Origin of the sequence: Cryobacterium sp. W22_MBD10_FK3 (genome assembly GCF_052113745.1) — a bacterium.
GTDB lineage: Bacteria > Actinomycetota > Actinomycetes > Actinomycetales > Microbacteriaceae > Cryobacterium.
In genome coordinates, this window is record NZ_JBGQOH010000001.1 from 568250 (window position 1) to 625920 (window position 57671).

Below are 57671 nucleotides of genomic sequence, written 5' to 3' on the forward strand. Positions count from 1 at the left end.
GCCGTACGTGAGCACGAGCGACACCTCGGCGAGCGGCGGGAAGGAAACAGTTACGAGGAAGTTCGCGATCCACTGGGCCGCTGCGGCAAGCCCGAGTGCGCGCGCGCGGATTCGGTTGGGGAAGATTTCGCCCAGCAGCACCCAAACAACCGGCCCCCACGACGCGCCGAAGCTGACGACGAACACGTTTGCAGCCACCAGCGCGATCGGACCCCAAATTCCGGGCAGGATCGGGGCGCCATCGACCTCGACGGCCTGGCTGAACGTGACCGCCATGATGGCCAGTGACACTGTCATTCCGAGCGAACCGGCAAGCAGGATGGGTCGCCGACCGATCCGGTCGATGAGGGCGATGGCGATGAACGTCACCGCGATGTTGACCAAGGCCGTGAAAACGGAGATGGTGAACGAATCCCGTTCCTCGAACCCGACCGACTTCCACAGCGTGGTCGAGTAATAGAAGATCACATTGATGCCGACGAACTGCTGGAATACCGAGAGGATGATGCCAACCCACACGATGGGCTTGAGTCCGAAACGGTTGCCGCGGAGTGCACCCTTCTGGGAGGCCTGCTGGTCGGTTTCGATCCCGGCCCGCATGTCGCGGATGGCACGTTCGACGTCGTCGTCTGGCCAGAGTCTGGCGAAAATTGTCCGGACCTCATCGTCCCGCCCCTTCATTACCAGGAACCGCGGCGACTCAGGCAGCTTGGCCGCGATCAGCCCGTAGACCAGAGCGGGAACCGCCGCTGCGATGAACATCCAGCGCCAGGCCTCCAGTCCGAACCAGAACTCGGCACCGGCTCCGTCGGCCGCGTTGGCGAACAAGGTGTCGGACAGCAGTGCCGCGAAGATCCCCAGCGTGATAGCCAACTGCTGCAGGGAACCCAGGCGCCCGCGAAGGTGCTTGGGCGAGATCTCCGCGATGTACGCAGGTGCGATGACGGAGGCGATACCGATACCCAGTCCGCCGATCAGGCGCCAGAAAATCAGGTCGACAACTCCCACGACGAGCCCGGACCCGATAGCGCTGACAAAGAACAGGATCGCGCCGACCATCATCGAGGGAATACGTCCCCACCGGTCGGCGAGCCGGCCCGCGAGATACGCGCCAACGGCGCATCCGATCAGGGCGCTTGCGACCGCGAATCCGGTGACCGACCCGGAGAGATTGAACTGGTCCTGAATCGGGTCGACAGCGCCGTTCACGACCGATGAGTCGAACCCGAAGAGAAATCCGCCGACGGCTCCGGACAACGCCAAGCCGATAACTTTGGCGTTTGTGGGAGGTCTTGCGGCAGTTTTTTGTGTTTGTGCTGCGAAAGTCATGGCTCCCTTCTTACACCCTTCCGGGGGGTCGGGAGCTTGCCGGAGAGGCTTCGGATTCGGGACTAAAGTCCCTGATCTCCGCCATTTCGGGTGTACTGTTCACGGAGGTCGATGCGAGGAAACGCCCGGTTTCCAGGAGCCGCCAAACACCCACGGACCCCACAATGGGGGTAAGTATTTCCGAGCTCCTGTCGCCGATCCGGTCAAGGCCACAGACGCGCTGTCCGCCCTACGATTCCGTCAGCCTGCGAGACCTGGTTCTGGCACCACCGTCATCCCTTCGATCGTGTTCGCCGATCGAACCAAGGCCTCAACCCACTTCGGATTGAGCCCTGGCCATCGGCTGTCGACGAAGGTGTAAAAGAGAGGGGCACTGGGAAATATCCACACTGAGCTCCGGCCGCTGTCACCCTCTTTGTCGGTGGCCCACGAGAGATAAAAGCTCTCGCCGTTGTGCAACTTGACGCCTATGGCGGCCTGGAGGTGCGCGAGAGTGCGGTCATCGAGGTGAATGCTCAGGCTTGATCCGTAGCTCAGCTGTCCCACGCGGGCTCCTCTCTCGACGGGGCTCTCGCGACGATAAACCCGAACGCGCAGGGTCAGGGAGGGGCTAGCGCAGTAGGGATACAGTGCTTCTCATACCTGCCCTGCCGACGAAGGGAATCACCGCCGATGAGAGCCAACATCAACCTCTTCTGGATCCTCACCGGGTTCTTCATCCTCGCCGACGTCGTCTACATCGTCTGGAACTTCGTCTTCAATTCTCAGCAGCTCGCAACACAATCGATCTCCGGCGCGGGAACGCCCATCGAGTGGGTAGGCACGATTGCCCTTGGGCTCTGCGCGGTCCTGGCAGCCTTCATCGCCTTCTACCTCAGTCGAGTGCAGAAGGCCCAAGGCGGTCAGCTTCCGGAAGACAGTGCCAACGCCAACATCGACGACGGTGATCCCGAACTGGGTTTCTACAGCCCGCACAGTTGGTGGCCGATCCTCCTGGCCGCTGCCCTCGGCCTCCTCTTTCTCGGGCTCGCGGTGGGTTTCTGGATCTCGTTCATCGGCGTGGGCGTCGGCATCATCGCGCTGGTGGGCTGGGTCTACGAGTACTACCGCGGCTTCTTCGCACGCTGAGGGCTGCCGCTGCAGCTCTCAGCGATGGGCTTGACCGCTACGGGGTTGGGTCGGTGTCTGGCGTCACGATCCTGAAGTTCAACAACTGCGCCTGCGGGGGCGACGCCGTGTACACCTCTACCGCGAGCGAATACTGCCCACGAACGTAATCACGCACGAAGGTCTGCTTCCCCGGCGGGAACTCACTGTCCAGGTTTCGCACCCAGCCCTGTTCCTCCAGCCACGGCTCAAGTCCATCGGCGAACTCGGTCGGGGTCCGAGCGCCGGGATCAAGCTCAACTATCTGGGACCAATAGTAGTATTGCGGCCACTCTTCATAGTTGGCACCTGCCTGGCGACTGCCACCGATGAGACCGGTCACGCTTGCTAATTCGTCCTCGGGCACCTGGGCAATGATGTCCGCCCCCCAAGCGTCTGCCTGATCCACGAATTCCCGCAGCTGAACCTCCTGAGATGCCACCACTTCCGCCTTCCGCGACTCCGACACTGAACACCCCGACAACCCACACAAGACGACCCCGGCCGAGACGACCGCTATGGCGGCGCGAGCAACGAGTGGAGTCCTGGAATGGAGCATCGCAGATCCTCCGGTGTTGCTCACTTCGGGTTCGGATCGGTTTGTGGCGTCACGATTGTGAAGTAAACCACGGCTCCAGGCCATCGGCGAACTCGGTCGGAGTCCGAGGGCCATCGGGATAAAGATCAACGCCTTGAGCCCAGTAGTAGTATTTCGGCCACTCCTCATAGTTAGCGCCTGCCTCCCGGCTGCCCCCGAAATTCTCGTAGATGTCCTCCGCTTCCTCCTCGGGAGCCTGCGCAATAATGTCCGCACCCCAGGCATCCGCCTGATCAATGAACTCCTGAAGTTGAACTTCCTGAGTCGCCACCGCTTCCGCCTTCCGCGGCTCCGACGTTGCACAGCCCGTCGTTAAAACAAGCACGACCCCAGCCGTGACAACCGCCAGGGCGGCCCGAGCCCTGAGTGAATCCTTCAACGCGGGATCGCTCACTGCTCGGTTTGGGGCGACACGATTGTGAAGTTCAGCGACTGAGCCTGTGGAGGCGACACCGTGTACACCTCTACCGCGAGCGAATTCCGCCCACGGGCGTAGTCACGCACAAAGCTGTCCTTGCGCGGTGAGAGCTCCTTGTCCCGGTTGCGCACCCAGCCCTGTTCCTTTAGCCAGGGCTCCAGCTCATCGGCGAACTCGGTGGGCGTGCGCGGGCCGTCGAGATGAAGATCAACGCGTTGGGCCCAGTAGTAATATTTCGGCCACTCCTCGTTGTCGTCCGACGCCTGGCGAGTGCCACCGAGTTGACCTGAAACGCTCTCCGCCTCCTCTGCAGGAATCTGCGCCATGATCTCCGCGCCCCAGCCCGCGGCCTCATCGATGAACTCCTGCAGTTGGACTTCCTGCGATGCCACCACTTCCGCCTTCCGCGACTCCGACACCGCACACCCCGACAGGGCGCACAGCACAGCCCCCGCCGCGACGACCGCCAAGGCGACCCGAGTTTTAAGCCGCTTGCTAAGCATCATCACCGCCGCCCAAGATTGCTCACTATGGATTCGGATCAGTTCGCGGCGACACGATCCTAAAATTCAGTGATTGAGCCTGCGGAGGCGTCACTGTGTACACCTCTACAGCGAGCGAATACCGCCCCCGGACGTAGTCACGCACGAAGCTCTCCTCGTCCGGAGGGAACTCTTTGTCCAGGTTTCGCACCCAGCCCTGTTCCTCCAACCACGGCTCCAGGCCATCGGCGAACTCGGTCGGAGTCCGAGGGCCATCGGGATAAAGATCAACGCCTTGAGCCCAATAGTAGTATTTCGGCCACTCCTCATAGTTAGCGCCAGCCTGGCGACTGCCCCCGAAATTCTCGAAGATGTCCTCCACTTCCTCCTTAGGAGCCTGCGCAATGATGTCCGCACCCCAGGCATCCGCCTGATCGATGAACTCCTGCAGTTGGCTTTCCTGAGACGCCACCACTTCCGCCTTCCGCGACTCCGACATTGCACACCCCGTTAACACACAGAACACGACCCCAGCCGTGATGACCGCCATCGCGGCCCGAGTTTTGAATCGCATCATTTCACCTTCGATAGATCCAGCGAGGAAATACTCTCCTCCGGCTTTGCTGCACCGCTGCCGGGGATGTCGACCGAGACAGCCCAGGACCCACCCTGCACGACCTTGAAATCGTTCGGGTGGTAGAGCGAGACGGGACCCCCCTTTACTGCACCCACGATGTTCCTGAGGGAGGTACTGTTCGGGTCGAACGGTGTGGAGTGGGTTTCCATGCCGCCTTTGCTTTCGATCGTGCCGGAATCAGGGTCACCGGCATCGAGGTACCCCGTTTCGAGACGCGTCACTCCCGGTGTGTCCAGCGGGTTGACCGGTCCGTGACCGAGGCCGCCTCCGGACTTTCCCTGGTTCCAACCCACAACGGAGTCGTTGCGTGCCTGCAGCACGAAATGTGGTTTGTCTTTCGTGTTCGGAAAGTCCGCGATGCCTGTCACATCATGACCGAGGCCGGCCGGCGCAACGTACACAATGCGATCCGCCTTCAGTCCCAACAACTCCGCGGTGCCGAGCACGACGGCGCCATAGCTGTGCGCGATCGGCACCAGGTCTGTGTCTTCCGGAAGCTCGAGGCTATTCACAAAGGAGGCTAAGCGTGGTGCCGCGGTGTCAGCAAAGCCGTGCTCGGCCGCCTCCGCAATATGTTCGGGCAACTCAAATTGCGGCATAGGCGCTCCGTGCCAGGTGAAATAGCCGGACTTCGAGCCCGATAGGGCAAACAGGTCTTTGCCACGGTCGAGGTCGCCGGTGAAGGATGCCAGATTCGAATTGGTGCCGGGCACGACCACGCCCACCTGCTCCATCCAGGAAGGAATATTGCCGGTCACCGGGTCGAGCGCACCCTGGAACGTGACAATGCTGTCTCGAAGAGGGTTGAACCCGACCAGAACAACCCCATCCTGGGACGACTTTTTTCCGGATTCATCGTAAACAGCGAACTTGCCTTCGAGAATCGCGTCCAAGCTCTTGATTTCGCTCCGCAAGTTAGAGATCTTACTGCCGTAAAGCCCGTCACCGTATTGCTTCTCCAGGAGGTCGAACATCTTGATCCGATCGCCCAGCTCGTCGCGGTACTCCGTCGCCGTGATCACGTTCGCGGTGTTGCGGTCACGCAAGGCGATCCCGTCGAGGTTGCCGATGAGCAGCGGAGAATCAACGATGAGCAGCTGGCGGTCTTCCGGAGTCAGCGCCTGCCAGGCTTCTGCGATGAGAACGGGATCCACTAGCTGAGCCAGCCCGACTGCAGAAGTTGTGCCGGTGCCGTCCGGCATCCGTGGTCCAACGCGCACCCCAGCAGAGACGGTCGGTGGGGTCGGCATCGCGGTCCGGGCGGAAACGTACTGCTGCCGTTGCTCCGAGATGGAACTCGCCGCCGAGGAATCGGCACCCAGTCGCTCATCGTCGAGCGCCTGCAAGCGGTGTGTCACGTCAGCGAGGCGCTCATCGGCGTCTCTCGTCGCAAAGACGAGCGCTGGCCTGGTTGGCGCACATTCAATGTCGAGGTTCAATGCATCGAGGTCGTCCAGCTTCATTCTTGCACTGACTGCATCCCGACTTGCCGCGTCGAAATCGCTGCGTGCCGTGTTCGCCCTGCGCTCGATGTCCCACATCTTTCCGCCGAAAGCGGAAAGCTCGGCACCCAGGGTCTGGTCTGCCATCTGGATCAGGTTCGCCGGCGAGGACGACGCCTGGATCATGGTCGTTATCCTCTCGACCGAGAGCGCAGCGCCTGACTGTGCGGTCAAACTCGTCACCGCAGATACAAGGCTGTTGAATGCGTCAGAGCCGACAGTGCGTGCCTTTAGCGTTGACCCTGCCTGCAGCACCGACTCGGGGTCACCCGCGCGCGCCGTGTCGCCTACGGTCATGCTCGCTGCCTCCCGTGCCTCATGGATCCACCTGCGAAGCGATCTGCGCGTCGAGCAGCTTGAAGAGGGTGATCATCTCTGCGCACGATTTGCTTTGCGCAGCGAGGAGTTCGCCAAGCTTCTGCAGTGTGGTTGCACGGTCATCGGCCGCATTCGAATGGGCATCGTCAGGCCCGGCGGCGCCCGCGCCGAGCCCCCCAGAAGCTGCCGGTTCAGCCTTCACCTGCGAGGCAACAGCCGCCAAACCTTTGGCGGCATTGTCCAGAGCGCTGTAGTCAATCTCCATGAGTTATCCGTCGAACCTCACCAAGCAGCGTCCCTGCAACGCAACGAAGGCATGCCTGCGTCGCGGCCACGACCGCTCAACGCCTGGTGACGCTGTGAACGAACGAATCAGTTGATCTTCGAAGCGATCTGGGAATCGAGGTCGCGCATCGCGTTCGCGGTGCCGGCCAGGAACTGCTGGATTTCGTTCAACTGGGCGATCAGCGTATTCGCGCTCGCGGTGTACTTCGTGTACGAGTCGTTGAACTTACCCGACGCCTGGTCGGTGACGAAGCCCGACGAAACGAGTTGACCGATCTGGGTTTGCATGTTCTGCAGCTTGGTCGTGATCTCATCACGACCCGCGCCCAACTGGGATGCGGCGGTTTCGATTTCGGCGTAGCTGACCTTGATATTTGACATAGTGTTGGGCTCTTTCTCTAAGCAGTAACTAGATAGCGGTTAAACATTGCCGGAATCGTAGATCCCCCCGGAACTGCCAATCGAAGCACGCACGTCTCAGGTAGTGCGCATTGACCAATCGGGACTCAACTTACAGTCGTGCCGCTGCTTTGCACAAGTGACCTGGGCAAATGCCCCTCACAAGGGTGCCAGGGGTTCTAGTCCTACCTGCATTTCTCTCTGCCAGTCCTCTCGGAGACTTAGCGGCGTTGTAGTCGGTGCTCCTTCAAAGAGCGGCTCATAGGATTACTCGGCATCAAGCGATCGCGAACTCACGTTGAACCGAAGCTTGAACAGAGTTGGCAACGGTCGTCCAAACGACTTGCTGCCCCCAGCCAGGCGAATGAGTTGCGCATTTCCGTACTTGAGCAAAGCCCTTTGTCGGTCCATTGAAGTGTCCACGCCACTCAACTTGTGCCGCTCAACGACAGACCCATTTACGACAAAGAAGGGATCAAAGGTGGACATGCCCCCGTCTGCTGTCGCGAAGATAAAGATTTTGCTCGCCTTGCGTTTTGAATACTCCAGTGAAACCGCAATCATTTCGGACTGAGCGTCAGCAAGTAAATCCTCAAATGAAGTATTTTCCGTCATCTCGAATCCGTCTAGTAGTTGGTGATCTCGCTCAGATCGAACAGTTGCCAGCGCCTGAAGCGTCGCGGACACCGGAGGAAGGGACGTCATGTCGGAATGCGTTCTGCGGTCGACACGACACGTCGACTGGTCAACTTCTGCCCCGAACGAGGAGGCGGACTTCTTCCATCCATTCCTCGCTCTTGTCATGAACCGAGACATCCGAGGTGTTGGAGTGCTGAGCCTCGTATTGCTGACTCGCGTCAGTCTTACCCGTCGCGACGACGTAGTGAACCTTTATCTCCGTGGGCACCGCGTAGTCGAGCGCGGAACATTCCTTTGCAAACTGTGCGAGTTGTTTGGTTCCGTATGCCAGGAAGGCGTCTTGACGTTCATCGGAGGTGTCCACCCCCGCGAGCTTGTGACGCTCGACGATTTCTCCGTGTCTGGCAAAGAACGGATCGATGAAGAACCAACGTTGTTCGGTTGACGCATAGACGAAGACATCGCTTACCGAGTTGTTCGAATACTCGAGAGAGACCGCGACCAGTTCCGAGAGGAGATCGGCCAGCAGCACTTCATAGGTTTCGCTCATATCTGTCGGGCGCTTTCTCCAAGCAGTAGCTAGATAGCGGTTGAAGGTTGCCAGAATCATAGATCCCCCCGGAACTGCCAATCGAAGCAAGCACGCACGTCTCATTCAGTGCCCATCGACCAATCGGGACTCAACTTACAGTCGCGCCGCTGCATTGCATATGTGACCTGGGCAAATGGTGGACCGGCCATTATTCAGCTTCGGCATCAAGCTCGGTTTGAACTTCTGCCCGCCAAGCTTCCACGAGATCGTTGGGGTGCAGCGATGCATCACCAGAGAGACGCGGTTCGTACTCGAAAACCGAATCCAGGGACTTGTTGGAGCCCGAGTAGTGAAGCTTCAGTTCTGTGGGAACCGGCCGCGAGAACTGTGTGCAAGCCTCGACCAATCGGTCCAGCTGATTCATCCCGTGTCGAAGCAGCGCCAGCTGTCGGATGGCCGACGTGTCCACACCCTGAAGGTCGTTACGGTCGACGACCCTCCGATCCACAATGTAAAACACGTCGAAAACTGTCGAGCCGTCTTCTATCGATCCGTAAACGCAGACATCAGATACACCGCTCCCGGAGTACTCCAGCGATGCCGCGATCTGTTCGGACTGAACGTCCGCAAGGATGGCCTCAAATGCTGTCACGACACATCCCTATTCATTCGAAATTCGCTCCGCGACTGGCTTCTCGTCAAGTGTGTACTCAACGTCGAATTGAACCGGCGCCGGAAGGGCGATGTGCACCCCGGTGAGTTTTCCGCCTTCGATGAGGAAGCCACGGCCTGGTGGGAAGTTCGCCCGACGCGCATGGGTGAATGGGGTGGTGAATACGCTCGGCGCGTCGTTGGCGTCAGGCTGCAGAGCGAGCGCCCAGCGGGCACCGCGCAACGGACTCGCGAGCTCCCACACCGTGCCCAGCGTTGCGTTCTCGCCCTCGACGATGACGGTCAGGTTGCTGCGCCGCAGAAGCTTGAGCAGCTGTGCGAGCGCACGCTCGTTTCCGCTTCCGTCGAAGCCACCGATATCTTCGATGACCACCACCCCACGATGGCCCGATGTGGGGAACTCTGGTGCGGCTGCAGGTTCGGCTGTTGCGGCGAGAGGAAGGCTGGTGCCGATCAGCGGCAGGAGCGTCAACGCGGCCGAAACCGGTGCGCTTCCGCCCAAGGACCGCGTCAGGCTGTCGATGATGACGTCCCGCTGATCTGGCGAATCCGCGATCTCACGCCAGAGCGGCAGGTGGCGCAGTGTCGATCGGCTGGGCGAAATCAGAATGGCATCGAGTGGTTGACCGGCCGAGTGAACCTGCGCCTGGAATGCTTCGAGGAGTGAGGTGATCGCGGTAGTTCGCCCGGAGCCGGCCGGCCCCGTCACCAAGAGGAGTCCGCCACTCGGCGCGACTACGGGCTGGAGGTGCACCGTGTCGATTGCAAAGGGCACACCGGCGTGCGCTGGTGCGGTCAGGTCAGTTCTGTGAATCGACGCCGGAATGCGGGGAACCGGAGCGGGTGCGGGCCCGGAGAATTCCCTCTGGGTCTCGGCCAAGCGCGCAAGCGCCGCATCGGTGTCCGCGGGATCGTTGCTGGCCCCAGGAACCGCGAGTTGGATTTCATCGTCTGCACCGATGCGAACGGCACGGCCCGCCGGGGCGCCCTCGAAGATCGCGGCGGAGACACCGAGCATCTGATAGTCGCTCTCAGTGGCCAGCCTCAGAACCAGACGCTCCGGAATGCTCGACGCCAGTGAGGCCGGGAACCCGCTTGCGCGCTCTGACGTGAAGATCACGTGAACGCCGACATTTCGACCCGACCGAGTAATCTCCACAAGATCAGCGAACGGGTCCGCGCCGCCACCGATGTGTTCATAGGTATCCCGGAATGCAGAGAATCCGTCGAGTAGGAGCAGCACCGGCGGTGCAGCCAGCTGCGCGGCGGCGCGGTCCGCTACCAAGGTTCGCAGCATCCCGAGCAGGCGAACAACGCGATCCCGCTCGTCGCTCAGGAGGATGTCTCCGGTGTTGGGAAGCTGAGCGAGGATATCCAGTCGACCACCGGTCGCGTCAATGCCATAGACGTGGGTGCGGGGGTCGGCAGTGATCGTCGCGACCGCGATGGTCAGGAGTGCGGTCGTTTTTCCGCTTCCGCCGCCACCGTAGATCACGACGTTTCCCGCTTCGCCGAGTCCGCAGACATACGGAGACTGACGTTGCAGATGCGGCTCATCAATCAGCCCGGCAACGATGCTCAACGATCCGACTTGCGACTGTGCTGAGCGGCCTAGGGCAGGCCGACGCACGGAGAGGTCCTCCAGCGTGACGATCTCGGGCAGTTGGTCTACCCAGGGCTTGCGGGGCGACGCCACGGTCGCCACCTTGGCGGCCTCCTGAATGTGCGCCGTGAGCACCTCGATGTCGCGGGGTCCCTTCTTCGCGCTGCGCCGCTGGGTGCGCACCTCCGGCTGCAAGGCCCAGGGCGTGTGCTCGCCGAAGCCCAGCGTGCGCACCTCGACGGGCTCCTGGTGCTGCGCTTCGGAGCGGCCCCCGAGGTACCCGGTCTGGAAGTGGGTGAGTCTGCCGGCACCGATCTTCACCGCAGCCCGACCCGGAGTGTCCGGCGCGAATTCCGCCGCATCCGTCACGCCCAACACATCGGTACTGTCTGCCGGGTCTGCCATGCGCAGCCCGATCCGTAGATTCGTGTTTGCCCGAAGATTGTCCTTGATCACGCCGGCCGGTCGCTGGGTCGCCAGAACGAGGTGCAGGCCGAGCGAGCGACCTCGCTGCGCCACATCGATCACACCGTCCACGAACTCAGGGATCTCGCCCACCAACGCGGCAAACTCGTCGATCACGATCACGAGCGCCGGCGGCGCATCCGGGTCTGACCGGCGTTCCAGGGCGATGAGGTCCTTTGCGCCCTTCTCAGCCAACAGTTCCTCCCGGTACCGCAGCTCCGCCCGGAGCGAGGTGAGTGCCCGGCGCACGAGGTGGGTGTTGAGGTCGGTCACCAGGCCGACCGTGTGCGGAAGGGTCGTGCACTCCGCGAAGGCGGCGCCGCCCTTGTAGTCGACGAGCAGGAACGTGAGCCGGTCCGGTGAATACTGGGCAGCCAGTGACAGAATCCAGGTCTGCAGGAACTCCGACTTGCCAGATCCTGTCGTGCCACCGACCAAAGCGTGTGGGCCATGGACCCGCAGATCGATCGCGACTGTTCCCGCACCACCCTGCCCGACCACCGCGGTGAGCTGACCCGGCTCGCGTTCCCGGCCGGAATCCCAGTGCGACACCAGGCTGTCTGTGGAACGCCAGTTGGCGAGCACTGCCTCGCTGGCGCCCATCACATCGCTCGGCAAGATCTGTCCGAGGGTCACAGAACGCGGGAAGTCGCTCTCATCGAGCACCCGCGCACCGGCATCCACCAGCGGGGCGATCGCCCGCCCAAAAGTTTCGGCGACCGGCGTGTCCACGGCATCGATTTGGCTCAGCGCCACCGTCTCCCCCTGGCGCACAAAGTGCACCCGCCAGGTATCGTGCTCCACCTCAACCGTCGTGCGGCACGCGGCGGGAACCGCGCCCAGATTCTCCGCCACCCAGATGAGGTGCACGCCCACGTCGGCACCGTCTTCCGCCAGCCCCACCAACCGGGCGCGCTCAACGAGGGAGTCTGCGAGCACAAGCACAATGACGGCCGGCGTCGGCGCCGGCGAGGATACCGGCGCGAGCCGTTCGCTCGCATCGGACGCACTGTCATCGACGCGGGACCTGACCGTTCCAGCGCGGGCAGCGTCGCTCCGCGTGCCGATCAAGCCTTCGAGGGCGGTCAGGAGCACCGCTGAACTGCGCTCATCGTCGGCGAGGTGAGGCACCGAAAGCGGGCTGTATGCCGAATCGGCGTGCGGGAGCCATTTGAGCCACGCCCAACTCGACTGCGATTGCCCACGATCGGCGAAGACCGTGAACGTGAGATCCGCTGGGGAGTGCAGGGCAATGAGCTGCACCAGCAGTGATCTCGCCACCGCCTCCGACCAGAGCCGCGGACCCGCGACGCCCATCGACCCGCACCGATCCAACCGTTCCAGAACAGGCACATCCGAGATCGTGGCGAACTGCTCCTGCAAGGTGGTCAACCGCCGCCAGGTCTCCGCAGGGATCTTTCCCCGGCCCGGCATCTCGATCTGCTTGCGGCTGGGCAGCGTCGCCCTTCCGAGTCGCAGTTCGAGAAACGCGCGGTGCTCGGGCCGGCGGGTCCATAGCAACCCGTTCGGTTGGAACGGCAACGCCAGCAACTCGGCGGGCGACACGGATTCACGATCGCGTGCCTGATGCTCCGTGGCTCGAGCCGCGGTGAGCTCTTCCGTCGCAAGTTGCAGGCCCTCCTCGAACTCTCTCTGCTTGTCACGCATGGTGCGCCGGCGCGTGAGTCGGTTGTCGACCCAGGTGCCGAGCATGATGATCGGCGAGAGGGCGATGAAGATCAGGCTGAGAGCAGACTGCGTCACCGCGAAGAGCACGGCACCCATCGCGAGCGGTGCGAGCATGGCGATCAGCGGGAACCGGGCAGGCTCGGGGGGATCGGGCGGCGAAGGAAGAGTGATCGGCTCTGGCATGTGCACCGGATCTACGCGAGGCGACTGCAAGTGCGCCACGAACGCGTCGAGGTCCGGCCCGTTCACGGCCGGCGGTCCCACCTCGATCCGCACCTGCACGTCGCCCAAGACGAAGACGCTGGTGCCGTGAATCAGTTCAGTGGTGACCGGTTTCTGCCCGGCAGTTGTCTGATTCAGCAGGTAGCTGCTGTTTGCGGATCCCAGGTCCTCAAATGTCAGCGCCCCATTGTGCGCGCGAAGCACCGCGTGTCGCCTCGACACGCTTTGGTCGTGAAGCTCAACACGATTGGCCCGGTCCCGACCGATAAAGTTCTCGCCTTGCACGACGATGAAGGCCACTCCCGCCTGTTCCCCCGACAGCACCGTCAGGGTCGCAACCGGCGTCTTCGTCCGCTGCCCGTCGCCGGGGGTTGACTCGAGCACGGGCTCAACCATGCTGCCCGACTGGATACCGGATTTCCCGAGCGGGTCACCCGCATCCAGAATCAATCCTGGCCGATTCGGGAACGCGACCCGGAGCGTCAACGGCGCGTGTCGGTGAATGGCATAGTCCACGAGGCGAGGATCACCCGCCCCGGCGCGAACCAATCCGCGAGCGACCTCCCCCACCGTCGCCGTGACATCTGCGGTCAACGTGACATCTTTGTTCTGCTGCCGTGAACCCGCGGGTCGGTCGGCTAGGGACACTCGAAGTTTCAAACCCACGCTGCTTTCGAAGAAGGTTCTACCTGATCAGGGCTGAGTCTAGCTGCGTGGAAACCTACTGGACCCCTTGGCAGTTCCTTCGGCCCGGCCGTCGCAAAAGCCGCCCATTCCTTGACACCCGAATGGGGGGCCAACTAGGGTCAAATCCAGTTCGTGGCTTTGGCGCAAGACGCCCCCATCCACACACCGATGGACGTCGACAATCCGTACCGCACTCGTTGAGTGGGGGCAGTTCGACCTGCCCTGATTCAGTGACGCGAATACGGGCGTGCAGTCCGCGATTGAGCGCGCGCTCGGGCATACCGTTCACCCCGAGACGCAACAACCTCAGGAAGTTGAGAACTGTAATGCGAAACCATATCGATCAAAGGCGATCGAAAAGCATCATCGCGGCACTCGCCGCCGGCGTGATGGTGACCTCTTGCCTCACCCTCCTCGCCTCCCCCGCTTCGGCGGCCACGGAAGGCTCACCCGAGGAGCGTGCACAAGCGCTCCTGATTCAGATGACCTTGGAAGAGAAGGTCGAGATGCTCGAGGGAGACCTCAACAACTTCTATGGGTTCTACAACGCACCCATCGAGCGTCTGGGGATTCCTGCTCTGACCATGGCGGATGGTCCCGCCGGGGTGCGGATCGCCAATCCCGAGATCAACGAGAAGCGCGCCACGTCGCTCCCCGCCCCGATCGCCCTTGCCGCAACGTTCAATACCGACGCGGCAACACGATTCGGTGATGTGATCGGCGACGAGGCTTTCAAGACCACCCACAACGTCTCGCTCGGCACGGCGGTCGACATTGCCCGTCTGGGACAAGCGGGCCGCACCTTCGAGGGCTATGGCGAAGATCCGCTGCTGTCGGGCGCTCTGGCCGGCGCTCAGATCGACGCCATCCAGCAGCATCCGGTTGTCGCGGACATCAAGCACTACAACGCGTACAACCAGGAGGAAGACCGGCTGATCGGTGGCAACGCCGTCATCGGAGAACGGGCCCTGCAGGAGATCTACACGCGGCCGTTCGCGATCGGAATCCGTGACGGCCAGCCCGGCTCCGCGATGTGCGCCTTCAACAAGGTCAACTACGTCTACGCCTGTGAGAACTCCGAGTTGCTGACCGGAATCCTGCGGGAGCAGCTCGACTTCGCCGGCTGGGTGATGAGCGACTATGGCGCAACGCACAGCACCGTCGAGGCGATGCGAGCGGGCCTGGATCAGGAGCAGCCCAGCTTCGGATTCTTTGACCAATTGGTGGAGGCGGTCAACAGTGGAGAGGTTGCGGAGTCGGAGATCGACGTGCGCGTGCTGCGCGTCCTGACCCCGATGTACCGGCTCGGACTCTTCGACAACCCGGCACTGGAGCAGGAATTCGATGAGGCCGGCCACGCACTCGCGTCGCAGAAGATAGCGGAGGAGTCCATGGTGTTGCTGAAGAACGACGGCCTCCTGCCGTTCGATTCCGCCGCAGTCGACTCGGTTGCAGTCATCGGTGCAGACGCTGACACCGTCACCGCCGGTGGGGGCAGCTCACTCGTGCTTCCCACGTCGACGATCAGCCCGCTTCAGGGCATTCAGGAGCTGCTGCCCGAGGCCACTGTGGAGCATGCCCGAGGAACCGACTTCGTGACGTCGTCGTCCCAGCTCCCCGGCCTCGATGCGATTCCGTCTGACTACCTCACCGCAGCCAGCGGTGATGTGGGGGCCGACGCCCAGTTCTTCGACGCCGCCGGATCGGTGCTCGCCGAGGAAACCCTTCAGGACGTGACGGTCAACGGAGGATTCTTTTACTACGAAGGATTCAACTCCCAGTCGCCGCTTCTTCCGAAGCTCCCCGGCCAGGGCATCGCCAGCGCAACCTACTCGTCGACGCTGACGCCGCCCGTCTCCGGAACCTACGAGCTTGAACTGCTCGCCCTGGGCGCGGCCACAGTGTCTATCGACGGACAGGTGGCGCTCGAAGTGGACTCCCCTGAACAGACGAGCCAGACGGTCTCGCTCCCCCTGGTTGGCGGACAGTCCTATGCCGTCGACGTCGAGTACACGGCAAGCGAGAAGGCCCGCTCCGAACTCGGACCGCAGCTGAAGCTCGGCTGGACGAAGCCCGACGGCGTCGTGGACCCGAAGGCGCAGGAGGCTGCCGAATTGGCCGCACAGTCGGACGTGGCCGTGGTCGTCGTTCGTGACTATGGCTCGGAAGGCGGCGACAAGGCCGATCTCCGGGTGCCAACCGGACAGGAGGCGCTGATCAACGCGGTCAAGGTCGCCAACCCGAACACCGTTGTGGTGTTGATGACCGGCGGACCGATTACGACCCAGGCCTGGGAAGACGGAGTTCCGGCTGTTCTCGAGGCCTGGTACGGAGGCCAGAATCAGGGCGCGGCTCTCGCTAACATCTTGTTCGGAGAGGCCTCCCCCTCCGGCAACCTGCCGGTGACCTTCCCGGTCTCCATGAGCGAGACACCAGTGTCATCCCCGGAGCAGTACCCGGGTATCGGGCTGGACTCCTTCTACACCGAGGGCGTCTTTGTTGGGTACCGCGGTTTCGAGGAATTCGGTCTCACCCCGAAGTACGCGTTCGGTCACGGGCTGTCGTACACGACGTTCGACTATTCGGACTTGTCGGTCAAGTCGACCGGGCAAGCTCGATTGACGGCCACGTTCTCCGTTACCAACACCGGAGACCGAGCAGGCTCGGAAACGCCGCAGGTGTACGTGGGTGAACTTCCCACAGACGTGGTCAACACCGCGCCCAAGCAGTTGGCCGGGTTCACGAACGTGTCACTCGAGCCCGGTGAATCGCAGGAGGTCTCGATCGAACTGTCGCGCGAGTCCTATTCCTACTGGGATTCATACACTGATCGCTGGGTCACGCCCAGAGGTGAGCTCGACGTGCTCGTCGGCGCCTCGTCGCAGGACATCCGCCTGGACGACACCGTCCGCGTGAAGTCGTCGGACAAGGAGAATGCATCCGGAATTTCGAAGAAGGCGGTCTACACCGTCGTCAATGAGAATTCCGGTGCCTGCCTCGACGCCGTTGATCAGGGCACGACAAACGGCACCCCGGTGCAGCAGTGGGCCTGCCCCGCACCGCAGCCGAACGCGCAATGGCAGCTGACTCCCGCGAAAGGCGACAGCTATCAGATCACGAACGTCAATGCCGGACTCGCGCTCCAGGTCGCCGATGCCTCCCCCGCCGAGGGTGCCGCACTTCAGCTGTGGCAGGCGTCGAAGGCAGAGAACCAGCGGTTCGAACTCGTGCGGGTCGGCGATGGCTACTACCAGCTGGTCGCCACGCACAGCGGGCTCTGCGTCGCCGTCGAAGGCGGCGCGAAGGAAAACGGGACTGCAATAGTGCAGCAGGCCTGTGATCCCGAGAACATCGCCCAAGCCTTCGCACTGAAGGTCCAGGCCGGCTGAGTCAGCCCAGACGGCGAAGTCGGTGTCCGGTAGAGACCTGCCGGGCACCGACTCTCGCCCGCACACCAGCGAAAATACGGAGGCACGATGAACGGCCCGCAGTTGCACCTCAGTCGCTGGGAGCGTCAGTGGATCATCCCGGGCATTGCGGCGCTCCTGGTCGGGGTTGTGATCGTGATCATCTCACTCGCGATGGTGCGGGACGCTCCCCGCACTTCATCGTCCCCCGAACCGAGCGCATCGTCACCCGAACCGAGCGCACCCACACTCGACAAAGCGACGGCGTCGACCACGACCGCGGATCGCACCGAGCTGATGCAGGCGCTCCCCGTCGAGGTAGACCCGTCGACGGATGACGACGCCCCCGACGTTGTCATAAACAGGGATATCGAGGCGCAGCGCGTGGAGGGGTTCGGTGCGGCCATGACCCACGCCTCCGCCGAGCTGCTCTCGAGCATGCCCGACGAAGAACGGGCCGCGTTGCTCGACGAGCTGTTCTCAACAGAGGGACCGGTCCGTCTGTCCACCTTGAGAATCCCGATCGGCGCATCCGACTTTGTCTCAACGGATGCGTTCACCTTCGACGATCTCGAGGCCGGCGCAACGGATTGGGAGCTTGAGCGTTTCAGCCTCGACCCCGACCGGAGCGCGATGATTCCCATGCTCCAGGAGGTTGTGGCCATCAACCCTGCGGTGCGTCTGATCGCCTCGCCATGGAGCCCACCGGCCTGGTTGAAGACCAGCGGCAGCCTCGAAGGGGGCCGGCTACTCGACGAGGACCGGGCGTACGACACCTACGCGGCTTACCTCATGCGGTTCATCGAGGGGTACGGCGATGCCGGTATCAACATAGACCTGCTCACCGTGCAGAATGAGCCGCAATTGCGCTACCCGGATGGATACCCGGCCACGGACATGCCCGTCTGGCAGCAGGCGAAGTTCATCGAACGGCTGGGCCCTGAGCTCGACAGCGCGGGGCTCGACACCGGAATCCTTGGTTTCGATCACAATTGGGAGCTGAATCCTGCGGACGCCGCATCCGCTCCGCAGGGCGAAGACCCTGCCTACCAGTACCCGGCCGACCTCTTGCGAACCCCGGCCGCCGCCTGGATCGACGGGATCGCGTTCCACTGTTACTACGGAAACGCGTCGGCGCAGACTCGGCTCTGGGAACAGTTCCCGGACATCGAAATCTGGTTGACGGAGTGTTCGGGATCGAACGCGCCCAACGAATCGGCGGAGAAGGCGTTTGCCGACACGTTCTCCTGGCAGTCGACGAACCTGCTCATCAACTCACTCCGAAACCGTGCCGCGGGAGTCCTGACGTGGAATCTGGCCTTGGACGAGACCGGTGGGCCGCATCGCGGAGGGTGCGAGACCTGCACCGGAGTGGTCACGATCGCCACCGATGGCACCGTGACCCGGAATGCCGAGTATTACGTCCTCGCTCAGGCTGCCCGCTATCTCCCGGCTGGGTCGTTCGGCGTGGAGTCGAGGTCCGACACTCCGGACCTCCAACACGTCGCGTTTGTGACCCCGGAGGGTTCACAGGTGCTCCTGGTGTGGAACGCATCGGGCCAAGCGCGGACGATCAGCGTCGGTGACGAGGACCGCACGATCACCGCTGAGCTTCCGGCGGCGTCGCTGAGCACGATTATGCTGGACGGCACTCACCTGGTCAATTGATGATTTCGCCTCGCTGGTCCGCGCGGAGTGCTGCCAGGCGTTCCTGCCACGCCTGGAGCGCCTCGGGTGTCAGCCGGGTCCAATCGGTGAACTCGCCGACGACCCTGAGCGGGGCACTGCTGCGATAGGACCGGGTGGGATTGCCGGGGAACTTCCTGTCGGTCACATTCGGGTCGTCCTCGAATTCCCCGGTCGGCTCGACGACGTACACCCGTGGAGCGCCGTCACCCGGCGCGAGTTCCGCGGCAAGCCCGGCGCCGTTGGGCAGAGCCGTGAAATAGATGTGGTTCATCACGACTTCGGGCCGATAGTTCGACCTGAAGCCGGCAACGAGGAGATCGCCGTCTCGGAGATCGGCTTTCGTGCCGTGATAAAACGGCCCCTCATCACGCGGTTGGCTCACCTCTACAGCCTAAGCCGACGACGTTCGTGTCACACCAAGGCGCCGCGACCGCAGGGTCTGAAGGCTCCGGTTACTTGCCGGCGTAGTCTTCGTCGGTGATCTGCTCGAGCCAGGTGTTGGTCGTGGTGGGGTCGTCGGCGGCTTCCAGAATGGCGATGTGTTCCATGAAGCTGCCGTGGCTGGCCGCGTGGAAGTGCTCTTCGCCGGGAGCGACGTAGATCGTCTGTCCGGGGTGAACCTCGACGACCTTGCCGTCTCGGGTGCCGAACCGGGCAATTCCCTCGGTGACGTAGAGGAACTGACCGCGGGCGTGGTGGTGCCAGGCGGTGCGGGCGCCGGGCGCGAAGCGGACCTTGGCGACGGTGACACGTTGGTCGTCGGTCTGCGGCGTGGCAATGACGTCGAGCCAGACCTGGCCGGGGAACTGCTCGTCCGGGTTCAGGATGGTGGGCTTCTGGGGCTGGATTTCCATGGCTGTGTTCCTTCTCGTAAGGGGCGCGGGGGTAATGACGTTACGACGATCGACGCCGATGAGGGACTCCCTGCCAGTACGCGCTTCGACAGGGCCTCCCTGATCGCCTGCATGTGCGCTTGTGTAGCAGGAGTCGCCGAAGGCGGCGCCTTCTGGAACCGCCCGGAGCTGTCCCCCCGCGACCGCAGCCTGATCACCGTCGCGGTTCTCGCCGCCGGCGGCGACTACGACCAGCTCGCCTTCCACCTCGGCCACGCCGTCAAGAACGGTGTCACCCAGGATGAGCTCATCGAAGCCCTCACGCACATCACCTTCTACGCAGGCTGGCCCAAGGGCATGGGCTCCATGAACGTTGCCAAGCGCGTCTTTTCCGAGTAACCCGAGAGCGGCCCCGGGGCCGGCCCGGCCAACCACGGCCGGGCACCACAGTGCGCACGACGGGAGGCGACAATCGCTAGCGCATCGCGGCGGTCATCGACAGAGTCGTCGCATTCGACGACCTCGACGCCGCGATGAACGGGATCGCGATCCTCGGGTTCACAACGCGGGTGCCTGCCGAACCAGCCGAGCTCGCCGACACGGACAAGCAGCTCGCCATCTACCTCGGTGCCGGGCCATCATGATGACTGGATGGGGATGATCAGGCCATGTACATTCAATTCACGACGGGAGGATAAGTGACCGCCTCAGAATCACTGCCGCCGGTCTCCGCCCACCCACCAACGTGGAAGTTCGAGTACCCGATCATCCACGCTGAGACCAGGGAACAGTGGCGGGCTTGGCTGGCACACAACCTCGCGTCGGCGCGAGGTGTGTGGTTGTGTTCCTGGCGGAACACCACCGGCCGGCCACGCTGCCCGTACCCCGAGGCCGTTGAGGAAGCCATCTGCTTTGGCTGGATTGACTCCACCAACACCATCCTCGACGAAGAGCGCAGCCTGCAGCTCTTCACGCCGCGCAGACCCAAGAGTTCGTGGACCCGGCTCAACCGTGAACGCGCGGCCGATATGGAGGCACGCGGCCTCATGACCGACGCTGGTCGCCACGCCATTGCAGCCGCGAAAGCCAACGGCTGGTGGACGATTGCCGACCAGGTGGAAGACCTCGAGGAACCGTCTGACCTGAAGGCGGCGCTGGACCGCGACCCGCAAGCTCGAAGCAACTGGGTCGGATTCCCGCCCAGTGCCCGAAAACAGATGTTGTGGTGGATCGTGAGCGCCGCTCGAGAGACAACCCGGGCAGGTCGAATCACCCAGGTTGTCACAGATGCGGCCATCGGACGACGCTCCCAAGGCTGACTGTCAGTCGACGAGCGTCTGACTCCTCGCTACGGGAGGTCGTCTGCCTCGTGTTCGGGTACGGCCCGGAGCCAGACACGAAGGCGTCCGCGGGCGTTCACGTAGGGCGAGGAGGAGTTCAGCGAGATCATGCGACCCATGGTCCACTTGCCGTACCACTGGTTTCCGTAGAGTTCGGCGTCGGTGTGACTCTCGATGAGTGCCAAGAGGCTGTCCTTGGCGCTTTCCAGGTGCGCCCTGAGCTCCTCCCACTGCTCGTCGCGATAGGCGTCGTAGTAGCGCTGCGCAAGCAGGCCGAGCTGGTTCCATTTGATACCAGCGGCAGGTAGTTCATCCGGCAAGCCGGCGGCGCGACGCTCGTGCCAGGTCAGAACCTCCTCGTTCCACCCGATCAGGTAGGAAACCAATTCGGCTGGACTCATCATGGTGTTCTTCACGTGGCCCGGGAGGGTCTGGGCGCGCACGAGTGTCCGCGGGACCCGATCGAGATCAGCCTCCAGCTGGGCAAACGTGGTGCCTATCGCGGCCATAAGCTCTGCCTTCGAGCTAGGAACGGCCATGTCTTTCCCCCTCGCAGATATGCGCGCAGTCAGGCGGTGAAGAGTTGCAGCTGCACTCTTTCACGATATTCAGCCCCGATAAAGCGTTAGCCTGCCATCAGTGAACCTTTCTTTCTCTCTGTGACCCAGAGGCCCTTCAGCAAGACCCGTTCGTTCTTCGAACCACGGGCGGTGATTTCGTGCGCCCGGAAGGGGAGCTCCTATCGGAGTTTCCCCCACACCCCGGCCCACTCTCGAAGCCACCTCAGAAAGACCGCTCACCATGACCGACTCTCCCGACGCGACCGCTGACGACCGCTCAACCCTCCGCGCGAACTGCGCTGATTGCTTCGCACTCTGCTGCACAGCTTTCGGCTTTCAAAGATCCGCCGACTTTCCGATCAACAAGCCAGCGGGCACCCCGTGCCTGAATCTGGCAGACGATTTTTCCTGCTCCATCCACCATTCCTTGCGAGCACGCGGCTTTCGCGGGTGCACCGTATTCGATTGCTTCGGTGCTGGCCAATACGTGTCGCAGAATCTGTTCGGCGGAACAAACTGGAGGGAACGCCCCGACACGAGCGCCGAGATGTTCAGTACATTCGCCGTCGTTCGGCAACTGCACGAGATGCTCTGGTATCTCGTCGAAGCCGCCGAACGAGCCACCACCACGGACCTCTTAAGGCCGGTGGCCCAACTCCAAAGCGAAATCCAACGAGCCCTCGAGCGCGACGCGTCAGAGATACTCGCGACTGACGTCGAGCGGATTCGCTCAGAGGTGCGGCAGACGTTGATCGATGTGAGCGAGGAGGCGCGCGGCGGCTATGCCACCCTTGCCGAGGACAACGTGAGCGACGATCTGCACCCGTCAGCGGACCTGGTCGGTCGTGACCTGCGATCGACTCGTCTGTGCGGAGCGGATCTCCGCGGCGCCTACCTCATCGCCGCGGATCTTCGACGAGGCGACCTGACGGGCGTCGACTTGCTCGGTGCAGACTTGCGCGACGCGCGCCTCGAGGGAGCGAACCTATCGAACGCATTGTTTCTCACACAATTACAAGTCGATGCAGCTCAGGGCGACGGCGCCACCGTCCTGCCGGATGCCCTCAGCCGGCCGCGACACTGGCTCGCATAGGCGCGGGGAGCCCGGCAAACCCTGAGAAGCGCACTCAGTGCACTTGGAGAGCGCGAATGTTGGCTCCGACAGCGCCGGAGGCAAGGAGACCTGGACCGAGAGGGCCGGAGCTCGGCCGCCTTCGCCGCGTAGGCGGCGGCGCCGAGGGCGCATGCTCACAAGCGCGGACACGTCTGGCGGGCTAACTGCCGCGGGCAGAAACTGCCGGCGTCCCCTCGCGCCCCTCGGTAGCATGCGAGGTATGGCAATCAAGTTGGAAAACATTCCAAGATCGCCATTCTCAAGACCCCGGATGGTCACGGTCAGCTCGAGCTCTTCGAGTACATTCACCCCGACGCGATCGAGACGGAGCCCACCCTCCCCAACGAGATCGGTATGCACCGCGTCGCGTTCTCCGTTGACGACATCGACGCGGCGCTCGAGATAGCAGCGCGGCACGACTGCTATCCGCTCCGCGGCGTGGCGACATACCGAGACGTCTACAAACTCACGTACCTCCGCGGTCCGAGCGGCATCCTGGTGATGCTTGCCCAGGACCTGACAAAGGCCTGATGACCCTGCGGCGCGAAGCTAAACAAGAAACCTACAATGATCGGGGGTTTTCTGGTCACGCTACTGCAGTCTTCGTCGCTCCTCCGGGATTTCGCCAGTGGGAAGCGCAACTCCACCACCCGCTGAACCGGCGCCGGCGACCCCGGTTCAGAACAGTCCCGATATCGCGACTGTGGGTCACAGGCCTGTTTGCGCTTCGAGGAAGCCCGGGTAGCGGCCGCCTTCGATCTCGACCTTCGTTGAGAGCGCGGTGAGGGCGTCCACCTCCGCGGGAGTGAGGTCGATGTCGGCCGCGGCGATGTTCTCCTCGACCCGGTGCAGCTTGGTGGTGCCCGGGATCGGAACGATCCAGGGCTTCCGAGCAAGCAGCCAGGCGAGTGCGATCTGGGCAGGGGTGGCGTTCTTCGTGGCCGCAAGTGAGCGGATGTCCTCCAGCAGAGTCACGTTGTGGGCGAGGGCCTCCGGGGTGAAGCGGGGGATCTGCGCGCGCAGGTCGTTGTCCTTCGAGAAGGTCGCGGTGGGATCGATTGTTCCGGTCAGGAAACCCTTACCGAGGGGGCTGAAGGGGACAAAGCCGATGCCGAGTTCTTCACACGCGGCGAGGATCCCGTCGTCGGGCCGGCGCCACCAGAGCGAGTACTCGCTCTGGATCGCAGTCAAGGGTTGCACGGCGTGAGCGCGCCGGATCGTCACGGCGGAGGCTTCCGACAGGCCGAAGTGCTTCACCTTGCCCGCGTCGATCAGTGCCCGAACGGCGCCGGCGTAGTCCTCGATCGGTGCATCCGGGTTCACTCGGTGTTGGTAGTAGAGGTCGATGACATCGGTTCGCAGGCGGGTGAGGGAACCCTCGACAGCGGCCCGGATCTCGTCGGGCAGCAGCATCCGGCCCAGCGCCTGGTGGGTGAGCGGGTCGATGTTCTGGGCGAATTTCGTCGCGATCGCGACGCCGTCGCGGACGCCGGCGAGGGCCTCTCCGACGAGCTCCTCGTTGGCGTGCGGGCCGTAGATCTCCGCGGTGTCGAAGAGGGTGACGCCACGGTCGACAGCGCCGCGGATCACCGCGATCATCTCGGCACGGTCGGGAGCTCCGCCGTAGCCGCCGGACATGGTCATGCAGCCGAGCCCGACCCCGGAGACGCGGAGGCCGCTCGTGCCTAGTTCACGTGTGTGCAACATGTTCTCCGATCACTTCAGGGCTCGGGGATGATGAGGTCCCAGGTGGAGGGGTCGACCTCGTCGGGGTCGGGCCCGCCGCGCACTCCACGATCAAGGGCATCGATGGCGATGAGCTCGTCCGGGCTCAGAACGAAGTCGAAGACATCTATGTTCTGGGCGATACGTTGCGCATTCGTCGACTTGGGGATGACCGACCGGCCCCGCTGGAGGTGCCAGCGGAGCATCACCTGCGCGGGCGATTTGCCGTGTGCCGCCGCGATCCGCCCGACCGTCTCGTCGTCCAGAACGCTCCGCCGATCCTCGCCCCAGCCGGGATAGAAGGTGATGCCGCCGATCGGGGACCATGCCTGGGTGAGGATGCCCAGGTCGGCGTTAGCCCGCTGCACGGCGGGCTGCGTGTAGTACGGGTGCAGTTCCACCTGGTTGATGGCGGGCACGACCTCGGTCTGCTCACGCAGGGCAGCGAGGTGGTGCGGCAGGAAGTTGCTGACCCCGATGGCGCGTACCTGCCCGTCGGCCAGCAACCGCTCCAGGGCGCGGTAGGCCTGGATCGTGCGGTCGAAGTGCTGCGGCATGGGCTGGTGCAGTATCAACAGGTCGATCTGCTCCACCCCCAGCTTGGTCGCGCTCTTGTCGAATGCATGCCGGGTCTCGTCGTAGCCGTAGTCGCTGACCCACACCTTCGTCTCGATGACGATGTCGTTCCGGTCGATGCCTGTGCGGCGGATGCCGTCGCCGACCTCGCGCTCGTTGCCGTAGCCGGCGGCGGTGTCAATGTGGCGGTAGCCCGCGGCGAGGGCGGTTTCGACGGCGGCGGCGGTCTCTTCGGGGGCGCTCTGGAAGACGCCGAAGCCGATCGAGGGGATGTGGAGGCCGTTGTTGAGGGTCAGGTCGTTGGTCATTGTGCTTCCGATCCGTGTGGTGATGAAAGGGTCTGGTCCGTGGAGACGCGGGTGGGCGCGTTGGTCGCCACGCTCCGCTCGGCTCCCTGAGGGGTGGTCCAGGAGCCGAGGAGGGCGACGCGTTCTGCGGTGGGCGAGTGCGGTTCGATCGTGTACACGAGCATCGTCAGCCCGGGCTCGGTTGTGAGGTCGAAGGATTCGTAACCGAAATCGAGTTCGCCGACGTCCGGATGCTGATACCGTTTCGTCCCTCGCTGGTAGCGGATGACGTCGTGCGAAGCCCAGAGCGCTCGGAACTCGGCGCTCTGGGTTGAAAGCTGGCCGATGAGCCGGATGAGCCCCTCGTCGAAAGGGTCACGGCCGGCGGCCTGATGCAGCAATGCGACGACGTTCTTCTTTGCCCGGTTTACGTCGCGGTAGAAACTTTCCGCGCGGGGGTCGAGAAACTGGAAAATTGCGGTGTTGAACGGCTCCGTGCCCGCCAGCGGATAGGGCAGGGAGTACAGCGCGGCCCCGAGCGCGTTGGTGGCCACAATGTCCAGGCGGCCGTTTTGCACCAGGGCCGGAACGGTCATCGCGTCGAGGACGGCTTGGGTTCCGCGTGCCACCGCGACCCGGCTTTTCGGGCGGGGGTTCCGCCGGTGCGGAGCGGCGGTCACCTCGACGAGGTTCATCAGGTGCTCTCGTTCGGTATCGTTCAACCGCAACGCCCTTGCGATCGCGTCGAGCACCTCCCGCGATACTCCCCGGGTGTTCCCGCGTTCCAGCTTCGAGTAGTAGTCAGTGCTGACGCCCGCCAGGTGGGCGACCTCTTCCCGTCGCAGTCCCGGCACCCGTCGGGCTCCTCCGAACACGGGTACGCCCGCCTGTTCCGGGGTTATCCGTGCCCTGCGGGAGCTGAGAAAGCTGCTGATCTCCCCGTTGATCGGCATGTCAGGCCGCCTCGATGGTGAGGTCGATGACCTCCGGGGTCGCGAGGTCGGGGTCGATCGCTCCGCGCACACCGGTGTCGAGGGCGTCAATGGACGTGAGGTCGGCGGCGGTCAGCTCGAAGTCGAAGACGGCGAAGTTCTCCGCGATTCGTGCGGGCGTCACGGACTTCGGGATCGCACTGCGGCCCTCCTGCAGGTGCCAGCGCAGGATGACCTGGGCGGGCGTCTTGCCGTGGGCGTCGGCGATGACGCGGATGGTGTCGTTCTGCAGCGGCGGCAGGGCTCCGTTCTCGCCCGCCCAGCCGTAGACGCCACCGATCGGCGACCAGGCTTGCGTGACAATGCCGAGCTCGCGGTGCACCGCGAGCTGCTCGGGCTGCTGGAAGTTGGGGTGCAACTCGATCTGGTTCACGGCGGGCACGACATCCGTCTCTCTCACGAGTGCGCGCAAGTGCTCGGGCTTGAAGTTCGCTACCCCGATTGCCCGCACCCTACCGTCGGCGAGCAGCCGTTCGGCCGCCTTGTATCCGGCGACAGTCTGGCTGAAGTTGGCCGGCAACGGCCAGTGCAAGAGGTATAGGTCGAGGTAGTCCACGCCGAGCTTGGCGGCACTGGTGTCGAACGCGCGCAGGGCGCTATCGAACCCGTAGTCGGTCATCCACAATTTCGTCGTGAGGAACACCTCGGCGCGATCGGCTCCGGAGTCCCGGATGCCCTGGCCGATCTCGCGCTCGTTGAAGTACGCGGCCGCGGTGTCGATCAACCGGTATCCGCCCGTCAGCGCGGACGATATCGCCGCCGTGGCCTCGCCGCCCTCGCTCTGCAGCACGCCCAGGCCCAGGCTCGGCAGCTGCACTCCGTTGTTCAGGGTGATGGTCTTGTCAGTCATGTGTCAACCTCTCGCTTTCCATACTGATCTAACCGGCTGGTTAAACGGCGCGGAAGTGCGCACTGAACAGTGGTCTGGTAGACCACCCCTCAGCGTGACCACTCGAGACCCGGGAGGACCCTCACTGAGTCCTGAACTCCTCACTCCGTACCGACAATTCGCCGACGGGGTCGCTGAGCTCAGTGTCAAAGGGCTGCGGCCGGCGGATCCGGCGGGCCCGCGAGGTCCAGTAACAGCAAGCCCCTCCGTGGCGGGACTCCGTGCTGGGCTCAGCCCGCGTGAAGCGTGTACCCCACCCCGTAGACGGTTATGAGCCGAGCGGGATTCTGCGGATCGGCCTCGATCTTGGCTCGGAGATTCTTCACATGGGTGTCGATGGTGCGGCCTCCGATCCAGCGATCAGTGCCGTGGAGGCGATCGAGCAGACGGGCTCGGCTGAGGACGATGCCGGGATACAGGGCGAATTCTTCGAGCAGGTCGAACTCGGCGCGGGTGAGATCCAGAAGACGATCCGAGAGTGTGGCTCGATGTCGGTCCGGGTCGATCTCGAGGTCGCCGACTGCGATGACCGTCGAGGCCGGCGCCGTGCGGCGGGCTCGTCTCATAAGCGCTCGGACCCGTGCGACGAGCTCGCGGGGGCTGTAGGGCTTGGCGAGGTAATCGTCGGCGCCGAGCTCGAGCCCGAGAAGTAGATCGTTTTCAGTAGAGCGTGCGGTGAGCAGGAGGATCGGGAGCTCGAAATGCTCCTCGCGCAGCGTGCGGCAGACCGTGAGGCCGTCGGCCCCAGGGAGCATCACGTCGAGCACGAGCAGATCGGGCGCGGAGCGACGCACCTCGGCGAGCGCTTCGGCGCCGTCGGCCAGAACCGTCACGTCGTGCCCCTCTCGTTCAAGGTAACGGCGTACGAGCTCGGACTGCAGCGCATCGTCCTCGACGATCAAGATTCGGGTCACGATCCGAGTCTAAGCACGGGCACGACACGCGGTCGGGCTCTGCACCGAACGCTCACAAGTCCCTCACATCCGGGAAGGAGTGTGGATCACAGCAACTATCAACACAAGGAGGAACCGTGCTTCGCACCACCCACCGACCCCTGACCACCGCAGCGGGCACCATTGCGCTCTTGGGGATGCTCGCCGCATGCTCCGCACCCTCCGCCAACCAGGGGGCTGGCGGAGGCAGCGGCCCCGGCATCGCGACGTTGGAAACGGCCGCTCCGGCCCCGACCGAGGCCGCTGATCCACTCTTCGCGGAGTATGGCGAGCCCGTTCGCCTGCGTCTCGACATGTCGGACGAAGAGGGAGTGGACGCGTGGAAGCCGCGGGATCGCTGTCTCGCGGACCACTCCCCTGCACTGCACGGCGCTCCCGGGGGCGAAGGCGGAGATGGCGCCAGTGCCAGCGTCGGGGATCCGGCGAAGGCTGCCGAGGCTGAGGCGCTCTGTCTGCGCGTGGCACCGTTGCCGCCGTGGGAGTTTGACGCTCAGAACCCGGATGCACTGCGGTTCGCGCAGGGCGTGGTGGACTGCTTGCACGATCGCGGTGTACGCGAGGTCGAGATCACCGAGGCAGATGAGTTCGGCCGGATCAATATCGCATTCGGCGGCGAGACCAACGACGCTACCTCGATCTCGCTGGGCATGCAGTATGTGGACTCCTGCGTGGCATCCGAGTCGAACGGGAGCAGCGAGTGATCCGGTTGCGACGCCGCACTGCCTTGGTCAGCACGCTTGCGATCTGCCTCGCTCTTGCTGCGGGCGCCGGAGGAGCTTTCCTGCTACTCCGGCCCGCGGATGACGCAGCCCCGGCAGAGGAGACAGCCAAGCCGGCCACCGCAATCGTCGAGCGTGGTGAGCTCGTGCAGACCGCTCGCCTCGACGGCGCCGTCGGTTTCGGTGCAGCGGTGCCCGTGACTACGAAGGCCGACGGGATCATCACCTGGTTGCCCGATGTCGGCGGGCAACTCGATCGAGGATCAGTGGCACTGCGCGCGAACGAACGCGCGGTGCCGGTGCTGATCGGCGACGTTCCGCTTTATCGTGCGATCGACGGTTCCGGGATGGAAGGAGCCGATGTGAGCATGGTCGCTTCGAACCTCATGGAACTCGGACACCTCAGCCACAGCGATCCTGCGACCTTCGAAACAGGAGGATGGTTCAGGGAGGCCGTGCGCGACTGGCAGGAGTCGCTCGGCCTGGAGCGCACCGGCACCCTCGGCCCGGCCGACGTGATCGTATTGAGCGCGCCGAGCCGCGTCTCGGCCGTCACTGCACACCTCGGCGACGGGGCGGGTGGTCAGCCGTTCACCGTCACGGGCACGACACGCGTCGTCGAGGCATCGGTCCCGGCTCAGGACGCAGGAGTGATCGGCACCGGTGCGAAAGCGACGATCGAGTTGCCCGATGGGCGCACCGTCGACGGTTCCATCGTCACCGTGACCACCACCGGCGAGGGCACCGAGGCGAAGGTTCGCGCGATCGTCGCGATCGACGATCAGGCTGCACTCAACGGCGTCGACGCCGCCGCCGTGACTGTCCGTGTCGTCACCAGATCCGTGCCGGACGTACTGATCGTGCCCGTGGCCGCGCTCGTGGCCCTCGCCGAAGGCGGCTATGCGCTGCAGGACGAGTGCGGTGGACTCCACGGTGTCGAGATCGGTCTCATCGCAGACGACCGCGTAGAGGTCAGCGGCACAGGGATCGACTCCGGCATGACGGTGGTGTCGGCACGATGACGACGCCTGCGCTCGAGCTCGAGCACGTCAGCCGCATCCACCCCGGCGGAGTCGCCGCCCTCGACGACGTCTCACTGCAGATCAACCCGGGTGAGCTCACAGCCATCGTCGGACGCTCCGGCGCCGGCAAGTCGACGTTACTGAACGTGCTCGGCACGCTCGACCGTCCCACAGCCGGCGCGGTTCGCATCGGCGGCATTGACACCCGCGACCTCACGGATCGCGCGCTGTCTCGCTTGCGAGGGAACGCGATCGGCTTCGTCTTCCAGGGCTTTCACCTGACCGATGGCGTGACCGCAGAGCAAAACGTCGCGATGGCGCTGCTATACAGCGGCGTTCCGAGGCGGGAGCGCCGCGATATCGCACGCGCGGCGCTTGAGCGCGTGGGTCTCGGGCACCGTATCGGGCACGCGGCGCAGGAGCTCTCCGGCGGCGAACGGCAGCGGGTCGCCATCGCCCGGGCGATCGTGACCGACCCGCTCGTCGTCCTCGCCGACGAACCGACCGGCGCCCTCGATACGGCGAACGGCGAACGCGTGCTCAGCTTGCTCGAGAAACTGCACGACGAGGGCACCACCGTCGTCGTCATCACCCACGATGTCGAGCTCGCGGCACGATTGCCGCGGCGCATCGAGCTGAGAGACGGCCGGATCATCACCGACACCGAGGCGGTGGCGCATGCGTGAGCGTCGCAGCCGTCTCGACCTCCGAGACCTGCTCGAGGTCGGGACGGTCGGGCTCCGTACCCGACCCCTTCGTGCCGCACTCTCGGCCATCGGCATCGCCATCGGTATCGCAACGCTGGTGACCGTCACCGCAGTGCCTGCGTCCTCGCAGGCTGCGCTCGACGAACAGCTCACTGCGCTCGGCTCGGACCTGCTGCGAGCTGACCCCCGTGCAGGCGCCGACGGACACCTCGTCCCGCTTCCGGCCGAGGCACTCGGCATGCTGCAACGCATCGGAACCGTCACAGATGCCGCGACCGTCGGCAATACCCACTCCCCCATTCGCAGCAACGAGCTCCGCAGCTACCCGGAAACCGGACTGACCACGCTCGCCGTTCGCGGCGACCTTCGCGGCGTGCTTCGGACAACGGTGACCTCCGGCCGCTGGCTCGACGAGAGTGACCTGCCGACGGCAGTGCTCGGCATCGACGCCGCTGAGCGGCTCGGCCTGTCACAGCTCCCCGATCGGCCGGTCGCGATCGACGTCGGCGGCGTAGAGTTCACCGTCATCGGAGTTCTCGCGGAGACTCCGCTCTCCGCCGACCTGCAGTCAGCGGTCCTCGTGGACGATGCTGCTGCACAGCGCTGGCTGAACTTCGATGGCGCACCGACGGTCGCCTACGTCACGGGTATCGAGGCGTCGATCGATGCGCTGCGTCCAGTCGTCGCCGCAACCCTCTCCCCGGGAATGAGCGGACTCGTGCAAGTGAGTCAGCCCTCAGCGGTGCTCGCCGCGAAAGATGCGGCTCGTTCCAGCTTCGATGGACTCTTTCTCGCACTCGCCGCGGTCGCACTCGTGATCGGTGGCATCGGTATCGCGAACACGATGTTCGTCTCCGTGTTGGAGCGTCGCCGGGAAATCGGACTGCGACGCGCGCTCGGCGCGCACCGCGGTCAGATCCGGGCACAGTTCCTCGTGGAGGCGATCGTGCTCTGCGCGCTGGGCGGCGCATCTGGAGTGCTGCTCGGTCTGCTCGGCACCGCGGCCTGGAGCGGCCTGCAGGGCTGGCCGCTGGTCGTTCCGGTGGCGACGATCCTGTCCGGCATGACCGCCGCGCTTGTGACGGGCGCCGTCGCTGGCCTCGCCCCGTCCATCCGCGCCGCTCGGCAGTCACCGACCACGGCCCTCGCCGCGACCTAACCGGTCATGACGCAACAGTGTGCGCGGCTGCACGCCATGGCGGAAGCGGATGAGAGCATTGCATACGACATGAGCAGGAGCAAAAGAATGGGAGTTCAGGGTGTCCGACGCGTGCCCCGGCTGCTGGCCCGCTATATCGCGGCTGGACTACTGCTCGTGCTCGCTTCGGTGGGCGGCACGATCTGGCTTGCTGAGACCTCTGAATACCGGTACGACGAGCAGGCGTCCGGGGTCAATCTCGTGCGAGACGAGCAGGTGCTGGACGCACTCACCATCTGGGCTGGTAGCCACGTCGACTGGAGCAACGTGGGGCCCAGGCTTCTGCTCCTCAGCCGCGAGACGGGGCGTCGCATCGCCCTGATCGACGGCGCGGGAACTGTGATCGCCGACACTGCACCTGAGCTGCCCCGCCCAGTGAGCTCCACCCGGCTGCTTGACCCACTCGAGCCGCTCGCCGACCCCGTGACGCTTGAACTGCATCTGCACGACGGTATCAGCGGACCATTTTCGCTTGATGAGACGCAGCGGGAGCAGCTCACGAGGCAGGCGAGCGCGGTGGTGGAGTGTCTGGGTGATGCGATCGTCGACACGGCTGTGTGGGCGAGCGGTCGCCCCGTGGTCTCCGGCTACGAAGATGCCCCGGATTGCGGCCGCGCCGCCTTGAACACGCCGCTGGAGAGCGAGCGAACCGCCCTCGACGATCTTCGTGATCGCACGAACGCCTGCCTGCTCGCCGCAGATGCGCCTCTCGTCGCCGACGTCGAACTCGACCTGTCTGCATCGAGCGCGCCCGAGCACCTCGCGCTGCGCACCGTCCAGGCACCCGATGACGCCGCCGATGAGTGCCTCCTGCAGGCGCGCATCAACCAGGCCGAAGCGACAACGGCGCCAGCAGTGAACGTGCTGCTCACCGACCAGCAAGGCGACGCCCAAGGTCCGCTCGACGCGAGCCCGGGATCGATTACCCGCATCGCAGCCTTCATCGTGATGATGCTGGCGCTCCTGTCGGCAGCGGCGGCACTCATCATCGTGCCGACCCTGCGCAGCGCGCGCCGACTCGAGACCGCCGTCGATCGCTTCAGCGCGGGCGATCGCGAGGCCCGCACAGGGCTGCACGCCCGCGACGATCTCGCCGCCGTCGGTGCCGCGTTTGATCGCATGTCCAACGAGATCGCCGGACACGAAGCGTCACGCCGACGCCTGCTCGGAGACATCGCGCACGAGCTACGCAGCCCGCTCACAAACATCCGCGGATGGGTCGAGGCTGCGGACGATGGTCTCGGTCTCGATGACGCGGCGCTCCGCCGGCTCGTGCTCGACGAGGCCAGGCGTATGGAGCAAATCACCGGCGACCTGCAGCTCCTCGCGCTCGCGGAATCCGGGGACCTCGTGCTGGAGAGCAGGGGGTGTGACGCGGCTGTTGTCGTGCAAGAACTCGCCGAAGCGTACCGCGCCCACGCGGCGAGCTCGGGCGTCGTTCTGAACGTCGAAACTCCCGAGACACTGCCGCTCGAGACCGATCCCGCCCGGTTGCGGCAGATCCTCGACAATCTGCTCTCGAATGCGCTGCGGCACACTCCGCCCGGCGGGCACGTGGACCTCGAGGCGACGATGGCTGATGGTATGGTCCGGATCGCGGTGGTCGACACCGGCGAGGGCATCGCTCCAGCGGACCTGCACCGGGTCTTCGATCGACTCTGGCGCGGCGAGCCGTCACGAGTCCGCGCAGGACAGAGCACCGGCCTCGGCCTCTCGATCGCTCGCGGCCTCGCCGAGGCCTTGGGTGGCACGCTCGAGGCGCGGAGCGCCGTCGGCGAGGGCAGCCGGTTCGAGGTGTCATTGCCCGGACGTGTTCGATAGCGCGGCTGACCGTGCGCTTATGGTCCTGTATTCGTTCAGCGAACAGCGTGACCGAATTTCTGCCATGGTCCTAGCGCTGCGCAACGGTGAGCCGTCGGTGAACCACCTGGCTGACGAACGGATCACGCAGTCTGACGCCCCCGTCGCGCTGGCCTGAGACACGACTACCCGAGCCAGCTCTTGATCGTGTTGACCACGAGGTCAAGGTCAGATTCGAGTAGGAAGTGTCCGCCGTCGATGAGCTCGACGCGAGCATTGGGGGTGTCGCGGGTAAACGCCCTCGCGCCGGCACCGTCGAAGATCTCGTCGTTACGCCCCCAGATCGCAAGGACCGGCACGTGGGAGGTGCGGAGCCAGGCGTGCACCGCCGGGTAGAGGTCTCGGTTGGTCGTGTAGTCGCGGAAGAGCGCCAGCTGCACGTCATCCTGTCCGGCTCGCGCGAGGAGCGCGAGGTCGTGCTCCCATGCGTCGGGGTCGACGGTCGTCGGGTCTGGCACGCCGTGGGTGTACTGCCATTCGACCGCTTCCCGGCCGAGAGCTGGACGAAGCGCGTCACGCGTTTCGGTTGTCCGTTCGGCGGCGTCGGCCCAGATCGGGTTCCAGAAGCTCGGTACGAAGCCCTCTTCGTATGCGTTGCCGTTCTGGGAGATGACCCCGACGACGGCAGTGGGGTCGTTGAGGGCCAGGCGCCAGCCGACAGGGGCGCCGTAATCCTGGACATAGATCGTGTACTGCGCCACCCCGATGGTCGAGAGGAACTGGGCGGTCACGCGTGCGAGAGCTTCGAAGGTGTACTCGAACTCGTCGATCGAGGGGGCGGAGGAGCGTCCGAAGCCGATGTGGTCCGGAGCGATGACGCGGTAGTGGTCGGCCAGCGCCGGGATGAGGTGCCGGAACATGTGGGAGCTGGTCGGGTACCCGTGGAGGAGCAGGAGCACGGGGGCGTCGGCAGCGCCGGCTTCGCGGTAGAAGACGTCGAGCCCGTCGACAGAGATGGTGTGGTGGTGGACGGTGACCATTGCTAACCCCTTTGGTTTGTTTTACTGGTTAGCAAGACGCTAGCATGGATTCATGGCGCCAGACGGCGCGAGAGAACGGAGAAAGATGCTTCGAGACGAGGAGCTGCTGCTGACCCTGTTGAATAGCGCGCCTGTCATCGAGGGCGTGCCGACAGACGGTCTCGAGGGGGCAGCCGGGCGAGACCTCGCGCGCACCTGGGGTGGGACAGGAACCGCGGACGAGGTAGCGCGCCTGAGACGTGTGCGACAGGCGCTACAAACCATCGTCCGTGAAGGTGATGGAGGAGCCGTCAGCGAGCTCGCGGGCATCCTCGACGAGGCCGTGCGCACGCCACGCTTGACCCCGGATGGCGTGGTCTGGGAACTTCACGTCCCCGAAGACGACCGGCTTGCGGCGGGGGCCGTGCTGGCGTGGTCGAGCGTGATCACCGAGTTCCCCGGTCGCCTCCGTGCATGCGCGAATGATGAATGCAGCCAGTTTCTCGTCGATCACAGTCGCCCTGGCACCGCAAAGTGGTGCTCTATGGCAGTCTGCGGCAACAGGATGAAGGCGCGCACGCACGCACGCCGTGCGAAGAGCTGAACGGAGCTGCGCTTGCGTTTCCCACAGACAAATGGTTCTCGCTCGCGCCGCACTCCCACCGCCCAAAAATTCCCACCTCGTCCGCATTGCGGCCCAAGTGCTTGCCAACACCGGTCGCAAGCACTTGTCCGCACGTAACCGTTGGTCAGGCCGCACCGACGCCCGTGTCGGTGTCTACGCCCGGTCGATGTTCTCCCCTGACACCCTTTGTCATCGTCCATGGCGCGCGATCCATGCAGCGTCACCACGCGCCCTATGTTGCGAACATGTCAACAGGTGCGTTCTGATCTGACGCCTCGCCTGCGATCGTTTTCGGTGCGAGGTCGATCAATAGCGGGTGCTGCGTACCCGAAAGGACTGCGACGGCCGGCACACGAGGACTACATGGATGTGGTCCCAGGTACTGCCTCGTTGCTCTTTTTCGAGACTGGAGTCCGATGTGCAAGTGCGGCTTGGTTCGTAGCGTCGTAGGTGAACGAAAGGCACGTAATGATTCGAGTTCACTCTTTGACCAAGCGCTATCCCAGATCCGGCCGCTCACGGCACGCTCAACCAGGTGCACGCTCGCGTCAGACCGCGCCTGTCGCTGCCGGGCTGGCGCTGATTCTCGGTTCCGTACTGCTGGTGGGGTGCTCGCCAGCAGAAGCAACCCCGGAACAGCGGTCAACAACCGCCCTTGATCCGGCATCCGACGACCTCAGCACTGTCGTCGCGGGGTTCGCACCCGAGGGGTGCACCGATGCCTCGCTGCCTGTCACCGTCGAAGAGGAGCGTCTCACGGCAGTTATGCCGGACGAGACCGATCCGTCGCAGCCCGCCGACCGTACGTTCGCACGCATGATGGTCGAGGGCGCCGGATTCGGTGAGTTCACAGCTACCTTCGCCGAAGAGGTCTGCGGACAGGGGTCCCTTGCCGATGCGAAGACCGTCATCGAGGGTCTGGGTACCCTGCTGTGGCAGGACGCTGTCGCCCGAGCTCAATCGACGGAAGACGTCACAGGGGACCTGCCGGCGAGCGACGACCGACCGCTTTACTGGGCGCGGCTGGAGGCTATGTCCGTGCTGCATCAGTGGGGCCCGGACTTCACGCTCTCCACCGAAGAGCGTGCGTTGCTGGTCGATGCCTTCGACCGGGCGGCCCGCGGCATGCGCGACATCGATCTGCCGGCGGGCGACCAGGTGACGCGGGTGCTGGTAAGCGGATTCGATCCCTTTACTCTGGACGGTGGTGCCACGGGCAGCGCGGCGGGAACAGCCGGCAATCAGATCCGCTACGGCAATCCGTCCGGCGCGACCGCCCTGGCGATCGACGGCACGACGACGACGGCTCCCGATGGCACCACGGTGCGCTACGAGGCGTACACGCTGCCAGTGAACTACCCCGAGTTCGAGCGCGGATATCTGGACGACACCGTGGGGCCGCTGATGGAGCCCGGCGACGACCGGTTGGATGCGTCAATCACCATGAGCCAGGCGGGCGGGTCGCAGTTCGCGCTGGAGCAGTGGAACGGCCGCTACCACGGCGACGTTGCCGGCAACGACAACTTTGCGCCCTGCCCGCCTGCCGGTTTGACGGGCGCCCCGCAGCTGGCAAAGGACAATTCTGGCTGCAACACCCAGATGCTGGAGCGTTGGGGTGGCGGCGACACATTGACGGATCCACCACAGTGGACCGCGTCGACGCTGCCGATCGAGCAGATGATCGTGGCGCGCACGGGTTCGGATGTTCCCCGCCCGCCGGGCGATACCTGGGAAGACGAGTCGGTTGCGTTTGGCGTGCTGTGGAACACGAATTACAGGTATTTCCCCAGTTGCGATTCGGGTGAGGAGAAGGAGACGTCCCAGCGCGAGGACACCTACCCACCCTCCCTCGACCCGACACCCCCACCCCAGGACTCCTGCGCGCGCAGCGGCGGAGGTGGCACCTATCTCTCGAATGAGTCCGCCTACCGCAACACCCTGCTGCGCGATCGGGCAGGGCTCGACATCCCGGCAGGGCACATCCACACCCCCGACATGCAGAACTTCCACACCGAATTCGCCGTGACGGATTCCACGTTCGAGGCATGGCGTGACGCCATCGTCGCCCAGGCACGCGAGCTCATCACAGTAGTGGCGACACACAGCTGACATCTGCGGGCTGCACGGCTGTTACCGACTCGCCGAAAGCAGCCGGTTGCACCCTCCAAGACAGACTAGTCAGTGGCCGACCACGCCGATTTCGTAGGCTCGGATGACCGCTTCTACTCGGTTTCGTAGATTGAGCTTGGAGAGCACACGACCGACGTTTGCCTTGACTGTCGACTCGCTGAGGTACAGCGCTGCAGCGATCTCGCTGTTGGTCTCACCTCGTGCCATAAGGACGAAGATCTCGCGTTCTCGTGCGGTTAGTTCCGACAGCGCCTCACCTGCGTCGACGGCAGCCCGCACAAGAAGGTGCGGGGCTGCAACCTGGATGAGCTTGGCAGTGATGCGGGGCGATACGACGGCGTCTCCGGAATGGACTGCGCGGACCGCGGCTACGAGATCGTTAGGACGGGTGTCTTTCAGCAGGAAGCCCGATGCGCCGGCGTCGAGTGCGCCGAACGCGTATTCGTCGAGATCGTAAGTGGTAACGACAAGTACACGAGTGTCCGGATGGAAACCAATGATGCTTTTCGTCGCCTCGATACCGCCGACGCCTGGCATGCGGATGTCCATCAGCACAACGTCGGGCTGAAGCCGGCGGACTGCGTTGATCGCCTGCATGCCGTCGGAGGCTTCGCCGACCACGATCATTTCTGGGTTGGCCTCGAGTATCAATCTGAAGCCGTATCGCACTAGTTCCTGGTCATCGACGAGCAGCACCCGTATGTTGTCACTCACAGTTGGGGATCCCCGCATCGTAGTCGTGCGAAGACGCGCCAGCCTCCGTCGTCGTGAGGTCCGGCCTCGATGGTTCCAGCGTAAAGTGTCGCTCTTTCTCGCATCCCGAGGATCCCACGCCCCTCCTGGGAGAACGGAGGCGTGAGCGGTCCCGCGTCTCGAACAACGACTGTCACATCCTCTGCCGTCCAAGTGACGGTGACTGTTGCAGTTCCCACCTCGCGGGCATGGCGGAGGACGTTCGTCAGCGACTCCTGCACGATCCGATAGACAGTGAGGCCGAGGCCGGGATCCGTGGAGGGGGTCCCCGCAACGCTAAGACGCACCGGAAGGCCGGCTGCCACGAACTCGGCTGCGAGCGAGATTAGGTGCGACGCGTCAGGTTGCGGCGCGTGCTCCTGCGCGGAACTCCGATCGTCACCGCGAACACCACCGAGCAGCCGGCGCACCTCTCCGAGGGTGCGGCGGCCGGTCTCGGCGACACGGGCAATGGCTGCTTTGGCTTCGGCGGGACGTTCGTCTGCTGCAGCGTGTGCGCCGTCCGAGACGGTGATGATGACGGAAAGGCTGTGCGCGATTATGTCGTGCATCTCGCGCGCGATCCGTTCGCGTTCGAGGGCTCTCGCGATCTCCACCTGGTGATCCCGCTCACGCGCCAGCCTGTCGGCGCGGTCGACGAGCTCGCCGATGTGGCGCCGCTGGTGCCCCACGTTGGTTCCCAGCAATGCCGCGATCAGAAGGACTATGGCGATGATGAAAAAGGCGTTCACCCAGTCCAGCAGCGCATCTCGCCCCAGGATCCGCGGCACCAAACCGAGGATGGGGGGGCCGATAGTTCCCCGCACCGATAGGGCCAGCGCGCCAATCGCGCCGCAGGCCGCTGCGATGACGAAATAGACCCAAGCAACCCTCCCAGAGCGGCGCACACCCGCGATGTATACCGCCATCACAGCCAGTATCGACTCGGCTCCCGAACCGCCCGCCAAGGAGAGCACTGAGAGTCCCATCGCAGCGGCAAAGCTCAGTCGCGGAAACCGATGGCGGATCGCCAAAACCACGAGGCCGCCGATACCCAGGACGACCATTGACCACAATGGTGTGGAGTGCGGCGGCTCGATGGATAGTGCTGCCATACCCACGGCTGCACTCGCGTACACCACCAGAATGAGGGCATCCGCGATTCGGGCACGACCGGAGCGAGTCTGATCCCGGGCCCCGCGATCGCGCCACGCCTCGACTAAGGCGTTACGCGATCTGGTCTGTGCGCGGATCAGGCGTCCTTCCGGCGCAGCTGGATAGTTCCCATGACAATGAAGATACCGGCCCAGGCAGCAGCGACGAGCCATCCGGCACCCGAGCTGACATAGCCGTCTGCAAGATCCAGGAAGACCCTGCCGTCATCAGGTGCGCTGGACATCGCATCGCCGGCCTTCGACATCGACAGAAGATGAAGGTTTCTGACGAGTGATGATGCGGGGAGGACGGACAACACGATCGGCAGCAGCAAGATTATCGAGATGACGGTTGCCACTCCCCCAGCGACAGAGCGCAACACAGTGCCGATGCCCAAACCGAGGACGCCCGCGAGGCCGATGTAAACCGACCCGCCGATGAGTGCGGGCATCACCCCAGGAGCGGTCAGGCCGATCTCGATCCCGAAACCGGCGAACATCGGGTACGTCACGGCCCAGGAGCCGAACATTGCCACGAATGCCGATGCGGTCACCATGACGAAAAGCACGACCGCTTTGGCAGCAAGGACGGCGCCTCTGGCAGGAGCAGCGATCAGCGTCGATTGGATCGTCCCGCTCGAGTACTCCCCACAGATCACGAGGACGCCGAGGACCCCTGCAATGAGCTGGCCGAACAACACGGTCCCGACTGTGACTTGATCCAGCATGAACCCCACTGAGGGCTTGTCTGGCAGCCCGGCGCCTTCCGCGGTGACGCCCAAGACGGCACTGGTTGCGAGCCCGAAAACAACGATCGCCAGCAAGAGGCCGACGGTCGAGCGGAGACTGGTGAGCTTGATGAATTCCGATCGAAGGACGCCGATGAATCTGAGGCGGTCCCGGTCGGGAAGAGCGGTCGCACGTTGCTTTTCGAGAGCGTTCATTCGTGTGCCCCTGTCCCTGCGGTGTTCGATGATCGGTATTCGACTTCCCCAGCGGTGAGCGCGAGGTACGCGTCTTCGAGCGAGCCCGACACTGAAGCGATTTCGTAGAGAACGACCCCGGCCGCGGACGCAGCAATCGCGACCTGCTCAGTGGTCAGCCCCGTGATCTCGATTGCACCATCGGCCAACACCGACACGCCAACGTCAGGCCCGGCGATTGTCGCCACCAATCGTTCCGCGTCCGGCGTGCGAACGCGAGTCATGGCGTGAGTTGCCCCGGCGATGACGTTGCCGATAGAGTCGTCCGCCAGGATCCGCCCTCGCCCGATTACGATAAGCCGGTCGGCGGTCTGGGCCATTTCGCTCATGAGGTGCGAGGACAGCAACACGGTGCGGCCCTCCGCGGCCAGGTTGCGCATCAGCGTCCTCACCCATCGGACACCCTCCGGGTCCAGCCCGTTCACGGGTTCGTCGAGAATGACCGTCGCTGGATCGCCCAGCAAGGCAGTCGCGATTCCCAGACGCTGGCCCATTCCGAGGGAAAATCCGCCGACGCGTTTGCAGGCGACGGAGTCGAGTCCCGCGAGGCCAATGACCTCGCGCACTCGGGCGCGTCCGATTCCGTGTGTCGCCGCGATCGAAAGCAGGTGCTTGTAGGCGGAGCGCCCGCCGTTAGCCGCCTTCGCATCCAGGAGTACGCCAACCTCCCGAAGAGGGGCACTGTGTTCTCGATAAAGTCGCCCGTTGACTTCGACCCGGCCGGCGGTCGGCCGGTCGAGGCCGACGATCATTCTCATCGTCGTAGACTTCCCCGCCCCGTTGGGCCCGAGAAATCCTGTCACCTGGCCGGGCCTCACGGTGAAGTCAATTGCGTCGACCGCGACCTTGTTTCCGTAGTGCTTCACGAGTGCTTCTGCTCTGATCATGATATTTCCTTGTGCATACGAACGACGATAGGTGTGCTCTGCAGCGGGCGCAGTGAACCTTGGTCTAGCCATCCCTCACTACCCAGTACCTGAGTACTGGAAAAGTGACATGGCAGCAATGGGACACCCGACACCGATCTTGGCGGTCACGCTGGCCAACCGCGCTGTGAGAGTGTTTGCTCAGACCGGAGAGCTCGCGCGCCTCGGGCAAAAAGGTAAGTATGTGCATCCAACGTTCTGTACAACCACGCGTAGAGCTGCGGCGCGCCGCTTGACCTTGCCCCAAGGGCGACGCCCAAGGTATTGATACGCCGCAATATTTGACCGACAGGACCACTATGGACAATTCGCTAACCGCAGGTGAGTTTCAAGCGATGACGGGCTTATCTGCAAAAGCGCTCCGACTCTACTCAGAACGTGAAATCGTGACTCCGGCCTTCATTGATGGACCTTCCGGGTACCGGTATTACGCCCCGATGCAGCTTCAACACGGGTCGCTCGTCGACCTGCTGAGGCGCGCGCGCGTTCCAGTCTCGGAACTTCCCTCTACCCCTGCGTTCTCTTTCGATCTGTGGCGTGAAAACGTCATGTTGAATCGGCAGCTTGAAGACTTCTATCTACAAGTCGCCGAAAAGATCGCGAAATTCGATGCCCAGGACTATATCGCTCAAAGCACCCAGGCTGAAAAACTTGACTGGATTGGTGTCGTCATCGACATCAACGTCCCAGAAAACTCCGAAGGTAAAGTTCAAGCCTTCACTGAGCTGGCGGGCAATACTCCAGATATCGCGCACGCGTTCAGCGCCGCGCTAGGCGACGCTGAGACGCTTCCGACGACGTGGAGCGCGGTACCCGAGAACGGTGGCCCGAACAGAAGCAAGCAAATGGTTCTCGCTCGCGCCGTACTCTCACCGCCCAAAGATTCCCACCTCGTCCGCATTGCGGCCCAAGTGCTCGCGAACACCGGTCGCAAGGTCGCAGTCGTCTCGGGTACGCTGCCGCACCGCCTGGAGGTAACGTTTTCCACGGTCGATCGCGGTGCCAGCACGCCGGTCGATGAGGCGGCCGCCGGCTATCTGCACGTTCTGGCCTTCCAAGACCACATTGCGCGGCTGAGACTTGCACCGATCAGACACTGCGGCCGCCAGGTCAGTCACGGCGCTTCCTTGTTCAGTGACGGCCCAGAGTCCATCGATCTAGTGACTGTTTTTGATGTCTACCTGCCCGGCCATGTTGCGCGGGGTCATTCGGCCTCCGATCTCGGGGCTGGTACCGCACACCCTCGCCTGCATTTGCATTGATGCAAGGAAGTCTCGCCGAAGCTACCACCAGCTCTGCCACGAGGAGACGGTCGGCGCAACCGACAAACTCAGGCCAACCGGGGAAGATCCCAGGCGGGCGACGGCCTCGTCAACCGGCAGGCTGTGCCATCCCACGGGCTCCGCCACGGCCGCATCGGGTATGGCTCTCCCATTCATACGGCCAGTGTGCGGCGGCTGGACGCTCTTCGAACCCCGGCAATCCGAGCGACCGCTCAAGCAAGGGCCTAGCCGGAACGAAACCGAACCGACGTACCGACCAGAACGACCAGTTGGACAATGAGAGCGATGATGCACCCAACGATTGAGAAGCCAAGAACAACACGGATGATCGTCGCCCAGTCCACCGTGGTGTCAGTGAAGACAAATGGGAACACTCGCCAGGTCCAAACAAGAAATGCCAAGCTAATGCCGACTGTGAACAGATCACCCAGCGCTTTTACCCATCTACGGTCGGCCACCAGGTAGATCAGGTTCGCGATAATCCCTGCGACCAGGGCCGCGTTCAGCAGAGGGATGAGCTGATCAGCATCCGCGGTGACAAAGGTGAGCGATCGCCATCCGGGCCACGCATTGACGGCGTAGAGGAGTGCGGAATTGACCACGATGCCCGCAGTGAATCCGGCCCGACGTGCGACCGTGCCCTGAACCCGGGGATCAGAGGGGGTGGTTGCATCGGCCAAGAGGGTCTCCTTGTCGTGGATACGAGTCTCTTCACCGGTGAAGGTAGTCAACCTAGGGACTTGTCAACAGGGGTCCCAGGCTGGTAGTCGTTCGCCGTTCCGACATCACCGAGACGACACCGGCCGAGCCATCAGCACCCTTCACGTAGGAAAGTACTCGCGCATAGCTCAACTGCGTTCCGGCCACAGAGCACACCAACGCGGCTGCGCCCAGAGTTGTTTGTAAACCGACCAGTCCTTGGAGGAGTCCTCACGAAACGCATAAGAGCTCGCTGATCGACGGACGAGTTGACGGCGGACTATCCTGTCGCACTTAGTCCTGCCCACTGCCGGCCGATCCGCTCGGCCCAGCTCTAACTCGCATTCGGGACCGTAGCCCCAGCTCGCCACTTCCCTATCGCCGGTTCATAGGCTGCGGAGATACCGACACGTGCTCAATCCGCACACTTGGCAAGCAACGCCGAGCTTCGTCACGGCCGCCCGCTCGGAATCGAAAAGCCCCTCACCAGGACTTTCGTGCCGCCTCGGTTAGGTCGAATTTTCTACAACAACGCTGTGACCAGGTACCCTGCCGAAATCGTGACTAGTTAAAAAACAAAACCCCCGCTTGACCGGGGGTTTTCACTGCTGGGGTACCTGGACTCGAACCAAGAACAAATGATAGGCGTCTCGGCCGTGCCACTCCCCCGCAACTGAGGCGGAATTCCGCGGATTTCCGCGGTTTCATGGGTTCTAGTGTACGCGCTGGCACGGACTGAACCGGGCCCATTCTGGTCACGCAGCGGAGTATCTGGTTCGTTTCTGGTCACAGAATTGAGGTGATTCGATCAAGCAGGAGACCCGCTCGCGGCGCCCGGCTGCCTTTTACTTTTCGTCGCTAGCGTCCGCGAATGACGCAGACGCTCGCTCCGCACATCGGCGCGGATCAGATGTCGATCGGACCGGGCGAATATGGCGGAGCCGTGGGTTCGCCGTCGAGAATGGCGTGCACGATCTTCTCTGCACGTGGCGTGAGAATGTCGCCGGGGTAGAACTGCTCGTAGAGGTCGCCCGCGTCCTCGAGCGTGTGGACGTCACATAGGGCGAGGAGGAGTCGGATATCGCGGGTGTCGCGCCCGGGGCGGTTCGCTCGGAGTTTCATCACCAGCATCGCCTCTTTGGACGCCACTTCAATGACAATGCCACCCTCAGCGTGGATGGTCTCCCACTCAACGGCGCGGCCCAGGGTTGGGATGGCGTCGGCCCTGGTGACCTCGAAGTTCAGCCACTTCGCATCCCACCCATGCTTGTAGGCGACCCTCTCGGCAGCTGCGGCGACGGACTCCTCCGAGCCGGGACTAATGTGCAGGACATCTAGGTCCTGCGTCGTCCCCCGGTCGAAGTAGCGAAGAGCGAGCGCCGCACCGCCCACGAGCCGGATGCCCGCAACCTCGCCCGCATCGCGAAGCTCGGCGACGAGATCACGCAGACCGGTGATGATTGCTGCTCGATCGAGCGCAGTACCGGTCATCACACGCTCGCGAAGGTATCTGCCCAAGCGAGCACGCCGCGTTCGGCGAACTCGTCCGGCACATCGTCACGCTCGGGCGCCGGGTCAGCCGGGTCCACCCGGAAAACCACAGGCACGGTCAGTGTGCGATCCAGGTTATTGACCCATCCCGGCAGCGGGATGCTCTCCTGATTGAGCCTCCAGGCCACGAGAGCGGCGATCGCCGCATCCCACACACGGTCCCCAGTGCGTTCCGGCTCTGTCAGGCCAAGGATTCCTCGGACGAGTCCATGTTCGGCGGTGAGGTTGTCATTCAACTGCAGGAGCGCCCGGAGGGCTCGGTCTGTGTCATTAGTGCGGAGATGTTCACGAATCGCCTCTGCCGAGCTGGCAGCGTCGTCGCGCCGGGTTGGAGCGGCGTACAGGCGGTGTCCCGTACCAGCGAGTAGCCGGTCAACCGTGCTGTAGGCCGCGTCTCTTCCCCGCTCATGATGGGAGACGCTGGCCTGATCGATGCCGGTCAACTCTGCAAGTCTCGCCTGAGTGATCCGCCGGCTCCGGCGGGCGGCCCTAACCAGGGTGGATGACGCTGCCATGATGGTCACCCTCCCTCCCAATATGACTCCTGAACCATATTCTACGCTCAGATATCCACAAATGGGTGGCGAATGTACTGGCGGCAGCTATCAGTTCGCAGCAGGTGATCCGCCTGATGCACCGAACAACACACACAGAACACTCACCCCACAGCGCCAACTGCCACCGCCGAGAGCGACACCAGCAATCGAAGTTGATTGTGGTGCGTTTCTGGTCACGCAGACTCCCGGAATACCGGGCATCGCGGGCGGGCCAAACCAATGTGCTTCGCTACGCGGGCAATGCAATCCCAGATGAGCAAAGCTCTAGTGGAGACTCGAACCAAGAACCTCCCTGCTCACCAGGCTGACAACCCAAGGATGCGCGATTGCTGATGTCGCTGGGCTTCAGCTCCTGCGTTCCGTCGATGAGGGCGGGTTGCCCTTGGATGTAGTCGTCGGCGGCGTTGGGCAGAACTGAGATCGACACTTCGGGACCGTTGGTGGCACGTCCGACGAGTCCGTATCGACAGTCCGTCTGACCAGCCTCGTGCATTGCTTCCATTGACATAGCCACGCTGACGATTCCCGGATGAGTGGGACTACTGCCGGTGAATGGAGGTAACTCGGCGACCTCGTCAATGGGCAGCCCCAGGATCCCAGCCGCCCCTGAAATTGGCGCCACTATCGAGCAGTCCAACGGCGCGATATTTTCGGCTTTCCCAGCTTCGACTGGAGGCGACAATGTCGTCTTAATAGCAGATTGACTCGGCATGGTGGAGCACGCGGTTAGCAGGGTGAGCAGCAACGCTGCACTGGTGAGTCGACTCGCAGCGAGACGCGACTTGTGTGCTGGCCGTACTCGGCCCCCGTCGTTCGCGGAACTCTTTGGGTCGAAGAGCGCGCGATTGTTTGACTCCGGCCTAGACGCCCTATTTATGCTCATGAGCGACCCCGCCTGCCGTTTTCTGCACGCGACTCGCCGGCGACGGATTGAGGCCTGCCGCAGTCGTGTTGATCGGCGGTTCGATTCCGACGCGCGAGGTTTCGTCCCGGGCGCACACGGGGACCACGGCACGTTGGCTTTCATGGTGCTGAAAATAGTGGCTCTGGTTAAGCGCCAGATAAGTGCATAGAGCTTGTTGCACACCCTGCCGGCCCACGCGACCCACTTCACGCTGGCTATCACTGGTGTTCGGAGGTCACTCCTAATTTCTGAGCTAAATACTTGTGGCCTGGGCAGGCCCCTTCATCAGCTCGTTGGCTTCGGTCGGACAAAGCCGCTTACCTGACGCATATGAAGCCACGTTACTTTGCCAGTGGGTGATCTCAGCGGCGATGGTTGCACACCCTGCGTGAGGCGGACACCCGACGGGGTTCGAGGGTCCGGAGGATCACGGGGGCGAGGAATCTGACCGCCCCGACCGGGGCCGCGGCCGCGGCGGCCATCATCCGTGCTTCAAATCAAAAAGGGTCCGCTAGCGTTCTGCGGTTTCGCGGTCCGAAACGGCCCATGTCGCTGTCAAATATTTCGGCCAATGCGTCGACTGGAAAATCGGGGGATACAAATAAGCGCACAAACTGGCCAATCCATCAGGGCTCTCACCGTTGCTTCGATGCTGCTGATCCTGATTCCGGTCACCAGCTGTGCAGCCAACCGGAGCCATGAGCGGGGCAATACGCCGCCTACTGCGGGCGCACCGGCCGGCGACTGCACGTTTGCTGGTGAGATCGAGCCCTCCGGACACGCAATCACAACCATGGTCTCCGTGAAACTCACAAATACAGGCCCGAAGGCATGCGAAGTCTCCGGATACCCAGACGTTGCCCTTGCCGATTCAAACAGCCAAGTGGTCGGAGACCCAGCGTCGGAGCGCCCCACCATACCGGCCGAGAAGTTCACAGTTGAGAAAGACGATGCCGCCTACGTCACGCTCAGAGTCGCAGGTCGAAACCATATCCGGCCTGCCCGCTTCTTGGCGCCTAAACGCTGAGCATTCGACTCCTCAGGCCAACGAAGACATTCTTGTTGGCGTGGCGGACCTCGCAATCTGCGACCGCGCCACTTCAGGATGGCTCGTCTACAACATGACCCCCTCAGGAGACGTCACCTTCGAGTGATGCGCACTTGTCTCGCACCAAGCTGGCTCAGCGACTCGCCCAAGGATGGGACGCAAACACTTGTCGTCTACGCGGCATCCAGCGGGCACTGATGGAACATCTGCACCTGCTCGCTCAGCTGGAGACCGACGCGTCACCGGAGAGTCCGGCTTTAACGGCGCATGGCCAGAAACAAAAAGGTCCCCGGGGGACGGAAAGCGGCGAACCCCTGCTGCGCAGTCCACCCAGGTCGAGCACAAAACAAACAGGTGAACCCCCCTGTTTTGGGCGTTGCAGGTCCGAATTCGCAGGTCTTACCTTCGCAATAACGAACCATTTGGTTCGGATTGGAACTCAAGAAGGAGATTTCATGTTCAAGACTGGGAAATACCCCGCTGCAGGCGACCTGATGGTCGAGCTGTCTGCGCAAGAGATCGACAGGTCCGCGGCGAAAACAGCCGGCGGTCTGTACACCGTGCCGGGAACAAGCACGGTGGGCCTGTTCTGTACCTTCTCGTGGGAGTGTTCGCTTACCCACACCCTCTGCGGCTAACGAGATGGGGTTGGAGCACGGTGTGCCATGTGCTCCAACTACCCCACCTTTCTGCGCAGAACGCTCAGGGTAGGTATTGTCCACACGGCTGATTGGCTCGAAAAAGGCAAATGAAGATTTCAGATGCACGTACCCTGTTCCCAGAGGCTCACTCCGACGACGAGTTGATCGCCCTTCTTCGCAGCGTGTCGAATATTGACCTTGCTGATGTGCAGGAATCTCCGGATCGTTTAGACGAGTACGCGGATATACCCAGGGCTACGCATTCCGCTGACACTCACGCGACCAAGGACCTAAGCGCCTTCTCACGGGCCCTTTGCCGCCCAAGTCGGATGCAGCTCGGCGAAATGTTAGATAAGAACATATTGACGAAGGGTAACTTAGCGCTGAAGGCGAGCTTGGAAGTATCCCTGGTCGAGGTCGCGCAGGACATTGTCACTCGGACCCTTGTGGCGACCATGGCGTCGCTGTCTGATCGTGGATACCTGCAAGGTGAGACACCTACCGCTCGGTTCGCAGACTTCTGCGAAGTGTCCTCCACCGCCGCATTCGTCGAGAAAACCCTCGATATTTTTCCTGAACTGCGGCGCCAGGTGGATGTGGCCGTCTCCGGATACGTACGAAACGCAGAGCTCATGCTTGAGCGCACACTGCGAGCGGTGAGGGACGGCAGCCTCGACTGGACATCGTTAGGTCCGACCCCGTTCCTCTCCGCGGTTTCCGGGGCCGCCGGGGACGCACACGCGGGCGGTCAGGCTGTCGCTGTACTAACTTTTTCGAACGGACACAAAGTTGTCTACAAGCCACGGCCAATGGACACCGAGGCGGCGTACTACGACTTGCTGGCCTGGTTCAACTCCAACGCGGGAACTGAATTTTCGATACTAAAGGTGGTTGCGCGGGAATCTTACGGGTGGCAAGAATTCGCGGACTCCGTGCGCACACCCGATTCTGACGCCTATTACAGGCATAGCGGCGAGTTGCTCGCGGTACTCCATTTGCTGCGTGCAACCGATATGCACTATGAGAATGTACTTAACCACCTTGGGTTTCCAGCCGTCGTTGACGCAGAAACCTTGTTCTCCGTCAATGAGCGAGTCGGTGGGGACACTGGCGGGACCCCCTCGCACCTAGCGCTGGCGGACTCCGTGCATTCGACCGGATTTCTCCCGTCACGAATCTTCTCTGGCAGCGATTTTTCGCAGTCAATCGATGTGGGATTCCTTGGGTATCGGCCAGGTCAAGAAGCGATCACGGGGTCCCATGTGGTCAAGAATCTAGGCACGGACCAGGCGTACATCGAAATGGTGGTGGGTACTGTTGACGCAGAGACTGTACTGCCACCGGATCGTGTGTCCTCCGGCAACATCGACAACCTCTGCGGAGGTTTCGGTTCTCTGTACGACTGGGTCAGCGCCCATTCGACCGAAGTCGGCGCTGAAATTACGAGGCTATTCACGTCGGTGCCAGTGAGGATCGTCGTCGAGAACACCCGTAAGTACTACCAGTTGCTGCGGCTGATCACACACCCCGTGTTTCAGGAATCCGCACTTCTGACGAAGGTCGTGCTCCACCGGTGCGGCCTGGGACGAGACGAGCACGTCACAACTGCGGTCGTTCGTGCGGAGATCGACGCGCTACTGGCTCGAGACATTCCCTACTTCACCTTGCGCACCGACAGCACCTGGATATATGGCCCAGATGCAACACGGCTGTCAAACGTCCTAATACGAACTCCGCTCCAGCGCGTCCTGTCAGGCATCGAATCTATGTCAGGTATATCGAGAGACCTCAACCTGAACATTATCCATGCCGACTTCATCGACAAGATGAGCCCCGACGATGACCGCCCGCAGGTGGCTACAGAGCCCAAGGTCCGCCCTACCAGCGGGACACGGCGACACATCACGACCGACGCAGCCAAGAGCATCGCAACTGAGATAGCGGACAGTTTTTGCCGGTTCGCCCAACACGATGCATCTGGCCAGTCGGCGACTGGATGGATTGGTGCCACGATCTACGATGCAACGAGGCCGAATCCTTGGACCACGAGCGAGTTGGGTGACGATCTATATGGGGGAAGGCCTGGCGTGGCACTTTTCCTTGCTGCAGCAGGAAAGTACCTTGATTGTCGGGAATATATTGAACTCGCTGAAAGCTATTTGCTCCCAGCTTCAGAATTGCTCCTAAGCAACCCCGACACCCGCCGGGCCCGCATGGACGGCGGGGTTGCAAGCGGCTACGCAGGTCTCGCGTACACGCTAGTCCAGGGAGGCGCCTTGCTGGCCGATTCCGGGTGGATCGACCGCGGGCTGTCCCTCTGGGCCTCAATTGGTGACGATCTCCCTCTGCTGTCCGACGGTGATTTCCTCATGGGCTCGGCCGGTATCCTGACCGCCTCCATAGGAATGCTGCCGAACTTTGATCCGACTAACGACGTCGTCAAGAACGTGCTCCGGCCTACTGCGGACAAAGCGTTCGATCATTTGATGGCCTTCGCTTCCCGAGCGACGATTGGGTTCGAACGAGAGCCGTACAGCGGATTTGCCCACGGCACTAGTGGGCTCATTGCTGCCCTTGCGGCGTATTCATCAATTTCGCCGAGAGCAATTGGCCCGCTTGACGAAGCTCGAATGATGCACGCACGCTTCTACCGCGAGTCAGAAGGATACTGGGCGGTTGGGCAAGATAATGGTAACCGTCCCGCGCACGGCTGGTGTCACGGAACCCCCGGAATACTTCTCGGCCAGAGTCTCGAGATGGGATCATCGGGCAAGGTGAAAGAGCTCGATGCCCTGGTCGCAACCGTCAAAAATGAGGCCTTCAACCTGAATTACTCAATGTGCCACGGCGACCTGGGGAACTTGCTCATATTGCAAGAGGTCGCGGCCAGGCACGGTTTGCCAAAACTACGCAGTTGGGTGTCGCGTGCGTCTTGGTCGCTGACAACCTCTATGTCCAGGAGACTCAAGACTCACAGGGGGAAGAGCTTCTGCAGCGATTCCCTTCTTGTTGGCAGAAGCGGGATCGGATACTCCGCTATTCAGCTTTCGGGCGAACTCGAGTTGCCTTCGGTCCTCAGATTCGGATCGGCGATGGGGGTGGCCGGTTGAACAGCCACCGGTTTGCGAACTCACGCAACCCGCGCCTCACTCTTCAACTCAATCAGACTGAATGCGGTCTTTGCTGCTGTGCCATGTTGCTGGGAACGCTTAATCGCCGCACCTCCATATCTGACCTGCGACAACGATTCGCGGTGGGACGCGACGGCATGAATATCTCCGACATCTCCAATGTGCTCCGACATGAGGGGGCCGCGCCGCACGTCTACAGAACGGATGCACGTGGTGTGGCGATGCTGGGCCGGCCGGCAGCGGTCTATTGGAACGAGAACCACTATGTCGTCGTCGCCGCCTTTGGCAGACGGGTGCTGATTCTGGACCCCGGTGCAGGGCGAAGCAGGATTACATATGACGAGTTCGAGGAGAGGTTTAGCGGCGTCGCTGTCACGATCGACGGCGGTCACGACATACGCACCAGTCAGCTACCCTCACCACTCGGGATCTTGATGGGTCATGCTCGTCAAAGCTGGGGCTTGCTTGTCACCGCACTCTTGCTGTCGGCTCTTACAGCGATTGTAACGTTGGCGATCCCTGGCGTCCTGGACCGCGTATTCACACTGTTGGATGCAGATGCCGGAGCCTCAGCTGTACTCCTCCTCCTTGGGCTCGGGTTGGCGTATGCGCTGATCCTGATGGTTCGCTCCCTCGTCGGACTTTTCGCCTCGGTCGCTGTAGGGAAAACAATGGCCGAGGCTGTTTTCGACCGTCTCCTACGACTTCCATACACTTACTTCGCGTCCCGTGGAGTTGGCGACCTTCTATATAGCCTCGAAGCGGTGCAACAGCTCCGAACACTGATTACGACTGACTTCATCGTTGTGCTTGTCGGAGTCGTACTAGTTGCAAGCCTCCTCATTTGGCTGGGCGCTTTGTCTCTGCCGGCGCTTCTCGTCGCAGCGGCCTTGATCATTGTGTTGCTGGCGTCGGTGTTGGTCTCGAATCGCAGCGCCCAGGATGCCTCCCTCGAGGAAGTACGCCAAAGAGCCGCCCTCCAGACAATTCAGGTCTCGGCTCTTGCCGGACTGGAATCGATCAAGACCAATGCCTTGGAATCTGCGTATTCCGAGTCATGGCGAGCGGTAAATGGGAGGGTCCAGCATCAGTTCGTCAGGCTCCAACGAATCCGATCCGCGTTTACTTCGATGACCGCAGGGATTCAACTCATCGGACCGATCATTATTCTCGTCGCCACTTCTGAAACCGCAGGGACCACATTGAGCGCAGCGGCAATCGTCTCTGTTCAAGCACTGAGCGGATTTCTCTTGGGCCAGGTCTCCCTGATCGCAAACTCGTCCACACAGGTTGCCCAGGGGCTAGCTCTCGTCGAGCGTGTGGCCGATGTGCTGCTCCACGAACCGGACACCACCTTTTCCGGGAGCAAGAACTCCTTACCCGAGACGTCCATCGAGGTCCGCGGGGTCTCCTTCTCATACGCGACCTTCGCCGCTCCTGTCCTCAAGAGTGTTTCGCTCACGATTCCGGCCCATTCCAAGGTCGCTATTGTCGGCGCCTCAGGTTGCGGGAAAAGCACTCTAGCCAAGCTCATCGTTGGATTGCACAAGCCTGATTCGGGTGAGCTGTTCGTAGGTGGCTTATGCCTGGCGGAATACTCACGCGAGGGCTTCTACTCAAACGTTGCATACGTTCCCCAAAGCATTGTGCTCGAACACGGATCTGTGCGCGACAACATTGCCTGGGGCGCCGGCCAGCTGCCGGACGCAGCGATTGTCGCCGCAGCAAAGCGAGTCGGCCTGCATGACGAAATATTCTCCCTGCCGTTGGGGTACGAGACCCCGGTTGCACAGTTGGGACAGAACTTTTCGGGAGGACAGCTGCAACGAATCGCGCTAGCGAGAGCAGCACTCAAACCCGCATCCATAGTCGTTCTAGACGAAGCCACCAGCGCGCTCGACGCGCATTCTGAAGCCAGAGTCTCACGATACTTTGACGAAATTCGGGCGACCAGAGTTGTTGTCGCCCACCGACTTTCTACCATAGTCAACGCCGACCTCATCTATGTGATGGATCGGGGCGAAATTGCCGAGTACGGGACGCATGAGACTCTCATGCGACAAGAACGCGGCCTTTATCGCCAGCTTTACGCCCACTCAGTGGATGAGGAACGAGATCAAAGCCTGGACGAAATTCCACCTACAGAATTGCTCGTGGCGAGGTCACTAGCGGGAGGCGAAGCAGATGATTGAAGTGCGCAGGGCTACAAAAGCGTTTGGGAAACGAATCGCGGTGGACGACCTGTCGTTTTCGGTGGAGCCCGGCCATGTGACCGGTTTTCTCGGGCCGAACGGGGCCGGGAAGTCCACGACGATGAGGATGATTCTCGGGCTGACAGCCCCGACTTCTGGCACTATCCGTATTCATGGTCGCCCGCCGGGCGACTTCACCTGGCCCCTTCGCACCATCGGCGGTCTGATGGACGCTTCGTGGTTGCACCCGAACCGATCAGCCCGATCGCATCTGCGTTGGATGGCCGCGTACAACCAACTACCCGATTCGCGGGTGTCGGCGGCGCTCGAGCTGACAGGGCTAGCGTCCGTCGCAGACACCCGGGCCGGGAAATTCTCGCTAGGGATGAAGCAGAGACTCGGGCTGGCAGGTGCTCTGCTCGGGGATCCCAGTGTGCTGGTTCTCGACGAGCCACTGAACGGGCTCGACCCTGAAGGGATCGGATGGATGAAAGGGTTACTCCGGTCTCTAGCCGATGATGGCAAGACTGTGCTTCTTTCCAGCCACCTACTCGCAGAGATCTCCAGCACGTGTGACGATCTTGTCGTGATCGGTCGCGGTCGGCTCGTCGCAGCTTCGTCTGTTAGTGACTTCATCGCCGGGAGTGGGGTCACGCGTGTTCGAGTTCGCGCGGACAACTTGGGTTGTCTTATGCATGCGCTTCGGACGAGCAATGTCACCGTTGTGGAGTCCGTTGATCCTCAGGGGCGACCAGTACTCAAAGCCGAGGGGGCCGATTCGGATGCTATCGGGCGCATTGCCGCCGCCGCAGGCGCGATTGTCCTTGAGCTCGCCACCGAAACCGTGACGTTGGAGGATGCCTTTATGGACTCTACGCACGACAAAGTGGAGTTCGGCAGGACTGCCCGCAAAGTCACCCGGCCGGAGGGGACCGAATGATTTCCTCGATTCATGGAGAGTGGATCAAACTCACCACGGTCAGATCCCCAGCATGGAGCCTGCTCAGTGTTGCTGTTGTCACAGTTCTACTTGCGTGGGCCATCGGACGTGGCCAGGCCCCCGGCGCCCCGCCGCTCACACCGTATTCTGCGGCGACGGGCCTACTCGGCTATGGAATCGTGATTCTCATGGTCATGGCCTCGCTCCAGTGCACGAGCGAATACCAGTCGGGGACCATGGCGACCACTTTTCAGATTCATGGTGGCCGGGTGTCAGCAATCGGAGCCAAAGCCGTGGTCATCTGTGGCGTTTCCGCCATCACCGGAGGCGTGCTGGCGTGCGTAGCGGTACTCGTCGCCAGGGCCGTGGCACCCGCCGGTGGGACTGAACTTCCTCTGATCTCGTCCGGCGCCTTCCGGTTGTATTACGGCGTCCCCGTGTTTGCGATCGCCGCAACATTGATGGCGATCGGTGTAGCCAACATCGTCCGCCGCACCGCGGGCGCCGTGGCAGTGGTCATCATCTGGCCGCTGTTGATCGAGGGGCTCACGACCTTGATCCCGAACGTCGGAAACCAGATCGCGACGTTCCTACCTTTTTCGAACGCCCAGTATTTCCTCGGTTCAGAGCAGGGACTCGACTTCGGATACAGCCCGTTCGGCGGACTTGCCGTATTGGCGTTGTGGACAACTCTTATCTACGGGTTGGGCCTATGGTCGGTCCGCGCCCGCGACGCTTGATCTCGCCAAACAACCGAATCGGGAGACTCGACGTCCGAAGCTGTGGTCGCGGACTCCCCCTGCCGAAAAAGGCGCCCCTCGTTTTTGAACGCAGAATCTACTTGCGTCCGCCCATACTGGGCCGTGGGCGCCAGGCAAGAATCAGCTTGCAGTGGCTTCCTTTCCTTGCGCACGAGAAGTGCATTCGTCCCGCCATGGGCTTAGTCAGGTTGGCGGCTCAGATGGCGCGGTGAGGACAGGCCGCAGGCGATGGTCCCAACGAGCCCGCACGGCCCGACTCCACCCCGTCAGGGCGTTTGGCGGTGGACAGCATCTATCTCGCCGGAGCGGGCTACCAGGAAAGAGGGATACTGACGTTGAATCTCGGATTGCTCACACTCGACCGGCGGCTGGGCATATTCCCTCAGGGTGCCCTGAAAACGCTACCCATTTAGAGGCACAAAACGGGTCATTCATCTCGTTTGGCCCCCACCGCATCTGCTCCTCGCATACATTTAGTGAATAAAACAAGACACTCGGTATTTTCGATGGCGCATACGTTGCGTCGCTCACCACCTGCTCGCTTCACCGAGATTTCACTGACAAGGACGAGAGAACATGACAGCACACCACCCCACTCTCATGTCGAGCGAAATGACTAGTGACATCGACACAGGCGGCTACTTTGAACGAGGGTCAGCTGACCCCACATCTCCGGCGGAGCAGGAAGCAAGTGTCGAGGTCGACGGCTTCGCACCGCATCTCGGTCCATCATCGGATCGATACTTTGGCTCCGGATATCGCAAGGTTGAACACGGCCTCCATACCCTGAGGTTCGATACTGAATGCGGAGACGAGGTCACCTTGACGGGTACTGGATCTGCTCAATATCCAGCCCGCTGGTCGGCCGGCGCCGACGGAACGCCGCGGCAACCACACCTGAGCACAATCGACGCAGTGGTCTTGTCGATCCGCGTCGCCGAGGTGTACTTACGCCACGTGGACCATCTCTCAAATGGAGATATTGCCTTCGCTTGGCTCTCAGCCATTGACATAAAGGCTGGCCCCGCTCCGTTTAGCGAGCTCGACAGCATACCCGTGCGCTGTGCCCGCACTGCTCGTGACGTCCTGGCGGACGGTGTGGTGTCGCACTTCAAAACACGTATCGGGAGTATGTCTGTGTCACTCAGTGTCCGTCACGCGCTCCCACCTCGCTTTCATACCCGCATCGATACTTTCGGGAGTGGCTTGCCGGAGATTTCGCCACCCGCTACCGGTGCGCTAACCGCGCACTATCGAAACACAACGCATCGGTCCTGGCTCAGTTTCGACAGCGACAGACGCGATATCTTGCATTCTCGTCACCAGATCCACCCCTCCGCTGCGAAGTGTGACGGTTTAGCGGGTGCGTATTGGCCTAACGCTACCGTCATCGACTGTCTCGTTCTTGCATCGCAAATGGCCCAAGTACTCATCTTTTCAGCTCCCGGCGCCAGCCGGAAAACCACCTCGAACTTGTGGATGAGGCGCGCTAGGTTCTCGTCCGACCAGCCTCCTGCTGGCCTCAGCGCTACGTCCATGCTGCGCGTCGTGAAGTCGCGAGCATTCAACCGTGGAAGTGCCGGCACGCTTATGAGCGTGGACGTCGAATGCCCAGACATGTTCGGCATAGCAGCCTTGGCTTCACTCGCTTATGAGGTTTCTGAACCGGGAGGAGCGGAACATTCTGTCCCGATTGGAACGAGTCTTCCCAGCAATGAATAGAGATCCCCTGTTGCTCTCCGTGCAGCGCAACGTTGGGCCGACAACGAGGGGTGATCATCGAGTCCTCCTCATTGGTGCGAGCGGTTTTATTGGCTCTGCGATTGCACGCGATTTGGCGGCAGCAGGCCACCCAACGACTCACCTAATACGCGGGAGCCGTCCCCCATCGAGGCTGCAGGCCAGCGTTCGAGGCGATCTAACTGACTTACCCTCCCTAGTCAGAGCCTGCTCGCGGCACGACATCGTCATCAACGCTGCTAGCTTCGTGGGACCGAACCCTCGGCGACAGTTTGAAGTGAACGAACTGGGTGCCACGAACCTCGCCACGGCGTCGGAGTTGACCGGAGTATCGAAACTTGTCTACGTCAGCAGCACAAGCGTCTACGGAGGCAGGGTGCCAAACGGGGCCAGGGAACAGTATTCAGGCGTGGTCCCGCGTTCCACACTCAGCACCAGTCGGTTGAGGGCCGAGCAGGCGACACTGGGCGCCGGCGGCGTCGTTCTGCGTCCCCACCTGGTCTACGGGCCAGGAGATCGATTCTTCCTGGGCCCGCTAATCAATGCCATGCAAGCGCTGGGCGGTTGGATAGAGGAAGGAAAAGCTCGGATATCCACGATCTCGAGTGAGTCGCTGGCCCGTGTCACCATCGATGTAGCGACAGCGTCCGCTTCGGCAGATCAAGGTCGGATATTCCATGCAGCGCACCCTCAAACCACGACGGTGTCTCAGCTAGTCAACAGGGCCATGTCCCCTTCGGGATTGGTGGCGCCAGACCGGAGCTTCAGCGTCGAACACGCGCTGAAGGTTCTCACTGCATCGGGAGCAACCGAGAGCCAGCTGAGGATGATTGCAGTGGACAACTGGGTTGACTCCGGCCTCATATGGCAAAAGGTCAAATGCGCGCCTGGGCCCACCATTCAAATATCGCCAGCCAGCGCCGCCTGGTACCGACGATTCCTTGTTTCCGACTCCTCCGAGACAACTTGAGTCGTCGAAGAACAAAAGTTCAAACCCGAGATATCCCCAAACAGTACGGGGATCCCTGTATTCTCAACTGGGGCGATCATGGAGACGAATGGCGAAGCAAGCTCGAGCACATGCAACACGTGAACTGATCGTGCTAGCCGCGGGCGTTGTTTTCGCGGAGAAGGCTTACGCGCAGGCAACGCTTGGAGATGTGCTTCGTGAAGCCGGCGTAACTCAAGGCGCCCTGTACTTCCACTTCGAGTCCAAAAAAG

Annotated in this window: 52 protein-coding genes and 1 pseudogene (2 of these 53 running past the window's edge); 24 read left to right on the forward strand and 29 right to left on the reverse strand. The window is 62.7% G+C overall.

Features of this window, described 5'->3' with window-relative positions; genetic code table 11:
* Both ACEN2M_RS02655 and ACEN2M_RS02660 read right to left on the reverse strand, forming a co-directional pair.
* On the reverse strand, window positions 1-1329 hold the 5' portion of the coding sequence (locus ACEN2M_RS02655; RefSeq protein ID WP_441646551.1) for a sugar porter family MFS transporter. The gene continues 132 nt to the left of window position 1, outside the view; only the first 1329 of its 1461 coding nucleotides appear in the window; the start codon lies at window positions 1327-1329; its stop codon lies off the left edge, out of view.
* A 240-nt stretch (window positions 1330-1569) separates the two neighbouring features.
* On the reverse strand, window positions 1570-1875 hold the full coding sequence (locus ACEN2M_RS02660; RefSeq protein ID WP_441646552.1) for a DUF7882 family protein: 306 nt from the start codon (window positions 1873-1875) through the stop codon (window positions 1570-1572).
* Window positions 1876-2001: 126 nt separating this feature from the next.
* On the opposite strand from ACEN2M_RS02660, the gene ctaF reads away from it, so the two are divergent.
* On the forward strand, window positions 2002-2457 hold the full coding sequence (ctaF, locus tag ACEN2M_RS02665; protein ID WP_441646553.1) for an aa3-type cytochrome oxidase subunit IV: 456 nt from the start codon (window positions 2002-2004) through the stop codon (window positions 2455-2457).
* A gap of 37 nt (window positions 2458-2494) precedes the next feature.
* On the opposite strand, the gene ACEN2M_RS02670 is transcribed toward ctaF, so the two are convergent.
* The 11 genes from ACEN2M_RS02670 to ACEN2M_RS02720 form a co-directional block, all read right to left on the reverse strand.
* The gene (locus ACEN2M_RS02670; protein WP_441646554.1) at window positions 2495-2917 is read right to left on the reverse strand and encodes a hypothetical protein; all 423 of its coding nucleotides are present in this window, start codon (window positions 2915-2917) and stop codon (window positions 2495-2497) included.
* Between the two features lie 166 nt (window positions 2918-3083).
* Complete coding sequence (locus ACEN2M_RS02675; RefSeq protein WP_441646555.1) at window positions 3084-3344, reverse strand: hypothetical protein; 261 nt, start codon at window positions 3342-3344, stop codon at window positions 3084-3086.
* 119 nt (window positions 3345-3463) lie between these two features.
* Window positions 3464-3997 (reverse strand): hypothetical protein, encoded by a 534-nt coding sequence (locus ACEN2M_RS02680; protein ID WP_441646556.1) that lies wholly within the window; start codon window positions 3995-3997, stop codon window positions 3464-3466.
* A gap of 22 nt (window positions 3998-4019) precedes the next feature.
* A complete protein-coding gene (locus ACEN2M_RS02685; protein ID WP_441646627.1) occupies window positions 4020-4550 on the reverse strand; it encodes a hypothetical protein in 531 nt (176 codons plus the stop codon).
* Window positions 4547-6409 (reverse strand): alpha/beta hydrolase, encoded by a 1863-nt coding sequence (locus ACEN2M_RS02690; RefSeq protein WP_441646557.1) that lies wholly within the window; start codon window positions 6407-6409, stop codon window positions 4547-4549. Before ACEN2M_RS02690 ends, ACEN2M_RS02685 begins: the two co-directional genes overlap by 4 nt.
* A 19-nt stretch (window positions 6410-6428) precedes the next feature.
* Window positions 6429-6695 (reverse strand): hypothetical protein, encoded by a 267-nt coding sequence (locus ACEN2M_RS02695; protein WP_441646558.1) that lies wholly within the window; start codon window positions 6693-6695, stop codon window positions 6429-6431.
* A 107-nt stretch (window positions 6696-6802) separates the two neighbouring features.
* Entirely contained in the window at window positions 6803-7096 is a 294-nt protein-coding gene (locus tag ACEN2M_RS02700; RefSeq protein ID WP_441646559.1) for a WXG100 family type VII secretion target, read from the reverse strand.
* 285 nt (window positions 7097-7381) lie between these two features.
* Window positions 7382-7819, reverse strand: coding sequence for a hypothetical protein (locus ACEN2M_RS02705; RefSeq protein ID WP_441646560.1), 438 nt, complete (start codon window positions 7817-7819; stop codon window positions 7382-7384).
* A 40-nt stretch (window positions 7820-7859) separates the two neighbouring features.
* Window positions 7860-8363, reverse strand: a complete 504-nt coding sequence (locus ACEN2M_RS02710) for a hypothetical protein (RefSeq protein WP_441646561.1) — start codon at window positions 8361-8363, stop codon at window positions 7860-7862.
* Between the two features lie 130 nt (window positions 8364-8493).
* The gene (locus ACEN2M_RS02715; protein WP_441646562.1) at window positions 8494-8937 is read right to left on the reverse strand and encodes a hypothetical protein; all 444 of its coding nucleotides are present in this window, start codon (window positions 8935-8937) and stop codon (window positions 8494-8496) included.
* A gap of 9 nt (window positions 8938-8946) precedes the next feature.
* Window positions 8947-13452 (reverse strand): FtsK/SpoIIIE domain-containing protein, encoded by a 4506-nt coding sequence (locus ACEN2M_RS02720; protein WP_441646563.1) that lies wholly within the window; start codon window positions 13450-13452, stop codon window positions 8947-8949.
* A 431-nt stretch (window positions 13453-13883) separates the two neighbouring features.
* Here ACEN2M_RS02720 and ACEN2M_RS02725 point away from each other — a divergent pair, with 431 nt between their 5' ends.
* Together ACEN2M_RS02725 and ACEN2M_RS02730 are read left to right on the forward strand one after the other, a co-directional pair.
* Window positions 13884-17012, forward strand: a complete 3129-nt coding sequence (locus tag ACEN2M_RS02725; RefSeq protein WP_441646564.1) for a glycoside hydrolase family 3 C-terminal domain-containing protein — start codon at window positions 13884-13886, stop codon at window positions 17010-17012.
* An 87-nt stretch (window positions 17013-17099) separates the two neighbouring features.
* Window positions 17100-18698 (forward strand): glycoside hydrolase family 30 protein, encoded by a 1599-nt coding sequence (locus ACEN2M_RS02730; RefSeq protein ID WP_441646565.1) that lies wholly within the window; start codon window positions 17100-17102, stop codon window positions 18696-18698.
* Here the strand turns inward: ACEN2M_RS02730 and arr are convergent.
* Complete coding sequence (gene arr, locus ACEN2M_RS02735; protein ID WP_441646566.1) at window positions 18691-19101, reverse strand: NAD(+)--rifampin ADP-ribosyltransferase; 411 nt, start codon at window positions 19099-19101, stop codon at window positions 18691-18693. The genes ACEN2M_RS02730 and arr overlap by 8 nt on opposite strands.
* Before the next feature lie 70 nt (window positions 19102-19171).
* Window positions 19172-19573 carry a (R)-mandelonitrile lyase gene (locus ACEN2M_RS02740; protein WP_441646567.1) on the reverse strand — a complete coding sequence of 134 codons (402 nt, stop codon included), beginning with the start codon at window positions 19571-19573 and terminating at the stop codon, window positions 19172-19174.
* Between the two features lie 111 nt (window positions 19574-19684).
* Here ACEN2M_RS02740 and ACEN2M_RS02745 point away from each other — a divergent pair, with 111 nt between their 5' ends.
* Together ACEN2M_RS02745 and ACEN2M_RS02750 are read left to right on the forward strand one after the other, a co-directional pair.
* Window positions 19685-19951 (forward strand): carboxymuconolactone decarboxylase family protein, encoded by a 267-nt coding sequence (locus ACEN2M_RS02745; protein WP_441646568.1) that lies wholly within the window; start codon window positions 19685-19687, stop codon window positions 19949-19951.
* Between the two features lie 299 nt (window positions 19952-20250).
* Complete coding sequence (locus ACEN2M_RS02750; RefSeq protein ID WP_441646569.1) at window positions 20251-20871, forward strand: YdeI/OmpD-associated family protein; 621 nt, start codon at window positions 20251-20253, stop codon at window positions 20869-20871.
* 29 nt (window positions 20872-20900) lie between these two features.
* On the opposite strand, the gene ACEN2M_RS02755 is transcribed toward ACEN2M_RS02750, so the two are convergent.
* Window positions 20901-21431 carry a ClbS/DfsB family four-helix bundle protein gene (locus tag ACEN2M_RS02755; RefSeq protein WP_441646570.1) on the reverse strand — a complete coding sequence of 177 codons (531 nt, stop codon included), beginning with the start codon at window positions 21429-21431 and terminating at the stop codon, window positions 20901-20903.
* 262 nt (window positions 21432-21693) lie between these two features.
* On the opposite strand from ACEN2M_RS02755, the gene ACEN2M_RS02760 reads away from it, so the two are divergent.
* Window positions 21694-22545 carry a pentapeptide repeat-containing protein gene (locus ACEN2M_RS02760; RefSeq protein ID WP_441646571.1) on the forward strand — a complete coding sequence of 284 codons (852 nt, stop codon included), beginning with the start codon at window positions 21694-21696 and terminating at the stop codon, window positions 22543-22545.
* Window positions 22546-22800: 255 nt separating this feature from the next.
* Window positions 22801-23097 (forward strand): annotated as a pseudogene (locus ACEN2M_RS02765) (VOC family protein); the annotation flags it as partial.
* A 177-nt stretch (window positions 23098-23274) separates the two neighbouring features.
* Here the strand turns inward: ACEN2M_RS02765 and ACEN2M_RS02770 are convergent.
* From ACEN2M_RS02770 to ACEN2M_RS02790, 5 genes are all read right to left on the reverse strand, one after another.
* Window positions 23275-24270 carry an aldo/keto reductase gene (locus ACEN2M_RS02770; protein ID WP_441646624.1) on the reverse strand — a complete coding sequence of 332 codons (996 nt, stop codon included), beginning with the start codon at window positions 24268-24270 and terminating at the stop codon, window positions 23275-23277.
* Between the two features lie 17 nt (window positions 24271-24287).
* On the reverse strand, window positions 24288-25175 hold the full coding sequence (locus tag ACEN2M_RS02775; RefSeq protein ID WP_441646572.1) for an aldo/keto reductase: 888 nt from the start codon (window positions 25173-25175) through the stop codon (window positions 24288-24290).
* A complete protein-coding gene (locus tag ACEN2M_RS02780) occupies window positions 25172-26107 on the reverse strand; it encodes a helix-turn-helix transcriptional regulator (protein ID WP_441646573.1) in 936 nt (311 codons plus the stop codon). Before ACEN2M_RS02780 ends, ACEN2M_RS02775 begins: the two co-directional genes overlap by 4 nt.
* 1 nt (window position 26108) lies before the next feature.
* A complete protein-coding gene (locus ACEN2M_RS02785; protein ID WP_441646574.1) occupies window positions 26109-26996 on the reverse strand; it encodes an aldo/keto reductase in 888 nt (295 codons plus the stop codon).
* A gap of 269 nt (window positions 26997-27265) precedes the next feature.
* Window positions 27266-27949, reverse strand: coding sequence for a response regulator transcription factor (locus tag ACEN2M_RS02790; RefSeq protein ID WP_441646575.1), 684 nt, complete (start codon window positions 27947-27949; stop codon window positions 27266-27268).
* A 116-nt stretch (window positions 27950-28065) separates the two neighbouring features.
* On the opposite strand from ACEN2M_RS02790, the gene ACEN2M_RS02795 reads away from it, so the two are divergent.
* The 5 genes from ACEN2M_RS02795 to ACEN2M_RS02815 all read left to right on the forward strand — a co-directional run bounded on the left by ACEN2M_RS02795 (window position 28066) and on the right by ACEN2M_RS02815 (window position 33455).
* Window positions 28066-28689 (forward strand): hypothetical protein, encoded by a 624-nt coding sequence (locus ACEN2M_RS02795; RefSeq protein WP_441646576.1) that lies wholly within the window; start codon window positions 28066-28068, stop codon window positions 28687-28689.
* Window positions 28690-28973: 284 nt separating this feature from the next.
* Entirely contained in the window at window positions 28974-29729 is a 756-nt protein-coding gene (locus tag ACEN2M_RS02800; RefSeq protein ID WP_441646577.1) for a peptidoglycan-binding protein, read from the forward strand.
* Window positions 29726-30415 (forward strand): ABC transporter ATP-binding protein, encoded by a 690-nt coding sequence (locus ACEN2M_RS02805; protein ID WP_441646578.1) that lies wholly within the window; start codon window positions 29726-29728, stop codon window positions 30413-30415. The genes ACEN2M_RS02800 and ACEN2M_RS02805 overlap by 4 nt, the downstream gene beginning before the upstream one ends.
* Window positions 30408-31595, forward strand: coding sequence for an ABC transporter permease (locus ACEN2M_RS02810; RefSeq protein WP_441646579.1), 1188 nt, complete (start codon window positions 30408-30410; stop codon window positions 31593-31595). Before ACEN2M_RS02805 ends, ACEN2M_RS02810 begins: the two co-directional genes overlap by 8 nt.
* Before the next feature lie 111 nt (window positions 31596-31706).
* A complete protein-coding gene (locus ACEN2M_RS02815; RefSeq protein ID WP_441646580.1) occupies window positions 31707-33455 on the forward strand; it encodes a sensor histidine kinase in 1749 nt (582 codons plus the stop codon).
* A 164-nt stretch (window positions 33456-33619) separates the two neighbouring features.
* Here the strand turns inward: ACEN2M_RS02815 and ACEN2M_RS02820 are convergent, their stop codons facing one another.
* On the reverse strand, window positions 33620-34474 hold the full coding sequence (locus ACEN2M_RS02820; protein WP_441646581.1) for an alpha/beta fold hydrolase: 855 nt from the start codon (window positions 34472-34474) through the stop codon (window positions 33620-33622).
* A 52-nt stretch (window positions 34475-34526) separates the two neighbouring features.
* Between ACEN2M_RS02820 and ACEN2M_RS02825 the strand changes: the two genes are divergently transcribed.
* Both ACEN2M_RS02825 and ACEN2M_RS02830 read left to right on the forward strand, forming a co-directional pair.
* Window positions 34527-35057 (forward strand): CGNR zinc finger domain-containing protein, encoded by a 531-nt coding sequence (locus ACEN2M_RS02825; RefSeq protein ID WP_441646582.1) that lies wholly within the window; start codon window positions 34527-34529, stop codon window positions 35055-35057.
* 507 nt (window positions 35058-35564) lie between these two features.
* Window positions 35565-37187 carry a hypothetical protein gene (locus tag ACEN2M_RS02830; RefSeq protein WP_441646583.1) on the forward strand — a complete coding sequence of 541 codons (1623 nt, stop codon included), beginning with the start codon at window positions 35565-35567 and terminating at the stop codon, window positions 37185-37187.
* Window positions 37188-37256: 69 nt separating this feature from the next.
* Here ACEN2M_RS02830 and ACEN2M_RS02835 read toward each other — a convergent pair whose 3' ends face one another.
* The 4 genes from ACEN2M_RS02835 to ACEN2M_RS02850 form a co-directional block, all read right to left on the reverse strand.
* Window positions 37257-37922 carry a response regulator gene (locus ACEN2M_RS02835; RefSeq protein WP_441646584.1) on the reverse strand — a complete coding sequence of 222 codons (666 nt, stop codon included), beginning with the start codon at window positions 37920-37922 and terminating at the stop codon, window positions 37257-37259.
* On the reverse strand, window positions 37919-39007 hold the full coding sequence (locus ACEN2M_RS02840) for a sensor histidine kinase (RefSeq protein WP_441646585.1): 1089 nt from the start codon (window positions 39005-39007) through the stop codon (window positions 37919-37921). Before ACEN2M_RS02840 ends, ACEN2M_RS02835 begins: the two co-directional genes overlap by 4 nt.
* A 185-nt stretch (window positions 39008-39192) precedes the next feature.
* The gene (locus ACEN2M_RS02845) at window positions 39193-40038 is read right to left on the reverse strand and encodes an ABC transporter permease (protein ID WP_441646586.1); all 846 of its coding nucleotides are present in this window, start codon (window positions 40036-40038) and stop codon (window positions 39193-39195) included.
* Window positions 40035-40964 carry an ABC transporter ATP-binding protein gene (locus ACEN2M_RS02850; RefSeq protein ID WP_441646587.1) on the reverse strand — a complete coding sequence of 310 codons (930 nt, stop codon included), beginning with the start codon at window positions 40962-40964 and terminating at the stop codon, window positions 40035-40037. Before ACEN2M_RS02850 ends, ACEN2M_RS02845 begins: the two co-directional genes overlap by 4 nt.
* A 338-nt stretch (window positions 40965-41302) precedes the next feature.
* On the opposite strand from ACEN2M_RS02850, the gene ACEN2M_RS02855 reads away from it, so the two are divergent.
* Window positions 41303-42265, forward strand: a complete 963-nt coding sequence (locus ACEN2M_RS02855; protein ID WP_441646588.1) for a hypothetical protein — start codon at window positions 41303-41305, stop codon at window positions 42263-42265.
* A gap of 245 nt (window positions 42266-42510) precedes the next feature.
* On the opposite strand, the gene ACEN2M_RS02860 is transcribed toward ACEN2M_RS02855, so the two are convergent.
* The 3 genes from ACEN2M_RS02860 to ACEN2M_RS02870 all read right to left on the reverse strand — a co-directional run bounded on the left by ACEN2M_RS02860 (window position 42511) and on the right by ACEN2M_RS02870 (window position 45051).
* Complete coding sequence (locus ACEN2M_RS02860) at window positions 42511-42966, reverse strand: hypothetical protein (protein WP_441646589.1); 456 nt, start codon at window positions 42964-42966, stop codon at window positions 42511-42513.
* A 925-nt stretch (window positions 42967-43891) separates the two neighbouring features.
* A complete protein-coding gene (locus tag ACEN2M_RS02865; RefSeq protein WP_441646590.1) occupies window positions 43892-44476 on the reverse strand; it encodes a hypothetical protein in 585 nt (194 codons plus the stop codon).
* Window positions 44476-45051 carry a helix-turn-helix domain-containing protein gene (locus ACEN2M_RS02870; protein ID WP_441646625.1) on the reverse strand — a complete coding sequence of 192 codons (576 nt, stop codon included), beginning with the start codon at window positions 45049-45051 and terminating at the stop codon, window positions 44476-44478. Before ACEN2M_RS02870 ends, ACEN2M_RS02865 begins: the two co-directional genes overlap by 1 nt.
* Window positions 45052-46646: 1595 nt before the next feature.
* On the opposite strand from ACEN2M_RS02870, the gene ACEN2M_RS02875 reads away from it, so the two are divergent.
* From ACEN2M_RS02875 to ACEN2M_RS02915, 9 genes are all read left to right on the forward strand, one after another.
* Window positions 46647-47024: a DUF4232 domain-containing protein gene (locus ACEN2M_RS02875; protein WP_441646591.1), complete on the forward strand. Its 378-nt coding sequence runs from the start codon at window positions 46647-46649 to the stop codon at window positions 47022-47024.
* Window positions 47025-47500: 476 nt separating this feature from the next.
* Window positions 47501-47683: a hypothetical protein gene (locus ACEN2M_RS02880; protein WP_441646592.1), complete on the forward strand. Its 183-nt coding sequence runs from the start codon at window positions 47501-47503 to the stop codon at window positions 47681-47683.
* A 110-nt stretch (window positions 47684-47793) separates the two neighbouring features.
* A complete protein-coding gene (locus tag ACEN2M_RS02885; RefSeq protein ID WP_441646593.1) occupies window positions 47794-50796 on the forward strand; it encodes a type 2 lanthipeptide synthetase LanM family protein in 3003 nt (1000 codons plus the stop codon).
* Window positions 50793-53009, forward strand: a complete 2217-nt coding sequence (locus tag ACEN2M_RS02890; RefSeq protein WP_441646594.1) for a peptidase domain-containing ABC transporter — start codon at window positions 50793-50795, stop codon at window positions 53007-53009. The genes ACEN2M_RS02885 and ACEN2M_RS02890 overlap by 4 nt, the downstream gene beginning before the upstream one ends.
* Window positions 53002-53949: an ABC transporter ATP-binding protein gene (locus ACEN2M_RS02895; protein WP_441646595.1), complete on the forward strand. Its 948-nt coding sequence runs from the start codon at window positions 53002-53004 to the stop codon at window positions 53947-53949. The genes ACEN2M_RS02890 and ACEN2M_RS02895 overlap by 8 nt, the downstream gene beginning before the upstream one ends.
* On the forward strand, window positions 53946-54689 hold the full coding sequence (locus ACEN2M_RS02900) for a hypothetical protein (protein WP_441646596.1): 744 nt from the start codon (window positions 53946-53948) through the stop codon (window positions 54687-54689). Before ACEN2M_RS02895 ends, ACEN2M_RS02900 begins: the two co-directional genes overlap by 4 nt.
* 633 nt (window positions 54690-55322) lie before the next feature.
* Entirely contained in the window at window positions 55323-56432 is a 1110-nt protein-coding gene (locus ACEN2M_RS02905; RefSeq protein ID WP_441646626.1) for an AvrD family protein, read from the forward strand.
* Window positions 56425-57420, forward strand: a complete 996-nt coding sequence (locus tag ACEN2M_RS02910) for an NAD-dependent epimerase/dehydratase family protein (protein ID WP_441646597.1) — start codon at window positions 56425-56427, stop codon at window positions 57418-57420. Before ACEN2M_RS02905 ends, ACEN2M_RS02910 begins: the two co-directional genes overlap by 8 nt.
* A gap of 88 nt (window positions 57421-57508) precedes the next feature.
* On the forward strand, window positions 57509-57671 hold the 5' end (the start) of the coding sequence (locus ACEN2M_RS02915) for a ScbR family autoregulator-binding transcription factor (RefSeq protein WP_441646598.1). The gene runs 473 nt beyond the window's last position; only the first 163 of its 636 coding nucleotides appear in the window; the start codon lies at window positions 57509-57511; its stop codon lies off the right edge, out of view.

What these genes read in the sequence shown, in the direction of transcription:
- ACEN2M_RS02900 (WP_441646596.1), top strand. Translation starts at nt 53,946, where the DNA reads ATGATTTCCTCGATTCATGGAGAGTGGATCAAACTCACCACGGTCAGA.
- ACEN2M_RS02700 (WP_441646559.1), bottom strand. Translation starts at nt 7,096, where the DNA reads ATGTCAAATATCAAGGTCAGCTACGCCGAAATCGAAACCGCCGCATCC.
- ACEN2M_RS02885 (WP_441646593.1), top strand. Translation starts at nt 47,794, where the DNA reads ATGAAGATTTCAGATGCACGTACCCTGTTCCCAGAGGCTCACTCCGAC.
- ACEN2M_RS02755 (WP_441646570.1), bottom strand. Translation starts at nt 21,431, where the DNA reads ATGGCCGTTCCTAGCTCGAAGGCAGAGCTTATGGCCGCGATAGGCACC.
- ACEN2M_RS02705 (WP_441646560.1), bottom strand. Translation starts at nt 7,819, where the DNA reads ATGACGTCCCTTCCTCCGGTGTCCGCGACGCTTCAGGCGCTGGCAACT.
- ACEN2M_RS02910 (WP_441646597.1), top strand. Translation starts at nt 56,425, where the DNA reads ATGAATAGAGATCCCCTGTTGCTCTCCGTGCAGCGCAACGTTGGGCCG.
- ACEN2M_RS02865 (WP_441646590.1), bottom strand. Translation starts at nt 44,476, where the DNA reads ATGACCGGTACTGCGCTCGATCGAGCAGCAATCATCACCGGTCTGCGT.
- ACEN2M_RS02680 (WP_441646556.1), bottom strand. Translation starts at nt 3,997, where the DNA reads ATGATGCTTAGCAAGCGGCTTAAAACTCGGGTCGCCTTGGCGGTCGTC.
- ACEN2M_RS02905 (WP_441646626.1), top strand. Translation starts at nt 55,323, where the DNA reads ATGACTAGTGACATCGACACAGGCGGCTACTTTGAACGAGGGTCAGCT.
- ACEN2M_RS02850 (WP_441646587.1), bottom strand. Translation starts at nt 40,964, where the DNA reads ATGATCAGAGCAGAAGCACTCGTGAAGCACTACGGAAACAAGGTCGCG.
- ACEN2M_RS02780 (WP_441646573.1), bottom strand. Translation starts at nt 26,107, where the DNA reads ATGCCGATCAACGGGGAGATCAGCAGCTTTCTCAGCTCCCGCAGGGCA.
- ACEN2M_RS02880 (WP_441646592.1), top strand. Translation starts at nt 47,501, where the DNA reads ATGTTCAAGACTGGGAAATACCCCGCTGCAGGCGACCTGATGGTCGAG.
- ACEN2M_RS02775 (WP_441646572.1), bottom strand. Translation starts at nt 25,175, where the DNA reads ATGACCAACGACCTGACCCTCAACAACGGCCTCCACATCCCCTCGATC.
- ACEN2M_RS02870 (WP_441646625.1), bottom strand. Translation starts at nt 45,051, where the DNA reads ATGGCAGCGTCATCCACCCTGGTTAGGGCCGCCCGCCGGAGCCGGCGG.
- ACEN2M_RS02740 (WP_441646567.1), bottom strand. Translation starts at nt 19,573, where the DNA reads ATGGAAATCCAGCCCCAGAAGCCCACCATCCTGAACCCGGACGAGCAG.
- ACEN2M_RS02760 (WP_441646571.1), top strand. Translation starts at nt 21,694, where the DNA reads ATGACCGACTCTCCCGACGCGACCGCTGACGACCGCTCAACCCTCCGC.
- ACEN2M_RS02875 (WP_441646591.1), top strand. Translation starts at nt 46,647, where the DNA reads ATGCTGCTGATCCTGATTCCGGTCACCAGCTGTGCAGCCAACCGGAGC.
- ACEN2M_RS02690 (WP_441646557.1), bottom strand. Translation starts at nt 6,409, where the DNA reads ATGACCGTAGGCGACACGGCGCGCGCGGGTGACCCCGAGTCGGTGCTG.
- ACEN2M_RS02695 (WP_441646558.1), bottom strand. Translation starts at nt 6,695, where the DNA reads ATGGAGATTGACTACAGCGCTCTGGACAATGCCGCCAAAGGTTTGGCG.
- ACEN2M_RS02840 (WP_441646585.1), bottom strand. Translation starts at nt 39,007, where the DNA reads ATGGTCGTCCTGGGTATCGGCGGCCTCGTGGTTTTGGCGATCCGCCAT.
- ACEN2M_RS02710 (WP_441646561.1), bottom strand. Translation starts at nt 8,363, where the DNA reads ATGATTCTGGCAACCTTCAACCGCTATCTAGCTACTGCTTGGAGAAAG.
- ctaF (WP_441646553.1), top strand. Translation starts at nt 2,002, where the DNA reads ATGAGAGCCAACATCAACCTCTTCTGGATCCTCACCGGGTTCTTCATC.
- ACEN2M_RS02685 (WP_441646627.1), bottom strand. Translation starts at nt 4,550, where the DNA reads ATGATGCGATTCAAAACTCGGGCCGCGATGGCGGTCATCACGGCTGGG.
- ACEN2M_RS02810 (WP_441646579.1), top strand. Translation starts at nt 30,408, where the DNA reads ATGCGTGAGCGTCGCAGCCGTCTCGACCTCCGAGACCTGCTCGAGGTC.
- ACEN2M_RS02825 (WP_441646582.1), top strand. Translation starts at nt 34,527, where the DNA reads ATGGCGCCAGACGGCGCGAGAGAACGGAGAAAGATGCTTCGAGACGAG.
- ACEN2M_RS02820 (WP_441646581.1), bottom strand. Translation starts at nt 34,474, where the DNA reads ATGGTCACCGTCCACCACCACACCATCTCTGTCGACGGGCTCGACGTC.
- ACEN2M_RS02730 (WP_441646565.1), top strand. Translation starts at nt 17,100, where the DNA reads ATGAACGGCCCGCAGTTGCACCTCAGTCGCTGGGAGCGTCAGTGGATC.
- ACEN2M_RS02745 (WP_441646568.1), top strand. Translation starts at nt 19,685, where the DNA reads ATGTGCGCTTGTGTAGCAGGAGTCGCCGAAGGCGGCGCCTTCTGGAAC.
- ACEN2M_RS02855 (WP_441646588.1), top strand. Translation starts at nt 41,303, where the DNA reads ATGGACAATTCGCTAACCGCAGGTGAGTTTCAAGCGATGACGGGCTTA.
- ACEN2M_RS02805 (WP_441646578.1), top strand. Translation starts at nt 29,726, where the DNA reads ATGACGACGCCTGCGCTCGAGCTCGAGCACGTCAGCCGCATCCACCCC.
- ACEN2M_RS02895 (WP_441646595.1), top strand. Translation starts at nt 53,002, where the DNA reads ATGATTGAAGTGCGCAGGGCTACAAAAGCGTTTGGGAAACGAATCGCG.
- ACEN2M_RS02845 (WP_441646586.1), bottom strand. Translation starts at nt 40,038, where the DNA reads ATGAACGCTCTCGAAAAGCAACGTGCGACCGCTCTTCCCGACCGGGAC.
- ACEN2M_RS02785 (WP_441646574.1), bottom strand. Translation starts at nt 26,996, where the DNA reads ATGACTGACAAGACCATCACCCTGAACAACGGAGTGCAGCTGCCGAGC.